Annotated in this window: 55 protein-coding genes and 1 tRNA gene (1 of these 56 running past the window's edge); 25 read left to right on the plus strand and 31 right to left on the minus strand. The window is 70.7% G+C overall.

The annotated features are described in order from the left end of the window. The 5 genes from C4U03_RS24445 to C4U03_RS24465 all read left to right on the plus strand — a co-directional run. Nucleotides 1-337 (plus strand): L,D-transpeptidase (locus tag C4U03_RS24445; RefSeq protein ID WP_146087503.1); only part of this gene is annotated, 337 nt, incomplete at its 5' end. 147 nt (nucleotides 338-484) lie between these two features. After that, the gene (locus tag C4U03_RS24450) at nucleotides 485-1168 is read left to right on the plus strand and encodes a choice-of-anchor P family protein (RefSeq protein ID WP_103940472.1); all 684 of its coding nucleotides are present in this window, start codon (nucleotides 485-487) and stop codon (nucleotides 1166-1168) included. Between the two features lie 274 nt (nucleotides 1169-1442). After that, nucleotides 1443-2459 carry an adenosine deaminase gene (gene add, locus C4U03_RS24455; protein ID WP_407701448.1) on the plus strand — a complete coding sequence of 339 codons (1017 nt, stop codon included), beginning with the start codon at nucleotides 1443-1445 and terminating at the stop codon, nucleotides 2457-2459. 216 nt (nucleotides 2460-2675) lie between these two features. Next, a complete protein-coding gene (locus C4U03_RS24460) occupies nucleotides 2676-2879 on the plus strand; it encodes a cold-shock protein (RefSeq protein ID WP_103940474.1) in 204 nt (67 codons plus the stop codon). A 100-nt stretch (nucleotides 2880-2979) separates the two neighbouring features. After that, nucleotides 2980-4671, plus strand: a complete 1692-nt coding sequence (locus C4U03_RS24465; RefSeq protein WP_103940476.1) for a DEAD/DEAH box helicase — start codon at nucleotides 2980-2982, stop codon at nucleotides 4669-4671. Between the two features lie 119 nt (nucleotides 4672-4790). Here the strand turns inward: C4U03_RS24465 and C4U03_RS24470 are convergent, their stop codons facing one another. After that, entirely contained in the window at nucleotides 4791-5945 is a 1155-nt protein-coding gene (locus C4U03_RS24470; protein ID WP_103940478.1) for an acyl-CoA dehydrogenase family protein, read from the minus strand. Between the two features lie 186 nt (nucleotides 5946-6131). On the opposite strand from C4U03_RS24470, the gene C4U03_RS24475 reads away from it, so the two are divergent. After that, nucleotides 6132-6476 carry a PspC domain-containing protein gene (locus C4U03_RS24475; protein WP_103940480.1) on the plus strand — a complete coding sequence of 115 codons (345 nt, stop codon included), beginning with the start codon at nucleotides 6132-6134 and terminating at the stop codon, nucleotides 6474-6476. A 7-nt stretch (nucleotides 6477-6483) separates the two neighbouring features. Here the strand turns inward: C4U03_RS24475 and C4U03_RS42015 are convergent, their stop codons facing one another. Beyond that, on the minus strand, nucleotides 6484-8361 hold the full coding sequence (locus C4U03_RS42015; protein ID WP_235018094.1) for an MFS transporter: 1878 nt from the start codon (nucleotides 8359-8361) through the stop codon (nucleotides 6484-6486). Between the two features lie 198 nt (nucleotides 8362-8559). Next, the gene (locus C4U03_RS24485; RefSeq protein WP_407701450.1) at nucleotides 8560-8910 is read right to left on the minus strand and encodes a metallopeptidase family protein; all 351 of its coding nucleotides are present in this window, start codon (nucleotides 8908-8910) and stop codon (nucleotides 8560-8562) included. A gap of 449 nt (nucleotides 8911-9359) precedes the next feature. On the opposite strand from C4U03_RS24485, the gene C4U03_RS24490 reads away from it, so the two are divergent. Together C4U03_RS24490 and C4U03_RS24495 are read left to right on the plus strand one after the other, a co-directional pair. After that, a complete protein-coding gene (locus C4U03_RS24490) occupies nucleotides 9360-10880 on the plus strand; it encodes a metallophosphoesterase family protein (protein WP_235018095.1) in 1521 nt (506 codons plus the stop codon). 61 nt (nucleotides 10881-10941) lie between these two features. After that, nucleotides 10942-11014, plus strand: a tRNA-Glu gene (locus tag C4U03_RS24495). Nucleotides 11015-11121: 107 nt separating this feature from the next. Here the strand turns inward: C4U03_RS24495 and C4U03_RS24500 are convergent. Continuing rightward, a complete protein-coding gene (locus C4U03_RS24500) occupies nucleotides 11122-12192 on the minus strand; it encodes an IS110 family RNA-guided transposase (protein WP_103940483.1) in 1071 nt (356 codons plus the stop codon). A gap of 305 nt (nucleotides 12193-12497) precedes the next feature. Continuing rightward, nucleotides 12498-12716 (minus strand): hypothetical protein, encoded by a 219-nt coding sequence (locus tag C4U03_RS24505; RefSeq protein ID WP_103940485.1) that lies wholly within the window; start codon nucleotides 12714-12716, stop codon nucleotides 12498-12500. A 436-nt stretch (nucleotides 12717-13152) separates the two neighbouring features. Between C4U03_RS24505 and C4U03_RS24510 the strand changes: the two genes are divergently transcribed. From C4U03_RS24510 to C4U03_RS41235, 4 genes are all read left to right on the plus strand, one after another. Beyond that, nucleotides 13153-13722, plus strand: a complete 570-nt coding sequence (locus C4U03_RS24510) for an RICIN domain-containing protein (RefSeq protein WP_103940487.1) — start codon at nucleotides 13153-13155, stop codon at nucleotides 13720-13722. A 47-nt stretch (nucleotides 13723-13769) separates the two neighbouring features. Then, nucleotides 13770-14312 (plus strand): RNA polymerase sigma factor, encoded by a 543-nt coding sequence (locus tag C4U03_RS24515; protein ID WP_268817533.1) that lies wholly within the window; start codon nucleotides 13770-13772, stop codon nucleotides 14310-14312. 55 nt (nucleotides 14313-14367) lie between these two features. Then, on the plus strand, nucleotides 14368-16959 hold the full coding sequence (locus C4U03_RS24520) for an ATP-binding protein (RefSeq protein WP_160147083.1): 2592 nt from the start codon (nucleotides 14368-14370) through the stop codon (nucleotides 16957-16959). A gap of 164 nt (nucleotides 16960-17123) precedes the next feature. Beyond that, the gene (locus C4U03_RS41235; protein WP_200827441.1) at nucleotides 17124-17435 is read left to right on the plus strand and encodes a type II toxin-antitoxin system RelE family toxin; all 312 of its coding nucleotides are present in this window, start codon (nucleotides 17124-17126) and stop codon (nucleotides 17433-17435) included. Between the two features lie 594 nt (nucleotides 17436-18029). Here C4U03_RS41235 and C4U03_RS24530 read toward each other — a convergent pair. Then, complete coding sequence (locus C4U03_RS24530) at nucleotides 18030-18344, minus strand: DUF4265 domain-containing protein (RefSeq protein WP_146087505.1); 315 nt, start codon at nucleotides 18342-18344, stop codon at nucleotides 18030-18032. A gap of 38 nt (nucleotides 18345-18382) precedes the next feature. On the opposite strand from C4U03_RS24530, the gene C4U03_RS42870 reads away from it, so the two are divergent. Both C4U03_RS42870 and C4U03_RS24545 read left to right on the plus strand, forming a co-directional pair. Continuing rightward, nucleotides 18383-18688 (plus strand): winged helix-turn-helix transcriptional regulator, encoded by a 306-nt coding sequence (locus C4U03_RS42870; RefSeq protein WP_407701451.1) that lies wholly within the window; start codon nucleotides 18383-18385, stop codon nucleotides 18686-18688. 597 nt (nucleotides 18689-19285) lie between these two features. Then, entirely contained in the window at nucleotides 19286-19474 is a 189-nt protein-coding gene (locus C4U03_RS24545) for a hypothetical protein (RefSeq protein ID WP_103940499.1), read from the plus strand. Nucleotides 19475-19848: 374 nt separating this feature from the next. On the opposite strand, the gene C4U03_RS24550 is transcribed toward C4U03_RS24545, so the two are convergent. After that, complete coding sequence (locus C4U03_RS24550; protein ID WP_200827442.1) at nucleotides 19849-20700, minus strand: YwqG family protein; 852 nt, start codon at nucleotides 20698-20700, stop codon at nucleotides 19849-19851. Nucleotides 20701-20770: 70 nt separating this feature from the next. Then, nucleotides 20771-22447: a leucine-rich repeat domain-containing protein gene (locus tag C4U03_RS24555; RefSeq protein WP_200827443.1), complete on the minus strand. Its 1677-nt coding sequence runs from the start codon at nucleotides 22445-22447 to the stop codon at nucleotides 20771-20773. Here C4U03_RS24555 and C4U03_RS41240 point away from each other — a divergent pair. Both C4U03_RS41240 and C4U03_RS24565 read left to right on the plus strand, forming a co-directional pair. Continuing rightward, complete coding sequence (locus tag C4U03_RS41240; protein WP_235018096.1) at nucleotides 22446-22664, plus strand: tyrosine-type recombinase/integrase; 219 nt, start codon at nucleotides 22446-22448, stop codon at nucleotides 22662-22664. The two genes, C4U03_RS24555 and C4U03_RS41240, sit on opposite strands and share 2 nt — an antisense overlap. A gap of 178 nt (nucleotides 22665-22842) precedes the next feature. Next, on the plus strand, nucleotides 22843-23094 hold the full coding sequence (locus tag C4U03_RS24565; RefSeq protein ID WP_327373647.1) for an AQJ64_40280 family protein: 252 nt from the start codon (nucleotides 22843-22845) through the stop codon (nucleotides 23092-23094). 9 nt (nucleotides 23095-23103) lie between these two features. On the opposite strand, the gene C4U03_RS24570 is transcribed toward C4U03_RS24565, so the two are convergent. The 7 genes from C4U03_RS24570 to C4U03_RS41245 all read right to left on the minus strand — a co-directional run bounded on the left by C4U03_RS24570 (nucleotide 23104) and on the right by C4U03_RS41245 (nucleotide 29401). Continuing rightward, complete coding sequence (locus tag C4U03_RS24570) at nucleotides 23104-24324, minus strand: cytochrome P450 (protein WP_103940505.1); 1221 nt, start codon at nucleotides 24322-24324, stop codon at nucleotides 23104-23106. Nucleotides 24325-24354: 30 nt separating this feature from the next. Next, the gene (locus tag C4U03_RS24575) at nucleotides 24355-25155 is read right to left on the minus strand and encodes an oxidoreductase C-terminal domain-containing protein (RefSeq protein WP_235018097.1); all 801 of its coding nucleotides are present in this window, start codon (nucleotides 25153-25155) and stop codon (nucleotides 24355-24357) included. Between the two features lie 25 nt (nucleotides 25156-25180). After that, nucleotides 25181-26605, minus strand: coding sequence for an MFS transporter (locus tag C4U03_RS24580; RefSeq protein WP_103940507.1), 1425 nt, complete (start codon nucleotides 26603-26605; stop codon nucleotides 25181-25183). 82 nt (nucleotides 26606-26687) lie between these two features. After that, a complete protein-coding gene (locus C4U03_RS42570) occupies nucleotides 26688-26813 on the minus strand; it encodes a hypothetical protein (RefSeq protein ID WP_268817534.1) in 126 nt (41 codons plus the stop codon). A gap of 677 nt (nucleotides 26814-27490) precedes the next feature. After that, nucleotides 27491-28012 (minus strand): EF-hand domain-containing protein, encoded by a 522-nt coding sequence (locus C4U03_RS24585; RefSeq protein ID WP_103940509.1) that lies wholly within the window; start codon nucleotides 28010-28012, stop codon nucleotides 27491-27493. Nucleotides 28013-28101: 89 nt separating this feature from the next. Next, nucleotides 28102-28740, minus strand: a complete 639-nt coding sequence (locus tag C4U03_RS43020; protein WP_200827446.1) for a cyanobactin maturation protease PatG family protein — start codon at nucleotides 28738-28740, stop codon at nucleotides 28102-28104. Beyond that, nucleotides 28733-29401, minus strand: a complete 669-nt coding sequence (locus C4U03_RS41245) for a hypothetical protein (RefSeq protein WP_146087506.1) — start codon at nucleotides 29399-29401, stop codon at nucleotides 28733-28735. The genes C4U03_RS43020 and C4U03_RS41245 overlap by 8 nt, the downstream gene beginning before the upstream one ends. A 545-nt stretch (nucleotides 29402-29946) precedes the next feature. On the opposite strand from C4U03_RS41245, the gene C4U03_RS24600 reads away from it, so the two are divergent. Next, entirely contained in the window at nucleotides 29947-31077 is a 1131-nt protein-coding gene (locus C4U03_RS24600) for a ligand-binding sensor domain-containing protein (protein ID WP_103940515.1), read from the plus strand. A gap of 203 nt (nucleotides 31078-31280) precedes the next feature. Here C4U03_RS24600 and C4U03_RS24605 read toward each other — a convergent pair whose 3' ends face one another. The 5 genes from C4U03_RS24605 to C4U03_RS24625 all read right to left on the minus strand — a co-directional run bounded on the left by C4U03_RS24605 (nucleotide 31281) and on the right by C4U03_RS24625 (nucleotide 36159). After that, nucleotides 31281-32852, minus strand: a complete 1572-nt coding sequence (locus C4U03_RS24605) for an MFS transporter (protein WP_103940517.1) — start codon at nucleotides 32850-32852, stop codon at nucleotides 31281-31283. A gap of 230 nt (nucleotides 32853-33082) precedes the next feature. Beyond that, nucleotides 33083-33427, minus strand: coding sequence for a YciI family protein (locus tag C4U03_RS24610; protein WP_103940519.1), 345 nt, complete (start codon nucleotides 33425-33427; stop codon nucleotides 33083-33085). Between the two features lie 229 nt (nucleotides 33428-33656). Then, nucleotides 33657-34919, minus strand: a complete 1263-nt coding sequence (locus C4U03_RS24615; protein WP_200827447.1) for an RNA polymerase sigma factor — start codon at nucleotides 34917-34919, stop codon at nucleotides 33657-33659. After that, entirely contained in the window at nucleotides 34916-35260 is a 345-nt protein-coding gene (locus tag C4U03_RS24620; protein ID WP_103940521.1) for a YciI family protein, read from the minus strand. The genes C4U03_RS24615 and C4U03_RS24620 overlap by 4 nt, the downstream gene beginning before the upstream one ends. Nucleotides 35261-35388: 128 nt before the next feature. Beyond that, nucleotides 35389-36159, minus strand: coding sequence for a hypothetical protein (locus tag C4U03_RS24625; RefSeq protein ID WP_103940523.1), 771 nt, complete (start codon nucleotides 36157-36159; stop codon nucleotides 35389-35391). Between the two features lie 315 nt (nucleotides 36160-36474). Here C4U03_RS24625 and C4U03_RS24630 point away from each other — a divergent pair, with 315 nt between their 5' ends. Genes C4U03_RS24630 through C4U03_RS24650 form a run of 5 tightly spaced genes read left to right on the plus strand, consistent with a single transcriptional unit; the run spans nucleotide 36475 to nucleotide 39130 of the window. Beyond that, entirely contained in the window at nucleotides 36475-37332 is an 858-nt protein-coding gene (locus C4U03_RS24630) for a hypothetical protein (RefSeq protein WP_103940525.1), read from the plus strand. A gap of 19 nt (nucleotides 37333-37351) precedes the next feature. Then, nucleotides 37352-37678, plus strand: coding sequence for a hypothetical protein (locus C4U03_RS24635; protein ID WP_103940527.1), 327 nt, complete (start codon nucleotides 37352-37354; stop codon nucleotides 37676-37678). 3 nt (nucleotides 37679-37681) lie between these two features. Next, nucleotides 37682-38176 carry a WXG100-like domain-containing protein gene (locus C4U03_RS24640; RefSeq protein WP_103940529.1) on the plus strand — a complete coding sequence of 165 codons (495 nt, stop codon included), beginning with the start codon at nucleotides 37682-37684 and terminating at the stop codon, nucleotides 38174-38176. A gap of 37 nt (nucleotides 38177-38213) precedes the next feature. After that, nucleotides 38214-38672 (plus strand): EndoU domain-containing protein, encoded by a 459-nt coding sequence (locus C4U03_RS24645; protein WP_103940531.1) that lies wholly within the window; start codon nucleotides 38214-38216, stop codon nucleotides 38670-38672. Nucleotides 38673-38683: 11 nt separating this feature from the next. Beyond that, a complete protein-coding gene (locus tag C4U03_RS24650) occupies nucleotides 38684-39130 on the plus strand; it encodes a hypothetical protein (RefSeq protein ID WP_103940533.1) in 447 nt (148 codons plus the stop codon). A 126-nt stretch (nucleotides 39131-39256) separates the two neighbouring features. On the opposite strand, the gene C4U03_RS24655 is transcribed toward C4U03_RS24650, so the two are convergent. Further along, nucleotides 39257-39829 carry a PadR family transcriptional regulator gene (locus C4U03_RS24655; protein WP_103940535.1) on the minus strand — a complete coding sequence of 191 codons (573 nt, stop codon included), beginning with the start codon at nucleotides 39827-39829 and terminating at the stop codon, nucleotides 39257-39259. 53 nt (nucleotides 39830-39882) lie between these two features. On the opposite strand from C4U03_RS24655, the gene C4U03_RS24660 reads away from it, so the two are divergent. Both C4U03_RS24660 and C4U03_RS24665 read left to right on the plus strand, forming a co-directional pair. Further along, the gene (locus C4U03_RS24660; RefSeq protein WP_160147084.1) at nucleotides 39883-40578 is read left to right on the plus strand and encodes a DUF998 domain-containing protein; all 696 of its coding nucleotides are present in this window, start codon (nucleotides 39883-39885) and stop codon (nucleotides 40576-40578) included. 300 nt (nucleotides 40579-40878) lie between these two features. Then, nucleotides 40879-41772 carry an NAD(P)-dependent oxidoreductase gene (locus tag C4U03_RS24665; protein WP_235018098.1) on the plus strand — a complete coding sequence of 298 codons (894 nt, stop codon included), beginning with the start codon at nucleotides 40879-40881 and terminating at the stop codon, nucleotides 41770-41772. On the opposite strand, the gene C4U03_RS24670 is transcribed toward C4U03_RS24665, so the two are convergent. From C4U03_RS24670 to C4U03_RS24715, 10 genes are all read right to left on the minus strand, one after another. Continuing rightward, entirely contained in the window at nucleotides 41769-42692 is a 924-nt protein-coding gene (locus C4U03_RS24670) for an AraC family transcriptional regulator (protein ID WP_103940541.1), read from the minus strand. The genes C4U03_RS24665 and C4U03_RS24670 overlap by 4 nt on opposite strands. 199 nt (nucleotides 42693-42891) lie before the next feature. Beyond that, complete coding sequence (locus tag C4U03_RS24675) at nucleotides 42892-44514, minus strand: GMC oxidoreductase (RefSeq protein WP_103940543.1); 1623 nt, start codon at nucleotides 44512-44514, stop codon at nucleotides 42892-42894. Nucleotides 44515-44906: 392 nt separating this feature from the next. Beyond that, entirely contained in the window at nucleotides 44907-46079 is a 1173-nt protein-coding gene (locus tag C4U03_RS24680; RefSeq protein ID WP_103940545.1) for a zinc-dependent alcohol dehydrogenase, read from the minus strand. A 46-nt stretch (nucleotides 46080-46125) separates the two neighbouring features. Then, a complete protein-coding gene (locus tag C4U03_RS24685; protein WP_103940547.1) occupies nucleotides 46126-47046 on the minus strand; it encodes an SRPBCC family protein in 921 nt (306 codons plus the stop codon). A 301-nt stretch (nucleotides 47047-47347) separates the two neighbouring features. Continuing rightward, nucleotides 47348-49978: an ATP-dependent chaperone ClpB gene (gene clpB / locus C4U03_RS24690; protein WP_103940549.1), complete on the minus strand. Its 2631-nt coding sequence runs from the start codon at nucleotides 49976-49978 to the stop codon at nucleotides 47348-47350. Further along, nucleotides 49960-50319, minus strand: a complete 360-nt coding sequence (locus tag C4U03_RS24695; protein ID WP_103940551.1) for a chaperone modulator CbpM — start codon at nucleotides 50317-50319, stop codon at nucleotides 49960-49962. The genes clpB and C4U03_RS24695 overlap by 19 nt, the downstream gene beginning before the upstream one ends. Further along, nucleotides 50319-51296 carry a DnaJ C-terminal domain-containing protein gene (locus C4U03_RS24700; RefSeq protein ID WP_103940553.1) on the minus strand — a complete coding sequence of 326 codons (978 nt, stop codon included), beginning with the start codon at nucleotides 51294-51296 and terminating at the stop codon, nucleotides 50319-50321. The genes C4U03_RS24695 and C4U03_RS24700 overlap by 1 nt, the downstream gene beginning before the upstream one ends. A 7-nt stretch (nucleotides 51297-51303) precedes the next feature. Then, on the minus strand, nucleotides 51304-51849 hold the full coding sequence (locus C4U03_RS24705; RefSeq protein WP_103940555.1) for a nucleotide exchange factor GrpE: 546 nt from the start codon (nucleotides 51847-51849) through the stop codon (nucleotides 51304-51306). After that, a complete protein-coding gene (gene dnaK / locus C4U03_RS24710) occupies nucleotides 51815-53728 on the minus strand; it encodes a molecular chaperone DnaK (RefSeq protein WP_103940558.1) in 1914 nt (637 codons plus the stop codon). The genes C4U03_RS24705 and dnaK overlap by 35 nt, the downstream gene beginning before the upstream one ends. Nucleotides 53729-53842: 114 nt before the next feature. Next, entirely contained in the window at nucleotides 53843-54304 is a 462-nt protein-coding gene (locus tag C4U03_RS24715) for an Hsp20/alpha crystallin family protein (protein ID WP_103940560.1), read from the minus strand. 302 nt (nucleotides 54305-54606) lie between these two features. Here C4U03_RS24715 and C4U03_RS24720 point away from each other — a divergent pair, with 302 nt between their 5' ends. Further along, nucleotides 54607-55766 carry the 5' end (the start) of a helix-turn-helix transcriptional regulator gene (locus C4U03_RS24720; protein ID WP_103940562.1) on the plus strand. Its footprint extends 1690 nt past the window's final position, so 1160 of the gene's 2850 nt are visible here — the first part of the coding sequence; its start codon is at nucleotides 54607-54609; its stop codon lies beyond the right edge, outside the window.

Consider the following 55766-nt stretch of genomic DNA (forward strand, 5'->3'; position numbering starts at 1 on the left):
GCGCCGGCTCACCCTCGTGCGGTCCGGCCGCAAGATCGGCGCCTGGACGGTGGCGGTGGGCGCCGCCAAGACGCCCACCCCGGCCGGACGCACGTTCCTGCTCGGCCTGCTCAAGCCGTCCGACCCCAAGCCCAGCCCGCTGATCATGCCGGTCGGAGCGCACTCGGAGACGCTCGACACCTTCGGCGGCGGGCCCGGCACGGTCGCCTTCCACGGCTGGGCCGACGAGTCCGTCTTCGGCAGGGCCGTCACCCACGGCTGCGTCCGGGTGCCCGACGACGCGCTGACCCGGCTGTCGAAGGTGCCGCTCGGCACCCAGGTCCTCATCACGCGATGACGACCGGCGGCACAGGCCGTCCCGCCCCGATCACGTATCCCGCCCCGATCACGCATACCGACCGTGATCCCACGTCCCGACCCCGATCCCACATTCCGACCCTGATCCACGTCCCAACCCTGATCCACAAGGAGAACATCCGTGCGTATGTCATCCCTGACCAGGTCCATCCCCCTCGCCGGAGCGCTCGTCGTGCCGCTGGTCGTCATGGCGGCACCGGCCTCCCACGCCACCGAGGGCGCCCGTGGCTCGGCCTACGGCGTGGTCGCCGACGGCCTGGTGACCCTGCCCGCCACCCCGTCGGTCCAGTCCACCAGCACGCGGCCGATCCGCGAGAGCGTCGTCGACCTGCCCAAGAACCCGCTGGTGAACGCCTCGGCGCTGGTGACCTCGGCGCGGGCCGGGTACGGGCGGGCCAGCGTCGCCGACCTCAAGCTCACCAAGGCGCTGCTCAACGCCGAACTCGTCACGGCCAGGTGCCAGGCCCGCAAGGGCAGCGCCCACCTGGGCAAGGCGTTCCTGCAGGGCAGGCGGCTCGCGGTGACCCCCAAGCCCAACAGCGCCCTCCAGGTGCCCATCGAGGGGGTCGGCACGGCCTCGGTCGTGCTCAACAGCCAGCGGCGCACCCCCGCCGGCGACCTGACCGTCACGGCCGTCGAGGTCAACCTGCCGCCCGTGGCGGGCAAGCCGCAGCGGGTCGGCATCGCCTCGGTCACCTGCGGCGCCAAGGCCACGCCCGCGAAGCCGAAGACGCCGCCCCAGCAGCAGAAGCCGCAGATCCCCGCGCCGGCGCCGAAGCCGGTGCCCCGTGACCTCCCGGTGACGGGCTGACGCGGACCCGCGCCCTCCCGCCCGCCTCCGAGCCGCAGGCCACCAGGGTCGTCAGACCCGGCCTGCCGCGACATGCCCCACGCGGACCGAAGCCGTGCGAGGCGACGGCCAGGCGGGCGGGAGGGCGCGGGCCGTCCGGTTCCACTCCCCGCGTCCGTGCGCCGGACGGGACGCCTCGGTCGCCCGTCGCCGGCGGTGATCAGGGTACGGCCGGTCCCAGAGGGGCAGGGATCGAGGAACGTACCCAGCACATGACCTCCGGGGGAGGAGGATCATGATGGAACAGTTCATCGCCGGGCTGCCCAAATGCGAGCTGCACGTGCACATCGAGGGGACGCTCGAACCCGAGCTAAAGCTCACGCTGGCCGAGCGCAACGAGGTCCCGCTCCCGTACACCAGCATTGAGGAGGTACGGGCGGCCTACGACTTCGACAGCCTGCCGAGCTTCCTGACCCGCTACTACGAGGGCGTGCGGGTCCTGCTGAAGGAGGCCGACTTCCACGAGTTGGCGATGGGGTACCTGCGCAGGGCCGCCGCGCAGAACGTCCGCTACGCCGAGATCTTCTTCGATCCGCAGGCGCACACCTCGCGCGGGGTGCCGTTCGACATCGTCGTCCGCGGCCTGCGCCGGGCCCTCCTGGACGCCGAGCGCACCCTGGGCGTCCGGGCCCAGCTCATCATGTGCTTCCTGCGCGACCTGCCCGCCGAGTACGCGATGGCCACGCTGCTGGAGTCGCTGCCCTACCGCGAGTGGATCATCGGCGTGGGCCTGGACTCCGACGAGCGCGGCAACCCGCCGGTGAAGTTCGCCGAGGTGTTCGCCCGCGCCCGGCAGGAGGGCTACCTGCTCACCGCGCACTGCGACGTCGACCAGGAGAACTCCGTCGAGCACATCCGCCAGTGCCTGGACGTCATCGGCGTCGACCGCATCGACCACGGCGTCAACGCTCTGGAGGACCCGGGCCTGGTCGAGGAGATCCGCCGGCGCGGCCTCGGCCTCACCGTCTGCCCGGTCTCCAACGGCTTCGTCACCGGCGACCGCAAGACCGACGCGATCCGCCGGATGCTCGACGAGCGCCTGCGCGTCACCGTCAACTCCGACGACCCCGCCTATTTCTTCGCCTACATGACCGAGAACCTGGAGGTCGTCCACGCCGCGCTCGACCTCACGGCCGACGAACTGGTACGACTGGAGCGCAACGCCTTCGAGGTCGCCTGGCTGCCCCGCCTCCTCAAGGACGCCCGCCTGGACGAGCTGGACACCTATGAGCGGAGCACCCCTCTCGCGTAGGGCACGGGATCATGGATTCGCGCCCAGGAATAACCCTCACGCCCCCGACGCTGTACGGTGTGGTTGTAGTCGAAGTTTGCGAACGTGTAAGCGCCGCAGGGTTTGACAGCGGGCGCTTCGCCGTTCAAGGACCTGATCCTTTGATGGTGTGCGGCCGTGGGCCGGGACCGTGCGACCGCACGGATCCGAGATCGTCCTTCAAAGGAGAACACCCGAATGGCTCAGGGAACCGTGAAGTGGTTCAACCCGGACAAGGGTTTCGGCTTCATCTCCCCCGATGACGGCTCCGCCGACATCTTCGTGCACCACTCGGCCATCGAGATGCGTGGCTTCCGCACCCTCGCAGAGGAGCAGCGCGTCGAGTACACCGCCGTACAGGGTCCCAAGGGCCTGCAGGCCGACCAGGTCCGCGCGCTCTGAGTGACTTGCCGGTACGAGGCAGGCCCGCCGCGCGGGCCTGCCTCGTACCTTTTCCAGACCGCCGGGCACCGGCGAATGCGAGGTTGAGGCGAGGAGTTCGATGACGATCAGCACATCCGGTGACATGACGGGGTTCGCCGACCTGGAGCTGCGGCCAGAGCTGCTGAAGGCGCTGTCCGGGCTGGGGTACGAGGAGCCCACCCCCATCCAGCGCGAGGCGATCCCGCCCCTGCTGGAGGGGTACGACCTGCTCGGCCAGGCGGCCACCGGCACCGGCAAGACGGCGGCCTTCGCGCTGCCCGTCCTGCACCGCGCGCCCGAGCCCGCCGAGGAGGCCGGACCCATTGCGCTGGTTCTCGTCCCCACCCGCGAGCTGGCCATCCAGGTGTCGGAGGCGTTCCACCGCTACGGCCGGGAGATGGGCGCCCGCGTCCTGCCGGTGTACGGCGGCGCGCCGATCGGGCGGCAGCTCCAGGCGCTCAGGCGCGGCGTGGACGTCGTCGTCGCCACCCCCGGGCGCGCCCTGGACCTCATCAACCGCGGCGCCCTCGACCTGGACGGGCTGCGCACCGTCGTGCTGGACGAGGCCGACGAGATGCTCGACATGGGCTTCGCCGAGGACATCGAGGCCATCCTCGCCGAGACCCCCGAGGAGCGGCAGACCGTCCTGTTCTCGGCCACCGTGCCGCCCCGCATCGACGGCATCGCCCGCCGCCACCTGCGCCACCCCGTCCGCATCGAGATCGGGCGCCCCGAACGCGAGGTCGGCGAGCCCCCGCTGGTCCGCCAGCGTGCCTACGTGGTGGATCGGGCGCACAAGCCCGCCGCCCTCGGCCGCCTGCTGGACGTGGAGTCGCCCGCCGCCGCCATCGTCTTCTGCCGCACCCGTGACCAGGTCGACGAGCTGACCGAGATGCTCAACGGGCGCGGTTACCGCGCCGAGGCCCTGCACGGCGGGATGAGCCAGGACCAGCGCGACCGCGTCATGGGCCGGCTGCGCGCCGGGACGGCCGAGCTGCTCATCGCCACCGACGTGGCCGCCCGCGGCATCGACGTCGAGCACCTGACCCACGTCGTCAACTACCACGTGCCGTCCGACCCCGACTCCTACGTCCACCGCATCGGCCGGGTGGGCCGGGCGGGCCGCGAGGGTGTCGCCTTCACCCTGGCCGAGCCCCGCGAGCACCGGATGCTCAAGTCGATCGAGCGGGCCACCCGGCAGAAGATCGCCGTCGAGAAGATCCCCACCGTCGCCGACCTGCGCGCCCGCCGGCTGGAACTGACCCGCGCCGCGCTGCGCGAGAGCCTGCTCGCCGACGACCTGGACTCCTACCGGGTCGTGGTGGAGACCCTCGCCGACGAGTTCGACATCATGGAGGTCGCCCTCGCCGCGGTCAAGCTGGCCCAGGAGGCCACCGGCGCGGCCACCGACGAGGAGGAGATCCCCGAGGTCACCCGGCGTCCGCAGCGGGAGGGCCGGGAGGGGCCCGGCCGCCGTGAGCGCCGGACCGCCGCGTCTCCCGAGGAGGGCATGACCCGGCTGTTCCTGGGCCTGGGCCGCCGCGCCGGAGTCCGGCCGCAGGACCTGGTCGGCGCGATCGCCGGCGAGTCCAGCCTGCGCGGCCGCGACATCGGCGCCATCGAGATCGCCGACCGCTTCTCCCTGGTCGAGGTCCCGCAGGCCGCCGCCGACGAGGTCATCGACGCACTACGGCGCACCACCATCAAGGGCCGCAAGGCCATCGTCCGCCGCGAACGCCAGACGCCGCCGCCCACCCGCCACCCCCGCTGACCTTGCCGTCGCCGCGGCCCGGATCGTGTCCGGGCCGCGGCGACGTCAGGAGCGGGGGAGCCCGGTGGCGGGGATGCCGGCCCGGCGTGGCCGTGGGGGAGACGCAGGAGGTTGCGGCGTCAGCCCCGGTAGGCGGAGATGCCGGTGATGGCCTGACCCAGGACCAGGGTGTGGATCTCCTGGGTGCCCTCGTAGGTCAGCACCGACTCCAGGTTGTTCATGTGCCGGATCACTGGATACTCCAGCGTGATCCCGTTGGCCCCGAGGATCGTGCGCGCCTGCCGGGCCACGTCCAGGGCGGCCCGCACGTTCGCCAGCTTGCCGAACGAGACCTGCTGCGGGGTGACCTCGCCGGCGTCCTTCAGCCGCCCGACGTGCAGCGCGGTCAGCCCGGCCTGGCCCAGGGCGATCTCCATCCAGGCCAGCTTCTCCTGGGTGAGCTGGAACGACCCGATCGGGCGGCCGAACTGCTCGCGGGTCTTGGCGTACTCGACGGCGGCCTCGTAGCAGGCCCGGCCCGCGCCGACCGCGCCCCACAGGATCCCGTACCGGGCCTCCGACAGGCAGCCCAGCGGCCCCTTCAGCCCGGTGACCCCCGGCAGCACCGCGTCTCCGGGCAGCCGCACGTCGTCCAGGACGAGCTCGGAGGTGACCGACGCCCGCAGCGACAGCTTCCGGTGGATGTCGGAGGCGGTGAAGCCCGGCGTCCCGGCGGGCACCAGGAACCCCCGGATGCCCTCGTCCGTCCGCGCCCAGACCACCGCCACGTCGGCGACCGAGCCGTTCGTGATCCACATTTTGGCGCCGTTCAGCACCCAGTCCGAGCCGTCCCGCCGGGCGTGGGTGCGCATGTCACCGGGGTCGGAGCCGCGGTCGGGCTCGGTCAGCCCGAAGCACCCGAGGGCCTCCCCGGCCGCCATCCGCGGCAGCCACTCCCGCTTGTGCTCCTCCGAGCCGTACTTGTGGATCGCCGTCATGGCCAGCGACCCCTGCACCGACACGAAGCTGCGCAGCCCCGAGTCGCCCGCCTCCAGCTCCCGGCAGGCCACCCCGTACGCCACCGCACTCATCCCGGCGCAGCCGTACCCCTGCAGATGCATCCCCAGCAGCCCCAGCTTGCCCAGCTCGGGCCCCAGCTCCCGGGCGGGGAACGTGCCGGCCTCGAACCAGCCGGCCACGTTCGGCAGGATCTTCTCGGCGACCACGGCCCGTACCGTGTCACGGACCATCCGCTCGTCATCGGTGAGCCGGTCGTCGACGCGCAGCACGTCCATGCCAAGTCCTTTTCGTCCGGGTCGCGGATGTGCCCGTCAGGGTACTCTCCGAAGCCGGCCGCTCCGGGAGCACCCCTCGACGGCTCCGTGCCAGGGTCGAAAGGCCCCCAGACCCGGGGTCGAATCAGGGATGAATCGGGTCGATCCCGGAGGTGGAGCCCGGCCCGTACGGGGCACCATCGAGACATGGAAAACGACCTTCGTACCGAGAAGGCGGTCCCCCAGGCTCCGCCCCCCGCCCGCAGGCTCCGCCGCACCACCCAGGGCCGCATGATCGCCGGAGTGTGCTCCGGCGCGGCCGAGTACCTCGGCGTGGACGCCAACATTCTGCGCCTGGTACTGGGCGTCTTCACCCTCTTCGGAGGCTCCGGCGTCGCCGCCTACGTCCTCGGCTGGCTGCTGATCCCCGAGGAGGGCCGGGAGACCTCGATCGCCCAGGACCTCATCGACAAGAACCGCGACAACCCCGTCGTCCAGGACGCCGTGGCCAAGACCAAGGAGGCCCTGAACAAGACCAAGGCCGCCCGCTGACCGGGCCTTACCGGCGCCGGTTCTCCGCCTGGCGGCCTTCCTCCCGTACCGCCCCGCCGTCCTGCGGACCCCACCGCCCAAGGGGCCGCTCGGCGGCGGGCATGGCCCGCTGAGCCACCCCGGCGCCGTTCATCACCGCGGACGGGCCGCCTCGGCCGACACCCTCGACCACGCCGTCCGGGCCGGCACCGCCCATCCGGCACGCCGGCCTGAGAGGCTGGGCGATCTCGATCGTGTCGACCGGGGACGCGCCGTCGCCGGTGCCGGCAGGGCCCGTTTTCCGTGGCGGCTCGGACGCCCCCTCGGCATCGGCCGGGTCCGCCAAAGCGGTACCGTCGACCGCGCCGCCCTGGCCGATGACGCCCGCCGCCTGGGCCGTACCGGGCGGGACGATGGGCTTCACCACAGTGGGCAGGCCAATCGGGTCGGTGGCATCGGCAGCGCCGATCTGGGTTGTGGCATCGGCGGCGCCGACCGGGGCTGTGGCGTCGGAGCCGTCGGCCGCCGGACCGGCGGCGCGGGCCGTAGTGGGCAGGCCACGGGGCCCGGCCTCTGCGGACACTTCGCGACCGCCGGGCGGATCGGCGGCCCCCGTCATCTCCTTCGGGCCGGTGACCTGGGAGGAGTCCGCGGGGTCCGGGAAGGCCGCAGGGCTCGGCCGGCCGAACATGGAGGCGATCACCTCGCCCCGTACCGGCGTCCACATGATGGCGAGCATGGTCGCCACCGACAGCCCCGCGACACCGGCGAGCGCCACCACCGTCTGCGGCCCCAGCATCTCGGCGGCGAAGCCGCCGACCAGGATGCCCAGCCCCTGGCCGGCCAGGATGCCCGACTGGGCGAGGCCGAACGCCTGGCCCCGGCCGGACGGGGGCACCGCCGCGACGAAGGCGGCGTTGGCGGCGAGCTGGTACGCACTGCCCACGCCCGACAGCGCCCACAGCGCCACCACCGCCCACAGTGGCGGATGCAGGCCCGAGCCGATCAGCGGGGCGCAGGCGAGCATCGACATCCAGCCCATCGCCCGGATGCGGTTGGAGGGCCGTACGAAGCGGCTGAACACGAACGCCCCGACGACCATGCCGGTGGGCATCGCCGACATCAGCAGCCCCACCGTCACGGCCGTGCTGCCCGGATACGTCGCCGCGTACGGCGCCGCCAGCCCCTCCGGGATCACGTAGAACGTGCACAGCCAGGCGAACGACACCAGGAACCGCAACGTCGGATCGCCGAACACCAGCCTGGCCCCGGCCCGTGTGTTCCGCCACAGCGATATCGGCTCCGGCTCGCTCTCCCTGGGCGCCGGGCGCGGACGCAGCCACAGCAGCAGGACCAGCCCCGACAGCGCGAACGTCACCGCGTCGATGGCGAGCGCCTCGTAGATCCCCACGGCCGCCACCAGCGCGCCCCCGCCCAGGAAGCCCAGCATCTGGGTCGCCTGATGGGTGATGTTGTTGATCGCCGACCCGGCCACGTACCGGTCGCCGTGCAGCACGTCCGGCAGCAGCGCCGCCCGGGCGGCCGTGAACGGAGCGCCTAGCAGCACCGTCAGGAAGACCAGCGCGCACAACATCGCGAACGGCATCGCCTGCAACGCCATCAGCGCCACCAGCCCCGCCCGCAGCACGTCACAGACCACCATCACGGTGCGGCGGGGGAACAGGTCCGCCAGCCCGGACAGCACCGGCCCGCCCACGATGGGCGGCAGGTAGGTCAGCGCGTACGCGACGGCGGTCAGCAGCGGGGACCCGGTGCGGTGGTAGACCAGCACCGCCAGCGCCACCTGGGCCAACTGGTCCCCGACGTACGAGAGCGTCTGGGCGAGCCACAGCGCGCGGAACTCGCCTATGGCGAAGACCTCGCGATAGGTCGCCTGTCGTTCCAACGGGCGCCGGTGCCTGCCCGCCTGCCTTTCCCCCAAGACATCTCCAGTTCGCCCCCCGCCCCGGCACTGGGCGGCTCCCCCTATTAACTCACGCTGCGTTGCGTGAATGTGACCTACCGTGCGCAATTGAGGAAGGTGTCTGCCGCGCCGGGGCCTTGCTCGTCCCGGTTTCAGGGCAGTTGACCGGGGGTCGGCGGCCTAGTAACCGTGGCGGTGCAGCCACTCGTCACTGATCCCGAAGTGGTGGGCGATCTCGTGGACCACGGTGATCCGCACCTCGTCCACCACATCCTCGATCGAGTCACAGATCGCCAAGATCTCCCGGCGGTAGATCGAGATGTGATCGGGCAGGACGCCGGCGTACCAGTCACCGCGCTCGGTGAGCGGTACGCCGTGGTAGAGACCGAGCAGGCCGGGCTCGGGCGCCTCGTCCTCGACGACGATGACGACGTTGCGCATGTGCCGGGTCAGTTCGGGCGGGATGGCGTCGAGGGCTTCGGAGACCAGCTCCTCGAACTCCTCACGCGACAGCTCCATCACGACAATCATTGTCATCGACGAAAGGAGGCCCCGTGGTCTTCGGTCGGTTCCGCCGACACCTGCCTTCCCGATCCATCCCCTCAGACCCCCCGCCGACCAACCCCTCCGCGCCGCCTCCCTCCACCACCGAGCAGTCCCGGCGCCGCTCAGACGACGGCTCGGAGCCGTCCTCCGCCGTCACTGAGCCGGGGTCGCCCGGCACGGGGGAAGGAGCGGATTCGTCCTCTGCCCTCATCGAGCCGGAGCCGCCTACCGCAGGCAGCGGAGCGGATTCGTCTTCCGCCGTCGCTGAGCCGGGGCCGCCCACCGCAGGTGGCGGAACGAGTCCGTCTTCCGCTACCGAACCCGGCGCGTCCTCCGCCGGCGGCGGGTCGCGTCCGGCGAAGACGTCGCCGCGGTCGTCGCTGTGGTCGCGGCTCTGCGGGCTGGCGCGGCGGCGGGCCGCCCGCGTTCTGGTCGTGGTGCTCGTCGGGCTGGCGGGCGGGATGATCGGCATGCTGCTCGGCGGACGGGCAGAGACACCCGTCGGGCCGGCCGACGTCGCGCTGTCGATCCGGCCCTCCTGGAACGGCGGCACCACCGTACAGATCCCGCCCCTCGGCTCGCTCCAGCTCGACAGCCACTGGGGCCCGGTGCGGCTGGAGGCCCGGGTCGCCGAACTGCACGCCGAACCCGCCCGCCGCCTGATCGAGGACGGCGCGGCGCTGGACCGGCTCACCGAGCAGGTCGGCGACCAGGTTCGGCACGGCGTCATCGTGCTGGCCGTCCGCGCCGCCGTCTTCACGATGGTCTTCGGGTTCCTGGCCGGGCTGCTGGTCTTCCACTCCTGGCGGCGCGCCGTGCTGTCCATGGGCGCGGCGTTCAGCGGGCTGCTGGCCATCTGCCTGGTCGCCGTCGCGACCTTCAGCCCCCAGTCCATCAACGAGCCCCGCTACACCGGCCTGCTGGCCAACGCGCCCCAGGTGGTCGGCGACGTGCAGAGCATCGTCGAGCGGTTCTCCCAGTACCGCGCCCAGCTCGCCCGGCTGGTCGGCAATGTCTCCCGCCTGTACGCGGCGACCTCCACCCTGCCCACCTACGAGCCGGACCCCTCGACGCTGCGCATCGTCCACGTCTCCGACATCCACCTCAACCCGGCCGCCTGGGACGTCGTCCGCTCGGTCAGCACCCAGTTCCAGGCCGACCTCATCATCGACACCGGCGACCTCACCGACCACGGCAGCGGCCCCGAGGCCCGCTTCGTCGACGGCATCGAGGACCTGCGCATCCCCTACGTCTTCATCCGCGGCAACCACGACTCCAAGGAGACCCAGGAGGCCGTCGCCGACCAGCGGAACGCGATCGTCCTCGACGGCCAGACCCGGCAGGTCGAGGGCCTGCGCATCCACGGCGTCGGCGACCCCCGCTTCACCCCCGACAAGACCACCCGCGACGACGACGTCACCGCCGACCAGCTCCGCGCCCTCGGCGCCCAGCAGGCCCAGTCCCTGCGCGCCGCCGGCACCGTCCCCGACCTGGTGGTCGTCCACGACCCCAATCAGGGCGAGAGCTTCTCCGGCGCCACCCCGCTGGTCCTGTCCGGCCACTCTCACAAGCGCGGCACCAAACTGCTCCCCACCGGCACCCGCGTCTTCGTCCAGGGCTCCACCGGTGGCGCCGGCCTGCGCGGCCTGGAGAACGAGGAACCCACCCCCATCGAACTGTCCGTCCTCTACTTCAACCGCGCCACCAAGCGCCTCCAGGGCTGGGACGACCTCCGCCTGGGCGGCCTGGGCCTGACCTCCGCCCAGATCGAACGCCACCTCGAACCCGAGCCCGACCGGCCGATCACCCCGCCCACCCTCGCCCCCACCCAGGCCCCCACCCCCTCCCAGTGGCCCTCCCTGGACCCCTCGAAGTGGCCTACCGCCCCACCTCCCACGGCCACTCCACTCACCACACCCCCACCCACCTCCTCGACACCGACCCCACGCCGCTAGTATTCGCTTAGGCGTGCAGACAAGTTCTCCCCTATGCTGACGGAGTCGGCAGAGCCGTCAGGCCCCCATCGTCTAGTGGCCTAGGACGCCGCCCTTTCAAGGCGGTAGCACGGGTTCGAATCCCGTTGGGGGCACACAACGGATGGCTGCAAGATCGCAGCCGTCGGTTCCGTGGTCCCCGTGATCGTTCCGGTGGACGTGGCGTCGATCGGGTCTGTCCAGCTAAAGGCACCTCTCTGTGTCAAGCCGCGGTGAGCAGAGAGGTATCCGTGTCGCGGATCATGGTCCGGTAGACCACGTCGCGCAGCCGTCGTTTCGGGCTGCGCAGGGCTTCCTTGTGGCTCTTACCCTTGGCGCGTTTGCGCTGGTAGTAGGCCTGGCCTGCGGTGGGGCGGCGAATCTGGGTGATGGCCATGATGTGCAGGGCGCAGTTGAGCTGACGGTCGCCGGCCCGTGACAACCGGTGTCGCCGGACATCTCCGGAGGAGGCTTCCAGGGGCGCCACGCCGCAGTAGGAGGCGAAGGCGGCGGCGGAGCGGAACCGGTCGATGCCTGCGGTGCGGGCTCCGATCTTGGCGGCGAGCAGGTCACCGATGCCGTGCAGTTCGGTGAGGGTGGTGCCGGAGGCAGCGACTGCGGCGGAGATCTGTTCGGCGATCGCGGTGATGCGGCGGTCCAACCGCCGGATCTCGGCGACCAGGTCCGCTGCCAGGGCCCGCAGCGTGTGGCCCAGGGTGTCTTCCGGGCGCACCCTGCGCAGGGCTTTGGCGGCGATGTCGGCGGTCAGCTTGCGTGGCAGCCCGGCGTCGAGGAGCTTGGTGAGCAGGGCATGCAGGCGGTTGACGGTCTGGGTGCGGGTGCGCACCAGGTCCTCGCGATGCTCGATCAGTGCCCGCAGCGCCGCGACGGCCTCATCGGTGCGGGCGGCGTGCAGCCTGGTGGCGGTCTGGGCGGCGATGCCGACCGACAGCGCATCGGCCTCATCACTCTTGCGGCCATGGCCGGCCGACAGCAGCCGGACTCGGCGGGCGAGCTCGGCGGGAACGTCGAGCACTGCGATGCCATCGGCGGCCAGCCACGAGGTGAGCGGTGCACCCAGACCACGGGCTCCCTCAATGGCCCACCGGGCCTGGGGCCAGGCCCGAGCGAACCGTCGAAGCTGCCGGTATCCGGCCTTGCCGGCCGGGACCCGCATCGTGGCGAGCGGTTGCAGCCGCCTGTCCACGGCCACGGCCGTCCACGATGCCTTGTGCGGATCGACCGCGATGACGACCTGGTCACCTACGGTGTCGGTGAGCTGGAGGGACGGCACGGTGCTCCTCGAAGATCCGGAATGGGATGACCGACGAGGAGGGCAAACCAACTTCCGGCGGCGCAGACCTCTCTTGAGCCACTCTCGTCGGCGGCTGTAGCCGGCACGCACGCCGTGAGAAGAGCCGGCCCAAGGGCGGCAGGTGTAATTCGAGCGACCCTGGCCACAGCCTTATTGATCTTGGCTGCAGACCACGATCAACGCCACCAATCCAACAAGTTGGATACCTCTCTGCTCACCGCGGCTTGACACAGAGAGGTGCCAGCCTTTAGACATCCTCCTTCCAGCTGGTGCTTCGTGGTGCTCTAACCGGCTTTCTGGTCGACGGCGACCCGTGCCGTTCCGGGGAGGTCGGCCCGTAGGGAACGCGTCCGCGGGTCGTAGATGAGCTCGATGCGGCGGGCGTGGAGCCACCCGATGACGTTCTCAGCACCGGGCGTCTGCGTCTCCGGCAGGTCTGCCGGGTCTGTGGTCAGGATCAGGTACAGGGTCGGCAGACGGGCCAGGAGATGGTCTTCACGCACGTAGAGGTTCTTCCGACGCCGCGGATCCGGGTGCGAGCAGGCCGAGCACCAGGTCCCCGGGCAGGTCGTGCCGGCGCCACACCGGCGCCGGCATCAGCGCCCAGGCGTGCTCGCCAGTCCGGGCCCGAGGAACATCACGAGTACGAGCCACCACGGATACGTCTTGCGCGGCTGCACGATCGTCGTGTTCATGTGCAGGGGCGCTGAGGAAACCGACCGCGCCGGGTCGTCATCAGCAGGAGCGACCGGCGGCTCACTCACACGAAGTATCGACCCCCTGGCTCGGCATCTCCTGCCGGGAGACTTCGGCGGCGGGCGGAATGACCATGCGCGGGTGAACAGCACGCGTTCCCGCCGGGGAATTCCGGCGGGCGCGATCCGAAATCGACCGGGAGACGTACTGCTGGGTGAAGCAACCGCACATCAAGGAGAAGAGATGCGGATCACCCGGAATATCCGGAAGATTGGTCTGACCATGGCGGCGGCCGCCGCCGTGGTGTCCGTCGGCACGGTCGCCACCCCGGCGCACGCCGAGACGTTCTACAACATCAAGGTCCAGCACAGCGGGAAGGTGCTGACGGCCGAGCGCGTGTCCGGAACCGTGCTGGCCGGGGCGCGGGTCATCCAGACGACGCCCAACCCGTTCAACCGCGACGCCCAGTGGTTCATCCGGCCCCAGCCGGGAGAGCACATCGAGACCTACGAGCTGCGGGACGACATCCTGACCCCGGACGGCCATCGGGTCCGCGGCTGCATCAGCCTCACCCACATCGTCCTGAACAACACGCCCCTCATCGTCCTGCCGTGCAACGGCTCGAACCGCCTGAAGTGGAAGTACACGCACGTCGGCGACGACTACTACGAGATCAACACCGTTCGCGGAAACGGCGAGTGGTACTGGCACATCCAGAACGCCTCGACGGTGGAGAACGCGCCGCTGGTCGAGTTCTCCGGTCCCGGCGGCTCCAACGCGCGATTCTACTGGGACCCCGTCGGGGACGGATGAAAGCCGCGTGAAAGAGGGGTGAACCCGGGTCGGCCCAGGCTGGCCCGGTGACCACTCAAACGCTGGAATACCGATTCCACCAAGGCGAAGAAACCGCTTTCTCCGAAATACATCGCCGTTATGCGGCACCCATGTTCACCACCGCGCTGGCACTGCTGGGAGACCGGGAACTGGCGGCCGAAGCGGTACAGCAGGCTTTCGTGCAGGCATGGCGGGGCGCCGGAGCGTTCGATCCCGGCCGGGAGCTGAAGCCCTGGCTCTACGCGATCGTGCGGCGCGCCGCCATCGACGTCCACCGCCGCGAACACCGTGCCGCCTCGCACGTCCCGCTGGACGAGGCGTGGGAGGAGGACACCCGGGCCTGCGGGGCCGACCCGCTGGAAGACGTCTGGTACGCCTGGCAGGTCAGGAAGGCGCTCGCGGCGCTCCACCCCGACGAGCGCCTGGTGGTCGAGCTCGCCTACTTCCAGGGGTACTCGCAGAGCGAGATCAGCGCGGCGCTCCGGATCGCGCTGGGCACGGTCAAGAGCCGCACCGCCCGAGCGCAGCGGCGGCTGGCCGGGCTTCTCTCGCACCTTCGCACCCAGTGAGCCCGTCCCGATAAATACCGCGACTTTCCCGGCCTTCTGACCGACCATGATGTCCATGGCTGAATTCAGGGTGCTCGGCTCGTTCGAGGTCCGGTCCGCGGCCGGGGAGGCCATCGCGATGCCGAGCAGGCGCCAACGGGCGCTGCTGGCGCGCCTGCTGCTCAGTCCGTCGCACACCGTCTCCGCCGACTCCCTGATCGAAAGCGCCTGGACGGACGGCGCCCCGCCGCGCCATCCCGTCCCGGCCCTCCAGACGCTGGTCTCCCGGCTGCGTGTCCTGCTCGAGGACACCGGGGCGGAGCTGGAGACCGCGCCACCCGGTTACCGCCTCCGCGTCCCTCCCGAAATGGTGGACTCCTGGAGGTTCGAGGACCTCGTCGGCGAGGCCAGGGTGCTGGCGGCGGTCGGCGACCCCGCCGCCGCGGTGGCCCGGTACGACGAGGCGGCGGCTCTATGGCGGGGCGCCGCCTACGCGGAGTTCGCGGACGCCTTCGCCGGGCCGGAGGCGGTGCGGCTGGAGCAGATCCGTCTCGCGGCCGCCGAGGAGCGGCTCGCCGCCCTGCTGGAAGCGGGCGACACCGCCACCGCCGTCGCGGACGCCGAGACGCTCACCCGTGCCGAACCGCTGCGGGAGCGGGCGCAGGCACTGCTCATGAGGGCCTTGGCGCGGTCCGGCCGGGCGACGGACGCGCTCGCGGTCTACCAGCGCGTCCGTGAACGGCTCGCCGACGAGCTGGGCACCGAGCCGTCCGACGAGCTGAAGGAGACCGAGCTGCTGGTGCTGCGCAACCAGGTCGGGCCTTCCCCGTGCCACGCCCCGGGCGGCTCGGCCGACCGGCGGAGGCATGCCGCGGTCCCGCACATGGCGAGCGGTTTCGTCGGCCGTGCGCACGAGCTCGCGGAGGTGGCTGCGGCGCTGTCCCGTGACCGGCTGGTTACCGTGACCGGGCCGGGCGGGGTCGGCAAGACCCGCCTGGCGATCGAGTGCGCCGCCCGCTGGGACGGCGCCTCCCCCGCCTGGGTGGAACTCGCCTTGGCCGACGACGCCGAGTCCGTGGTCTCGGCGTTCCTCGATGCCCTGGGCGTGCCCGACCCGTGGAGCGGGACGTGGCCGGAGGCGCTGACAGCGGCGCTGCGCGACCACGAGGCCGTCATCCTCGTCGACAACTGCGAGAACGTCATCGATCACGCCGCGGCAGTGATCAGCCGGATCCTGCGCGCCTGCCCGCGCGTCCGGGTGCTGGCGACGAGCCGCGAACGGCTGGCCGTCGAAGGCGAGGCCGTGTTCGACCTGGCGCCGCTGCCCGCCGACGGCACGGCGACCGACCTCTTTCTCGCCCGGCTGAGCGCGGCCGACCGCACCATCGACATCACGGACGCCGAGGTGCGCCGACTGGCCGGCGCCGTCAGCCGGCGGCTGGACGGGCTCCCGCTGGCGCTGGAGCTGGCCGCACCGAGGGCCGCAGCACTCGGGCTCGCGGAGATGCTCGAATCCGCCGACCTCTTCGGCCTCGTCGCCGGACGGCGCGGCGACCCGCCCCGCCACACCGACCTGAGCTCCCTGCTGGCTTGGTCGTATGAGCTGCTCACCGAAGACGAACAGCGGCTGCTGCGCAGGCTGTCCGTCTTCCCCGGCGCCTTCGGAGCGGACTGGGCCGAACGCGTGTGCTCGGACGGGGCGCTGCCGGCGCCCCGGGTCGCCGGCCTGCTGGCCGCCTTGACCGACAAGTCGCTCGTGACACGGCTGCGATGCCCTCGGACCGGTCGACGGGGCCAGACCCTCTTGGAGACCGTGCGGCACTTCGCACGGCGAGAGCTGGAGACCGCCGACGAACCGCTCGCGCTGCGCGCCGCGCACGCCTCGTTCCTGGTGTCATGGACGGCCGAGCGGACCGGCCTCATCGGCAGCGCCTACGACGGCGCGTCGATGTACTTCCTGCACGCCGCGGCGAACGACTTCCGCGCCGCCTTCGCCTGGACGCACCGGCACGATCCCGACCTGGGGATCAGGCTGTCGGCGGCGCTGCACAGGTATGCCTTCAACCTGCGCGGCGACCACGAGCTCCTCCAGTGGTCGGAGCGCGCGCTGGGTCTTCCCGGATTCCACGTCCATCCCCAGCGCTCCGCGGTCCTGGCGTCCGCGGCGGCGTTCGCCGGTATGCGCGGCGACCACGAGACGGCGCTGCGCCGCGCGCGGGAGGCCGTGTTCTCACTGGGCCCCGGCGACCGGCAGGCCCCCGCCGTCCACGACCTGTCCGCCTGGACGCACTGGCTGGCCGGGGATCCGGCGCACGCCATGGCCGCGCACCGGCGGCAGTGGCGGGAGGCCCGCGCCTTGGACGACCTGTTCCACGAGGGCCTTGCCGCCTCCCGGCTGGCCGTCGGCTCCATGCTCCTCGGCGACCGCGCGGAGGCCGAACGCTGGCTCGTCCGCTGCCGGTCCGCGGCGGGCTCCGCGCGGAGCCCGGTCCTGGACGCCTACGCGGAGAACGCCGCGAGCCACTGCCGGGCGGAGGAGTCACCGGAAGCCGCGGTGGAGCATCTGGCCCGCTGCCATGAGCTGGCCTCGGCCCTGGGCTTCGACGTCACCACCGGGCACCCCCTCGTCGACCGGATCCGGCCGGAGGCGCAGGCGTCGGGCACGTAGCCGCTCGGACACCGGCCGCACCAAGGTCACGAAGACATTCCTCTTCAAACCCTTAGCAGTTCGTATATGCCATCGCTTGGTGGATCTGTGGGAGCGAGCAGAGCCCCTGGAGCGGCTGCTCGCGGACGGTCACGACACGCTTCACCCCCCAGGCCCAGCGGGACATGCTCGAAATCCCGCGCCAGGACGCCATGCGGATCCTGCACCGCCTCACCGAACTCCAGAAGGCGATGGACACGGGAGACATCTCGGCGTTCGGCATCAAGGCCCTCCAGGGCCGCAACGCTCGTTGGCGGCTCAGGTTCGGTGACCACCGCGTCGTGGGCACCGTCGAAGACGGCCGGGTGCCGACCCAACGCGGATCAGGGCACGCGAATGCGGCAGATATGGCCGATGGAACGGCCAAGAACATGTGCCAATGGTCGCACTCTCGCCCCACCGTCATGCACCCCTATGGACGTCGAAGCGGGTGGTGATCACCAGCTCGCGGCGGGTGGTGGTCGTGGGGGATGCAGCAGCCATCTGATGGGGATCCTGTTGGGGGAACACAAGAAACCCCAGGTCAGAGGAATGATTCTGACCTGGGGTTCATGCTTCCAAGATCGTTTGTCCGTGGTTCGTCCGTGGGACCAGACGTGATCTTGGCGGACCGTCCGTCCTCCGGGCGGCCTCCGGAAGATCGCCGTTGGCCGGGGACACCGGTGGGTGATCATGGTTGTCCTCGCTTTGGGGGCGTTGTTGGGCCCGTTCGAAGGAAGAACTTTTGCCTGCCTGGGGTCACTGGTGGTGGCCGGGCGGTCGATATGGCCCGTCTGCGATCGGGGAACGGCCCGTGACGCCGGGCATGTGCGTCAGGTCCGCTCTGGTGGTTGCCGGGAGGCAGTTCTTCTGGCCGCAGCCGCACGTGCAGCGACCATCCGCGTGGTGATCTGGACAGGCTGAGCGAGCTGTGGGCTGGGGTCGTTCCGGTGATCCGGGGGCCGGCCGGTGTCTATTCCAGGGCGTATCGGCCAGCGGCCGAGGCCGTCGGGGAGGTGCCGTGGATGTCGATGCGGTCGGCCAGTGCCTTTTCAGCCGGCGAAGGGTTCGGCGTCGGCCCATTCCCAGGAGGCTCGTCCGGCGTCGACCTCCTGGGCCATCAACGCAAGGAGCGGTTGAGGTTGGACCGCGGGCGGCAGGTCGATGGCGACGTGGCGGCCTCTCCACTCGCTGAGCAGGCCCGCCGTGGCGATCTCTGTTTTGACCCGGGCGATGCGGTGTGCGAGCTGGGTATGGTCCGCAGTCGGTGTCCAGAGCATGCGGAGCACGTGGTGCCCGGACGGCTCGACCAGCCCGGTGACCCATCTGCCGTCGTCGGAGAGCCGGACGCGGTCGTGCAGGGCCAGTCCATGGAGGGCGGACGATCCGCGCCGTCCTGGATCGCATCTGCAACAAGTGGACGTTGCTGGTGGTGGCGACCCTCGATCAGGGAAGCCTGCGCTTCACCGACCTGCACCGGCAGATCCCGGGGATCTCCCAGCGCATGCTGACCCTGACGCTGCGTAACCTCGAACGCGATGGCCTGGTCTCCCGGACGGTGTACGCCGAGGTCCCGCCCCGGGTCGAATACGCGCTCACTCCCACCGGCAAGAGCCTCATCCCACCCGCGCTGGCCCTCGCCGGCTGGGCCATCGAGCACGTTCCGCACATCGAGGCCAGCCGGCAGGCCTATCAGGCCCGCAACCCATGACCCGACGCCGCTTCGCGGCCCGCCGCAGCCATCGGAGTCCTGGGCCGTATGGGCGGGGTACGACCTGATCATGGCCATTCCACGGTGCCCGTGGCGGGAACGCCGGCGGTACCACTGCCGACCCGCCGCGGGCAGCAGTACCGCTGGAACGCCTGCCGGGCACCGCCCCGACACAACCCGGACAGTCCAAAGCCGACCAGGATCCAGACGCCCTCACCGCCGAGGAACGGGGCTTCCCCCTTGGTTGTGGACGTCTTGAGATCTGGATCATGAGTGGTTCGGGGAGAGGGGTCCTGGTGGGGGGCGTTCGGGTATCCGGTGGAGTTTCGGGCTGAGGCGGTGGTGTTGGTCGGTTCGTTGGGCGGGCTGATCGCTCAGGTTGCCGAGGAGTTGGGGTCGACCGCGAGATGTTGTGGAGCTGGGTGCGCGCCGCCGAGGTCGTCCAGCGGTCCGGGAGGTCGTCCAGTGGTCTGGGGCGGCTGGGGAGTCGGCCAAGGACGCGGAGATTCGGCGGTTGTGTAGGCAGGTCGCCGAGTTGGAGACCGAGCGGGAGATTCTGTGCAAGGCGGCGGGCTATTTCGTTCGGGAGACGTTGGGGTGAGCCGTTTCCGCTTCGTCGCCGACCACGCAGGCGTCTTCGACGTCAGGCGGCTGTGCTGGGTTCTGGGCGTCTTCCGCTCGGGGTTGTATCGGTGGCTGCGGGCCGCCCCGGTCCGGGCGGCCCGCCGGGCCGATGATGCGCGCCTGGTCGCGTGCATCGGCGTGGTCCATGCCGTGTCCGGGTAGAGGTGTGGGTTGCCGTGGGTGCCTGTCGAACTGTGGGCGGCGGGTATGGCGGTGAACCGCGAGCGGGTGGAACGCCTCATGCGCCGACATCGCATCATCGGCCGGCATCTGCGTCGGCGGTGTTGGAGCACTGTCTCGGATGCCTTGTCCTCGCCGGTGCCCGATTTGCTGGGGTGCGACTTCGCGTCTGGCCCGGCTGATGCGCGCTGGTGCGGGGAGGTGACCTATCTGCCGGTTGCGGGCCGGTGGATGTTCCTGGCGACCGTGCTCGGTGGGGACGGCCCCAGCCCAAACCCCGCGCCTACCGCCGACGGTTCGTGTACTCCCTTTGAGGAACGCAGCACTAGTCCCGGCTTTGGCTGCCCCGGCGGGTGTCATGGGTTCCAGGTCATAGTGGCGTACACCCGGTCGAAGCGCCGTGCGGCCAGATCCTGCCGAGCGATCGACCAGGAGTAGAGAGCCATCTCCAGGCCTGTGATCCCATGCAGCCACTGGGCGAGACACACCCAGTCCCTGGGGTCCACGTCCGCCTCGGAGATGGGCAGCTCGCCTCGTGCCTCCGCACGCGCGGCCTCCCGTCCGGCCGCCATGGACGGGTCTCCCTCGCGGTATTCGTCCTCGGCGTATCCGCCGAGCTGGAGCCCGAGGTAGCCACTGCCGTGTTGGATCTCCATCCATACGTCGAGCAGTTCGTAGGCATGGGGATGGGCCGCGGGGGACTTGCTGCCGGCAGGGAGCCCCAGGTCGCGGACATTGGAGTGGTAGGGCAGGGAGACATCGGCTTCCAGGTACAGCAGCCCCTCCAGGAACTCCCTTTCGTGCGGTTCGCTGATCCATTCCGGGTCGAGGTCCACTTGGCGCTCCTGGACGGGTGTACCGGGGGGGATGAAGAGCGCGCTGCCCAAATTTCCTTCGTCGATCATCTCGGGGTCGGGGTTGGCGAACAGAAGCAGCTGGCCGTCCGAGGGCAGGGGAAGGTCCGTCACCGCTTCGGGCAACGCTGCGAGGTCGATGGTGGCGGCGAGTTTGCACCACGGGTCGGGGGCGTCCGCGGGGAGCATGAGGGGCCCACCGAGCCGGCCTACGACCGGCCCATCACCCTTGTGTTTCAGGATCGCGCAGGGCCGGGCCATTTCCACCCACCGCTCGATGTCGTCCGGGGGGATGCCCTCCGCCAGGGCCGTCTCTCGGAACCGGCGCAGCTTGTCCAGCATGTCGGGGGTCATAGGGTCTCCTGGTGCCGGGTCAGGTCGGACGGTGAAGGCCGTCCGGGTGAGTGCGGCGAATTGTGAGCGGTCAGTGCTTGAGGGTGACGGTCACGCCACGTGCCCTGAGCTCAGCCACCACGGGGTCGGGGGCACCTGACGTCCCGGAGAACCAGGTCCTTTCGGCCAGTTGGACGTGAGTCAGCGACGGCATGGTGAGCAGGGGCCGGATGTCCTTCAGCGACCGGCAGCGGCTCAGGTCGAGTTCGGCGAGGTGGGGCAGAACGGTCAGAGGGGCGATGTCCTCCAGTGCGGTCGTCCCGAACTTGAGCGTGCGAAGACCGCGCAGGCCGGTCAGGCGGGACGCGTCCGCCCAGCGCTCGCTGGGCAGGGAGAGCGAGCTGAGGAAGTCCACGATCATGTCTTCCGCGAGTGGACAGTCGCGCAGGTCCAGTTCACGGAGGCCAGGGCAGTACAGAAGGGAACTGAGCGATTCCAGATCCTTCATGTAGAGGAGGGTCAGCGTGCTCAGCGGAGATCCGGTCAGGCCACCGAGGTCCCTGACGGCGGTGCCGTTGATCATCAGTGTGCGCAACGCGGGCAGCCGGCCGAGGCCGTCAAGATCGGACAGCGTGGGGCAACCGGTCAGTCGCACCTCCTGAAGTGCCGGTAGCTCGCCAAGGCCTTCGAGGGTGCGCAGATCAGGGCACCCGTGGATACCCAGCTTCTTCAGCCGAGGGTGATCCCCCAGGCCTTCCAGCGTCGTCACCTTCTTGCAGCCGTGTAGGTCGATGGATTCGAGGCGGGGAAAAGCGGCGAACGGCGAGAGGTCACGGATCTGGTCGAGGTCGCTCAGTTTGAGGTGGATGAGGCTTTGGATTCCGGCAAGCTCGTCCATGTCCGTGAGAAACCGGCAGAAGCGGAGATCCAAGGACTCAAGGTCGGGGAAAGCCTGTCCGAAACCGTCGATGGAGCGCACCTTGGTCCAGGTCAGGGTCAATTCACGGAGCCTGCTGAGGCGCAGCAACGGCCCGATGTCCTCGACGGCACCGCACTGGCTCAAATCGAGGCGGGTGAGCCGGGTGAGCCGGCCAATCGGAGTGAGGTCCTCGACACCTTCACAGGCCTGAAGAGTAAGGTCTGTAAGACCAGTGAGTTCGCCGACTTCGGTAAGGTCCGTCACCTCGCTGCACTGGTAGAGGCGGAGCTTTTCGAGCATGGTGAGATGCCGCAGACCACGCAGGGAAGAGGCGTACTGCAGCAGCAACTCGGTCCTCTCCTCCTGGCGGAATGCCGGAGCGAGCAGGTGCTCGGCGAACCCATCCGGGTCGCGGGCCGTTCTCCACAGACCGAGGAGGAACTTGGACGCGTACCTGTCTTCGGGGATGAATCGGGCGGCCAGCTTCAGGGCCTGTCCACCGTCACCCGGCGCGGACAGGTTCACAAGATTCCGGACGGCCTTACGCGCGCAGTACGCCGGGGCCGACAGGTCCTGGCAGAATCCGTACGGATCGCCGTAGGCCCTCGCCCACAACTGGAGCAGTTCCCGAGTCGAGCAGTCGGCTCTGCCGCTGAACCGCACGGCCAGGTTCAGGGCCTCTCTGCGGTCACCCAGCGTGGCCAGCAACATGAGTTCTGAGACGGCATCACGTGCCTCGGCAGGACTCGCGGTTTCCAGGAGCGTTCTCAACAGGTCAAGCCGGGCTGAGGCATTGTCGTTTCCGCTTGTGTCGTCGGGGGGTGAACCGGAAGAAGTCGGCTGCGCCATGAGAGGGACTGTATATGCGGTGTGTGACAGCGGATCAGCACAGCAGCTGCGCCACTCCCGGCTCACCCACCTGGCCGAAGACGGCTGGTCCGCCCCCACGCTCATGGCGCTGTCCGGACACGAGAACATCCGCAGCCTCGCGATCTACACCGACGTCAGCGCCGAAGCCGTCGGCACCGCCCTCGCTGAACAAGGCCCCGCCCGCCGACACCGCTGACCACACTCGCCACATCAGTGCAGGTCAGGGATATCCGTTGGATTTTCGGCGCGTACTACCGGGACCCCTGCACGTTCCGCTCGCCGGCGCTGGGCGGACGGGCCAGGGGCAGGAGCAGGGCTGCGAGAACGGCCGTACCTGACAGAAGATCGGAACCGGGAGGAACGTGCGCGCGGAGGTGGAGTGGGTGGACGCACGGGAGAGGCTGCCGAGGGACGGGATGCCCGTGGCCGCCGCGACCTCGGGCCGTTACCCGTCCAATGATGCGGACGAGCGCGATCCGGACGCCGGGCAGGACTTCTGGCTGGTGATGCCGATGTACTTCACCACCCATCACATCGCTGAGGACGGGCGTGAGTACCGCGACTGCTTCGTCGACTCTGATCGTATCGTCCGCCTGCCGTACGGCCGGAGCCGAGCACCCTTCTAGGCAGTGTTTTCAGGCAGGTTGTTGCCTCTGGATGAGGAGGTGGCGGGGTCCGCGCAGCATGGCGTTGTGCCGGTAGGGGGGCGGGTCCTGGACGAGGGTGACGGTGCCGAGGTGGGGGATCAGCGCGCCGAGTGCGATGTGGGCTTCGATTCGGGCGAGCGGCGCGCCGTAGCACAGGTGGATGCCGTCGCCAAAGCCGAGATGCCGGTTGTCCGGGCGGGTGGGGTCGAACCGGTCGGGCTCGTGGAACCGTTCGGAATCGCGGTTGCCCGAGGCGAGCACGAGTACGACGGACGTGCCTTGGGGGATGGTGGTGTCGGCGACGTCGATGTCGGCGAGGGGGATGCGCTCGCGCATGTGCACCGGAGGCTCGTAGCGCAGCAGTTCCTCCACCGCGCCGGGCAGCAGGCCAGGGTCACGGCACAGTCGGTCGAGCTGGTCGGGGTGGCGCAGTAGGGTGAGCACCCCGTTGGTGATCAGGTTGACCGTGGTCTCGTGTCCGGCGATGAGCAGCAGCACGGCGGTCTCCGCCAGTTCCTCGCGGGTGAGCCGCATGGCCGGGTCCGGTTCGTTGACAAAAGCGGAGAGCATGTCGTCACTGGGATGGCCGCGGCGCTGCTCGGCCAGGTCCACCAGGTAGCGGCCCATCTCGGTCCGGGCCTGGTCGCCCGGCCGGTCCCGTTCGGTGGTGTCCTGCTCGGGTCTGACGTCGGCGGCGGCGATGATGGCGTCGGACCATTGCCGGAACAGTGGCTCGTCGGTGCGCGGGACGCCGAGCAGCCGGCAGATGACTGTCACGGGCAGCGGGTAGGCGAAGTCGTCGACGATGTCGATCCGGGGACGGTCCCGGAGGCCTTCGATCAGTTCATCGGTGAGTTCGGTGATCTGGCCGCGCATGGCGTCGATCCGGCCGGGGCTGTGCGGCGGGCCGAACGGCCGCATCGCCAGGGTGCGCAGCCGGTGGTGCTCGGGGTCGTCGAGCCGCAGGAAGGGTGGCTGCGGCGCCTCCTCCTCGAACGGACCGGGGGCCGGGGCGCGGCGGCTGCGGGGGTCGGCACTGATCCGTGGGTCGTGGAGCAGAGCGGTGATCTCGTGGTAGGCGCCGACCAGGTAGCTGCCGTCCGCCTGCCCTACCACGGGACCGGCTTCGCGGAGTTCGGCGTACAGGGGGTAGGGGTCGGGACGGTTGGCGTAGTCGGTGATCCGTTCCAGCAGGGTCTCGGCGGTCATGGTTGCGGCTCCTCGTGGACGGGCGAAGGGTCAGCCAGGCCGCACCACGGTCAGCCGGCGGTCCGGCAGGTGACCGGTGAGCGCGACGGTGGGGCCGTGGGAAAGCCCTCTGGGGTCCGGCACGTCGGAGGGAATCAGGATCTCGGCCTCGATCGGACGGTCCGCCGCGCCGGGGGCGGGCGGGAACGGGGCGGCGGTCTCGATCAGATGCTGGTAGTAGTCGAGCGACTTGGCCATGTTGACGGTGACCGCGGCGGTGACCCGGCCCCGGTAGCCGTACACCATCGCCAGACGGCGCTCCTTCAGCGAGCCCTGCGCGATGACCACATGGTCGGAGAAGGTGGGGACGCCCACCGACTTGATGTTGAGCCCGAACTGGCTGGACCAGAACGTTGGAACTGTGAGGTGGGGACGCCGCAACGGCCCCGGATTGACCATGTTGTGGGCCGCCACCTCGGCCTGTGCGACCGCGTTGGCCCAGTGCTCCAGGGAGAGCAGCTGGTACTCGAACAGCGGGTGGGGGAAGCGGGAGACGTCACCGGCGACGAAGACGTCATCGGTGACGATCCCGTACATGTTGAACGCTCGGCATCCGGCGTCGCAGGCGATCCCGCGCGGGCCCGCTGCCAGCCCGGAGTCCGCCAGCCACTCGACGTTGCGGACCGCCCCCAACGCCACGACGCACACCTCCGCGTCGACGTGGCCGGCTCGCCTTACTGGGGCGGGCCCCATGCAGCCGGTCCCGGGGTGGACGAGGGTGAGGTACGCCTGGACGGACTTGACGCTGAGACGCGGCGTCTCGGCGATCTGCCGGTCGGCGCGGAGGCTCACCGCGGTCGGTCCGACGCGGCGGTGCTCAGTCGAGCGTTCCGGTCGCCTGGGCGGCGTCGTGTTCGAAGGCGTTGCGGATCCACAGTAGGGCGAGTACCGCGAGGAACATCGCGGGCACCAGGACCAGCATGGCCAGCGCCAGGGGCTCGCCGTCGTAGCCGGTGGAGCCGACGATGTCGGAGGTCAGGCCGATGAGGAACGGGCCGAGGGCGCCGCCGAGGGTCACGAGGAAGGTGAGCAGGGCGAAGCCCAGGCCGCGGCGGTCCGCGGGCACGACGTCCGCGGAGGCCGCGGTCAGGTTCGGGATGGCGGCGGCGAACCCCGCGCAGGCCACGGCCACCAGCGTGATGCGCAGCCACAGACCGGGCAGGAGCACGGCGCCGCTGAGGGCGATCGCGCCCAGGAACAGGAAACCGGTGGCGACCTTGATGCGCCAGCCGTGACGGATGCCGTGGAAGCGGTCGCCCATCCGGCTGCCGATCACGATGCCGATCACGATGCCGGTGCCGCCGACCCCGCCGGCGAGCCCGGAGGCGGAGTCGTAGCCCAGGTCCTCGGTGCGCTCCAGGAAGGTGGGGAGCCAGTAGAACAGGCCCGCGACGGCGAGGGAGAGCAGCGCCTGGCCGATGATGATGCCCTTGAGAGTGCGCACCCGCAGCAGACCCCGCGCCTCGGCGAGGAGCGGGGCTCCGCCGGCGTTGCGGGGTGTGTGGGCGCCGGCGGGCTCGGCCGTACCGCTGCGGAGACTGCCGAGGCGGTCGCCTAGGCCGCGCAGCGGTTCCTTGACGGTGAGCACCAGGGCGGCGATCAGCAGGCCGGGCACCGCGGCGACGAAGAAGACCGCGCGCCAGCCGAGAGCCTCGGCGACCGCGCCGCCGAGGATGACCCCGGCGGGCAGGCCCATGTAGTAGCCGGCGCGCTCGAAGCCGTAGGCCTTGCCGCGACTGCGGGCGGGAAAGTAGTCGGCCAGCAGGCTGGAGGCCGGCGGGTTGTAGAGCTGCCCGGCGGCGCCGATGAGGACACGGACGGCGAAGAACATCACGAAGGTCGTGGCCAGACCGCTGAGCACTGAGCAGATCGACCAGACCAGCACCACGATTGCGATCGTGGCCACCCGGGGGACGCGGTCCGCGAGCCGTCCGGCCGGGAGCAGGAGCAGTGCGGCCGCGATGCTGGCGGCGGTCGGGATCGCACCGCCCGCGGTGTCGCTGAAGCCGAAGTGGTCCTGGATCGCCGGCAGGGCGCCGGAGATCAGGTTGATCTCGACCCGGTCGACGAAGGCGACGAGGGCGACGACGACCGCGGGCCACCAGCCCAGCGGAGCCGACTTGTCGAGGTCGACCGTACGTGCGGGACGCTTGGGGAACACGGCCATCTCGACGGTACCGCCGCCGGGCGGAGCGACCTGCGCCCCTGAGGATTCCGATGCCGCGTCGTACGTGTCGGTCATGAGATTCACTCCTGTCGAGGCTGATGTACCGGGCCGAGCCCGGGATCCGGCCGAGCGGCACCGGGCGTCCGGTCGTGGTGTGTCAGCCGTGTGCCGCCGGTGCCGGGACGGGCTGCTCGTGGGGACGGAGCAGGGCGAGTCGCCTGCCGGAGGCGACGAGCAGGAAGCGCCGGGCCGGCGCGATGGTCGGGAAAGGTACAGAGGACATCGGACCTCCGGGGGGCGGACGTCGACAGGTCCAGCATGACAAGTCGTATCCGCTACAGAAACTCTGTTTCTTTAAGAGAAACACCCTTATCCTGGCAGGTCCCCTACCGGTGCACCGAATGGAAGACCGCTCGCCGGGTCGGATCCCGGAAGAACGTCGATGATTTCGTCGAGGGGGCGTCGGCCCGGCCGTGCATGAGGCTGCGCCCAGGCTGCGATCGCCGTGCCCGTACCGGTCGTCCGTCCTCTTCGGCTTCGTGTGCGGGTGTCCCGCCCGGCAGGCGTCGAAGCGGCGGGAGTCCTCGATGCGACCGAGGTGCTCGCCGGCCCGGCCGCACATTCCGTCGACCGGCCCTCGCCGGGCCTGGTCCGGCTCGGCGAAGGCGCGCCCGACCTGCGGCGGCACGGTGAGGTACACGTGACCACGACGAAAGCCGTGGGTCAGCAACGGCGAAGGCCAGGTGATCTTGACCGGCACCGATCACACGGCGCATGTCCGGGTGATGTCGATCATGTAGCCGTACGGGTGGGATTCCTGTCGGGGGCACCACATAGACCCGTGCAGGGGCGTCCGGTCGGCGGTCCTGGTGAGTGCGGCCCTCGGTCATCCGGGGCTCGAAGGCATCCTTGACGTACTGGGCCGGGTGGGTGGTCCTCGGTCGGGGAGCCGATCCGTGGTCAGCCGGGGACGCGCCCGAAGACCCGGCTGCCCGGGGCGGCGGGGTCGTCCCCGGCCCAGAACTCGTACCAGTGGGCGGTGAACTCCTCCCGGGAGATCGTGCCGTCGCCGTCCAGGTCCAGCAGGGCGAAGGTCTCGCCGGTGTCGGCGGGGCCTGCGTTCCACGCCTCGATCATCCGCTGGTACTCGGCGGGTGAGATGAGGCCGTCCCGGTTCTCGTCAACGGCCTCGAACATCGCGTCGGCGGTCGCGGTGACCGCCTCAGGCATGGTCTCGAGCAGGTCGACGACGGCCAGGACGTCGTCGATCGCGACCGCGTCGGCCGTCCGGGAATGCGCGGCCAGGGTGACCCACCAGCCGCGCATGATCGCCAGGAGTCGTTCCTCGTCGCCCGCGACCCGAACCGCCGCCCACCGGCGGGCGAGGGCGTCGAAGTCCGTCTCACGAAGGGTGCCGTCCCCGTCGCTGTCCATGGCATCGAAGACCAACCGGACCTTGTCTCGCTGAAAAGGGCTCGCCATGCCCCGGTCGTCCCCGTATTCCCGGAGAGGCACACTGCCCTCACAGCACCCTCGGCATCACGAGAAAGTGACGCTATGGTCGCTTGGAGTCAGATCGGTGGGTCCAGAGTGAGCCTCCCTCTGTCGGCACGGACGGCCATCGTGAGTTGGTCATGCATCACGGCCGGGAGAGAGTCGGTCCCTGCCCAGACCGCACCCGATCGAGTTCTGTCGGCGTGCCATCGCGCTGCCCTGGCCACCGCCATGAACACCCGCGCCATGACGCGGTGGACGGGAACGCGGTCGGCACCGTGATTGTGCAGCCGTGTGGACCGCTTCCCGTTGGGGATACACGGGAAATCCCAGGTCAGAGGCGTGATCCCGACCTGGGGTCCGTGCCTCCAAGGTCGTTTGTCCGTGGTCCGGTCGGTGAAGGCGAAGATGACGTTGACCACGGTACGGACTCCGGACAGCCGGGACCGCTGTACCTCCACAGCGGTCAGTGAGGCGTTCTCGGCGAACTTCTTCATGGCAAGGGAGTAGATCGCCGGGTAGCGGACCGCGAGATAGTTCAGTGCGCGATGCTCGTGGGTGACCCCCGCGTTGTCTGCGAGTTGCTGGATAAGGGAGAACAGTTCGTCGGAAGCCGCAGCAACCAGCCGATATCGGGCATTGCGACTCGTCGGTCCACGGCGTCCACCGTCCGGAGCGCGATCCTTCAGGGGAACATGCGGCGAGCCCTCAAACAATCTTGAAGCTGGCGAGGATCTGCTCGGTGTCCTTGGCGGGAGCCCCCTGCTTGGTAGTGATCTGCGTTTCGCACACCTTGTCGCCGGTGCCCGGGACCTGGATCTCCACCTCGTCCTCAGTGACGCCGGTGGACTTGGTGCTGGTGTAGGAGGCCCGCAGCCCAGGCTTGCCGCTCACGGTGACGTCGGTGAGTCGGTAGCCCTGGTGCTTACCGTTCAGAGCCCGGGACTTGCGCTTAAGGGTGTCCAGGTCGTTGCCGATCGCGCCGCCGGGGGCGCACACCGCCGTGAGGTGGTTGGCGTAGCCGGTGGACAGGCTCGCGGTCTCGACGGCAAAGACCGCGTTGTGCTTCTTGAGCTCGTCGAGGGTGGCCTCGACCAGTTCGGGCAGTTCGCCGCCCTTGATACCGAAGGCGGTCCGGACGGCGTCCAGGGAGGACGTGGTCGGGTCGACGATCTGCCAGCCCTCAGGCAGGCCGATGGTGAACCCGCCGGCGGGTCCGCCGTGCTGCTTCAACGTGGCGGTGGACGGGCTCGGGGTAGGAGCGAGGTCGCCGACCGGGCCCTTGATCTCCGGCTCGTCCGAGCCGCCCAGACAGGCGGTGAGGACGAGGAGAAGACCGGCGGTCAGGGTCATCGTGGGGAGTGCTCGGTTTCGCATTCCACCGGAGCCTACACAGAAAGCGGGAGTTGGACATTGGAGAAATCCCATGCCGCCCGGCTCCGGAGTAGAACGTGCCGGCTTCGACATGCGGTGCAGAGAGCAGAACAGTTATGTTTCGCGCACGAAAAGCCACCGGCTTCTATGGCCGGGGATGGTCCTGGCACTCACGTTCTTGCCCGCCCTGGTCGGCGCCGCCGGTCTGGCCACGGCTGTGCCTTTGCCGCGTTCCGGGCGCACGGTGCAGGTGCCCTCACTGCGCGCTGCCATGCCCGGCCTCGTCTGTGGGCGTTTGCTCCACGGTCCCGTCGAATCGGTCCGATCGTGGCCGGTGGCCCCGCTGTGATGTTTCCCCTCACCCCGCTCATCACCATGTTTCCGGCGGTCATTGTCATGCCGGACGCCGCTGACGGCCCCTGCCGCTCCACACCTCAACTCCCATTGCCCGACGTTCGTGACGAGCTTTCGGTTGACAGGCGCCACTGGCCTGGACCGGACTGGCGCCGGGCCGATGCACGGCCGGCCGATTCGTATGATCATGGCCCATGACGCGACGCTCCTTGGCGTCCGGTATCGTCCTCCTGCTCGCTGGTACCGGACTGACCATCATCCCGCCCGCCACCCACGCCGCGCCCGTTCCCGGCTGGCGGCCGGTGCACCAGACGCCCGCCGGCAGCGGGAACCTCGAGGGCTACGACGATGTCTCGGCGCTGGGCCCCAAGAACGCCTGGGCGGTCGGGTCGTACCGTTCCCTGGGCAGCGGTATGCGGATCGCACGTTGGAACGGCACCGCCTGGCAGCCGATGCAGGTGCCCTCGAATCTCGGCTCCGACGGCGGACTCGGCTCGGCGGGCCTGCACACCGTCGCCGCTTCATCGGCCACCAACGTGTGGGCGTTCGGGGAAGCTCGCCGGCAGGGCGCCGACGTGGGGTTCGGGATCCACTGGAACGGCACGAAGTGGACCCGCAAGGTCTTCGCCGACGGCACCCGGATCAGTGACGCGGCCACGTTCGGGAAGCAGACCCTGGTCCTGGGCTCCAAGTGCGCCGGCACATGCCGGACCTTCGTCCAGCGGTTCGACGGGAACACCTGGCGGTCGATCCCGCTGCCCAAGGCGAGCGGCAACCGGCGGCTCGGGTTCAACCGGCTGGGCGGGCGTTCGAGCACCGACGTCTGGGTGACCGGCGGTCTCTACCACCCTTCCGCACCGGTCTGGACGTCGGTGGCGGCGCATTGGAACGGCAAGCGCTGGAAGGTCGTCAAGGGACCTGAGGTGGCGCTGCAGAAGGGACTCAACTACCGGTTCACCGATGTCGTGGCGCAGGGCCCGGCGAACGTGTGGATGAGCGGGATCATCCTCGCCCCTGGCGAGGGCAGCACTTACGGAGGGCTGCTGGCGCACTGGAACGGCAAGCGCTGGCGATACTTCCGCATTAACGACAAGCAGGGCATCAACCGGCTCGCCGGCGATGGCCAGGGAGGGTTCTGGCTCCTCAGCGACTCCTCCAGGGCGCTGCTGCACTTCGCCAAGGGCAAGGTCGACCGCCGCTACACGCCGAAGGTGGCCAATCAGAGCGCCCGGATGTTCGGCTTGACGCGGATTCCCGGCACGCAGTCGTTGTGGGCCACCGGCATATCCGGCCGTCGGGGCACCATCTGGAAGTACGGCCCCTGACCGCGGGGCGCCCAGAGACGATCCCTCACCGGGGTGAGGCTGGTGGTGACGCGCCCGCCGCGGTGAGGGTCGGTGGGCGTCACCACGGTGCGGCCGGCCGCGGTCGCCGTCTCCTACTCCGCACCCTTTGACGAACGGAACGGGGCCTTCGGCGTCGCCCTGACGCCGAAGGCCCCGTCGCGTGAACACGGCGTCGCCCGGTGCTATGCGGGCGCCTCCGCGGTGTCGGGCTCGGGCTCAGGCTCGGAATCCCGCGTGGGCGGCACGTGGCGGAACCAGTGCGCCGTGAGCATCGCCAACGCGGTGAACATGACGGCGCCCACGATGCCCACCACGTTGAGTCCCGTGGTGAACGCCTCGCGAGCGGAGGCGATCAGGCCGTCGGCCATGGGCCCGGTGACCTGCCGGGCCGCCTCCATGGCGGTGGCGATGTTCTCCCGGGCGGCGGCCGCCACGTCGGCGGGCAGGCCGGCGGGCAGCGAGAGCCCGCTGTGATAAACGGCGGTGGCGATGCTGCCCATGATGGCGATGCCGGCCGCCAGCCCGAACTCGCCGTTAGCCTCCGACAGTGCTGACGCCGAACCGGCCTTCTCCGGTGGTACGGCGCCGAGGACCATGTTGTAGCCCAGCGCCACCATCGGGGCGAGGCCGACGTTGATCAGGACCAACGCCGTCACGATCACGGCCAGGCCATCGGTGCCCGGGACCAGGGACAGCACCACGCAGCCCGCGGCCGTCACCAGGAGCCCGGCCGCCATGACGTGGGCGGGCCGGAAGGTGCTGCCCAGCTTCGGGGTGACCGAGATGGCGGCGAGCGTGGCGATCACGCCGGGCACCAGCCAGAACCCCGCGGCCCTCGTCGAGAGCCCCTCGACCATCTGCAGGTGGAGGTTGACCAGCAACAGGGTGCCGCTCATCATGATCCCGACCAGAAAGCCCAGCAGTACGACGCTCCGATAGACGCCGATCTTGAACAGCCCCAGATCCAGCAGCGGATCGTCCAGCCGGAGCTGCCTGCGGACGAACAGCACGCCGAAGACCACGCCGACGAGCACGGTCACACCGGCCGCCGCCGACAGGCCGTCGCGGGCGTAGGCCTTGATGCCATAGATGAACGGGATGATGGCCAGCAGCGACAGCGCGACGCTGGGCAGGTCCAGCCGGCCGGCGTCGGGGGCGCGGTACTCCGGCAGCAACGACGGCCCGACGATCAGCAGCAGCGCCATCACCGGGATCGCCAGCAGGAACACCGAACCCCACCAGAACCACGACAGCATCAACCCGCCGACGATCGGGCCGAGGATGCCGCCGAACATGAAGCAGCTCGACCAGACCGCCACGGCGGTGCCGCGCTCCTTCTCGTTCTTGAACATGTTGGACAGCAGCGCCATCGTCGACGGTGCCAGGGTCGCTCCGGAGATGCCCAGCAGCGCCCGCGCGACGATGAGCATTTCCGCGCTGGTGGAAAAGGCCGCCAGCAGCGAGGCGGCACCGAAGCAGGCCCCTCCGATCAGCAGCAGCTTCCGGCGGCCGATCCGGTCGCCGAGGGTCCCCATCGTGACCAGGAACCCCGCGATCATGAATGGGTAGACATCGGCGATCCACAGTTGCTGAGTGCTGCTCGCCTGCAGATCCTGGGTCAGGTGCGGGACCGCCAGGAACAGCACGCTCATGTCCACCGACACCAACAACGTCGGCAGGGCGAGAACCGCCAGTCCGAGCCATTCCCGGCGTCCCGCACGGGCGGGTGCCTCGTCCGGAATTCTGGTATCCATCGCAGATCCTCCTTGTCTTCGGGGTGGCCTCGTCTGCCGCGCCGACGAACGACCGGGAGCGCCATCGGCGGCCTCGGGCGCGCTGAGTCCGCCGACCGCCGCGGACACCGGATGCGGGACGTGCGCCCAGGAACGATCCCTCACGGGGCCGAGGCAGGTGGTGACGCGCCCGCCACGGTGCGGGGCGGTGCGCGTCACCACGGTGCGGCCGGCCCGCGGCCGCCGGTCTCCTACTCCTCCGGCGGCGTGAACAGCGGCCGGATCTCGACACCGCCGCCGTGCCGGGTGGCCGGGTTGAGCTTGGCGACCTTCACCGCGACGTCCAGATCGGGCGCCTCGATGACGAAGAATCCGGCCAGGACCTCCTTGGCCGGGTGGAACGTGCCGTCGCTGATCTCGTCGCCGCGGACCGAGGTGGCCGTGGTGCTGGGCTGGAACGCGAATCCGGTGACCGGCTCGGCGCCCGTCTCGGCCACCTGGGCGGGGTAGGTCTCCAGCGCCTTCTCGTACTCGGCCGGCAGGTTCATCGGGTCGGCCGGAGCGGGCTGGTAGACGAAGATTCCGTACTGAGCCATGCGGTCCTCTCCTTGGAAGGTGTTTCCCTACACCCACCCGACGAGCGAGGACCGTCCGATTCGACGGCCGGGACTCAAATCCGTGCGAACGCCGGTCACCGGGGACGTGTCACCGTCCGGTTCTGCGTCCCCTCGCATCAGCCGTGCGCTCATGGGCGACGGACACGAGCAGTCGCCGGCTGCTCTTCCTCCGGCTCGCGCGGGCTTGGGCGGAGGGTCTCCGATGACGTCAGGAGGCGGGATCGAGGACCTCGGCGAGGCGGGCGGCGAGGAACTCTCGCTCGGCCTCGTTGTCGGCGAGGCTCAGCGCGGCGCGGTAGGCGACGGCCGCCTCCTCTGGGCGGTCGAGGCGGCGCAGCAGATCGGCATGGACGGCCGGCAGGTAGTGATAGCCGTTGAGCCGGCCGTCCTGCCGCAGGGCTTCGATCTCGTCGAGGGCGGCCTGCGGACCGTGGACCATCGATACCGCCACGGCCCGGTTGAGCGCGACGACGGGGGAGGGCCAGACCTTCAGCAGGTCGTCGTAGAGGCGCAGAATCCGGCGCCAGTCGGTCGCGGCGTAGCTGTCGGCGGTCGCATGCAGTGCGGCGATGGCGGCCTGAAGCGCGTACCGGCCGACGCGGCCGGTACGGAACGCGTCGGCGACCAGGTCGCGTCCCTCCTCGATGGCGGCCCGGTCCCAGGCGGAGCGATCCTGGTCCTCCAGCCGCAGGAGCCGTCCCCTGGCATCGGTGCGGGTGGCCCGGCGGGCATCGGTGAGCAGCAACAGCGCCAGCAGCCCACGAACCTCCGGCTCGTCGGGCATCAGGGCCATGAGCATACGGGTCAGGTTCAGCGCGTGGCCGACCACGTCGGCGCGGACCAGGTCGGCGCCCGATGCGGCGGTGTGCCCGGTGGTGTAGAGCAAGTGGATGACGGTGAGCACCGCATCCAGCCGCTCGGGGAGCTCGCCGGCGTCCGGCACCCGGTACGGAATCCGGGCCGCGGAGATCTTCTTCTTGGCCCGGGTGACCCGCGCGGCCATGGTCGGCTCGGAGACCAGGAACGCCTTGGCGATGTCGCCGGTACCGACCCCGCACACCAGGCGCAGGGTCAGCGCCACCTGAGCCTGCCGGGCCAGCGCGGGATGACAGCAGGTGAAGATCAGCCGGAGGCGGTCATCAGGTATCGCGTCGTCGTCGGGCTCGTCCATGGCGACCTCGTCCGGTTCCACGAGCAGCGGCATCTTCGCCCGGAACACCTGTTCCCGGCGCAGGACGTCCAGTGCCTTGCGTTTGGCGGTGGTGGTGAGCCAGGCGCCGGGCTTGCGGGGGATGCCGTCGCGGGCCCAGGCGTCAAGTGCGGCGAGGTAGGCGTCCTGGACGCACTCCTCGGCGAGGTCGAGGTCGCCGGCGACGCGCGCCGTCGCGGCGAGCACGAAGGCCCACTCGCGACGGTGCGCGTCCGTCACGGCGCGTTCGACCGCGGTCGCGGCGTTGTCGCCGACGCTCACTCGGCCGGCGGAGTGAACAGCGGCCGGACCTCGACCCCGCCGCCGTCGAGGTGGACGGGGTTGAGCTTGGCGATCTTCAAGGCGACGTCCAGGTCGGGCGCCTCGATGACGAAGAACCCGGCGACGACCTCCTTGGCCTCGATGAACGGGCCGTCGGTGACGAGGTCGCCGCGGACCGACGTGGCCGTGGTGCTCGGCTGCAGCGCGTACCCCGCGACACCGCGACCGCCCAGCTCCTCGACCTGCGCCGGGTACCGCTCCAGCGCCGCCTCGTACTCGGGCGAGATCTGCATGGGGTCACCCGGCGCCGCCTGGTAGACCAGGACCGCGTATTGGGGCATCAGGCACTCCTCCTGCTATCGGTGAGTCCTCCACCGTTCCGACGAACGAGGCCGGCCGGTTTCGACACCGGCCCCCGGAGATCTTCCCGCACGCGGTACCGGGTCAGGGCGGCGACGGGAAAGGCGGCTCAGGGAGCGGGGGCAGGGGCGGCGGCCGTGGACAGGCCGATCGTCGGGCAGAAGGCGCGGGCGCGGACGGCCTCCCGCCGGGTCGCGGCGCGGGAGTTCGCAAGGGCCTGGGAGGAGGCGGCCTCCATCATCGGGGAGCCGAAGCCGAGGCCCGAGCCGCCGAACGGCGAGGAGCCGATGTTGTTGATCACCGCCATCGAGGTGAGATGGGAGCGGCGCAGGGTGTCGGAGGTCAGCACGGCGTGCAGCTGGCTGCGCTGACGCAGTCGCAGCAGCGCCCGGGCGGCGGGCACGCCCAGGCCGTTGGGGGTACGGGTCGGCAGGAGCGTCTGCGGCACCTCGGTCGGGGAGCTGTCCTTGCGGCCGATGTTCTCAGAGATCATCATGCTGGTGTCATGGTCGATGTTCGTGCGTTCGGCGTGGATCCACCGCAGCTCCTCTAGATCGGCCGGGGACACCGTGATCCGCCCATAGATCTGCCGATATTCCGGCGCCGCCGCCAGCGCCGCCAGGCCCGGTTCCGCCGCGGCCGCGACACAGTCGTTCCACCCGATCTCGACCGCCGTCCGGAAGTGCTCGATCCCGCCGGTGACGTCCCCGAGCCGTCCGCTGACGTCGGCGAGCAGGGCGTGCAGCAGTCCCTCCATCCAGCGGGGGCCGCGTTCCCGCACGGCGGGCAGCAGCCCGCCGAGGTCCCGGCTGGCCTGCTCGTGGTCGCCGCTGATCATCGTGCCGCACGCCTCGTGCAGTTCTTCGAAACCGATCTCCATGTCGTCCCACGGTAGGGACACGATGTCCGTCCGGGAGGTGAGCAGTGTCCCGTCGGGGGCGGGAAAATCGGCGTTCAGGGTGTGCAGCCCCCTTCCTCGTCGTACCGGCCGCCCTTGGTCTCGTGCACGACTCCGACCTGTCCCAGCGGCTGGGCGAACACCCCCCGGCCACCTCCGAAGCCATGCCGGTCACTGCATTTTCGCTGGTGAAATGACAGAGAAGGAGCGGTGTTCAACGGACGTATACACTCATGTCACCTAGAGCGATCACGAGTGGCGGGGGCTTACGTGTGGGCGGACGACTCGCGTCCGGACATGAGCATGGCCGAGATGCGGCAGCGGCTGGTCGAACTGCGGGAACAACTGGCGAATGGGGCCTCGGGGCCGGGGGCGGGAGCGCGGGAGCGTTCCGGGGGCGATCCGCAGGGGCACGCTGAGACGGCCGATGGGCTGATCCGTGTGGAGGCGGCCGGGGGGCGGCTCGGGGCGATCCGGCTCGACAGCCGGGTGATGCGGATGCCGTCCGATCAACTGGGCGGGCTGTTGACCGAGACCTGCAACGCCGCACTGGAGCGGGCGGCGGCCTCGGCCGTGACCGCGGACGGGGAGACGGCCGTCGACTTCGACGCGCTGGCGCGGCAGTTCCAGCAGGTGCACAACGAGGGACTGCGCCAGATGGAACGGATGACGCAGGGGCTGCACGACGCGATTCAGGTGATCAGGCAGCGTGCGATCGTCCGCGGTGAGGTGGAGGGCGGCGGCCTGGAACGGCTGCTGGAGGATACGGCGCGCAGCGTCGAGGCGATGCGCCGGCCGGCGCCGGAGCCCGAGGCGGAGGCCAGAGGACCGGCGGAGACCGAGCGGCTGACCGCCTACGGGCTGAACGACCTGATCCGGGTGCGGGCGGAGTCGTCGGGCACGCGGCTCGGTGAGATCGGCGTCGACGAACGGGCGATGCGGCACCCGTCTCGGGACATCGCGGACGAGACCGTGCGCGCGGCGAATCAGGCTCTCCGGCTGGCACGCGAGGCGGCCATGGCGCCGATGCGGCAGGCGGGCCAGGACCTCGCAGCGACGGTGGCCCGGCTGCAGGACGCGAGCATCGAGCAGCTCGGCACGCTGACCGAGTCGCTCGGGAGGCTGATGGGCGGAATCGACCGTCCGTCGAGGTGAGGACCAGAGGACAGCCGGCATGGGAAAACAGTTCGAGGTCGATTCCGGTCAGATCCGGCGTGGTGGCTCGAGAATGCAGTCCTCGGCCGCCGGGATGCGCGGCCGATTGCAGGACTTCCAGGCCCGGATGGCCGGATACGGCGAGCCGTGGGGTGGTGATGACATCGGTTTCGCGATAGGGACGATCTACGCGGCCGCCTCGGAACTGGCGTTCGAGTGTTATACCAGCCAGATCGACGGCATTGATGAATTCTCCGAGGGGGCTATCGTGATGGCGAACAACTACCAGAAATCCGAGGACCTGAGCGGGATCGAGGTCAATCGGGTCCGCGACATCCTGGGGTGACCGGTGGGCCTGCAACTACCGGGTGAACTGGCGTCCCTGCTCGGCATGCTCGGCTACACCTGGCCGGAGGCCGACGAGGAGAAACTCTTCCAGATGGGCCGGGACTGGCTCGACTTCGCCGCCGATTTCGGCGGTGCCGCCCAGGACGCCGACGGCCATGCCGGACAGGTCTGGGCGATGAACGAGGGCGAGGCCATCAAGGCCTTCCAGCAGGCGTGGAACGAACCGGACTCACCCGTGCCGGCCCTGCAGGACGGGCAGGTCGCGGCCAACATCATGGGCGCCGGGCTGATGGTGTGCGGGATGATCGTGCTCACCCTGAAGATCGCGGTGATCATCCAGCTGATCCAGCTCGCCATCCAGATCGCGATGGCGATCGCGCAGGCCGTGCCCACCTTCGGGGCGTCGCTGGTGCAGATCCCCATCTTCAAGATGATCACCGGGCTGCTGATCGACATGGCGATCAGCATGGCGCTGGAGGCGATCCTCGGTGGGTAGACGGCCCCGGGGGGCCGCGCGCGGTGCGGTGCGGCAGATGGGCCTGCTCAAACCGATGGAAAAGTGGTTGCTCAAACGCGTCGAAAGGCCCAACTTCCAGCACGTCTTCCTGGGCAACGTCAATCACCATGCGCAGCGGGGCACCGGCTTCCACCATCGTTACCGGGGGAAGAATCCCCCCACCGCGCGGGTGCGGCGCGACCCGAACGGCCACGAGATCAAGGCGCAGCACACCCCTTGGGGGGCCTACAAGGCCCGAGTGGACGTGCGGGACGAGAACGGCAACTGGTATCAGAAGCAGGCGTGGTCCAGTTTCTTTCCCGATGACTGGACGCCCCAGCAGGTGAATGAGGCGATCGGCGAGGCGTTTAAAAACTCGAGCCCCGACCCCGCGAATCCGAATAAGTGGCGAGGGGTGTATGATGGAAAGCCGATCGAAGGGTTTTATGCGGGCGGTCAGCGCAAGGGCTGGCACAGCGCATGGCCGGTTGTCTAGAGGAGGACGCGGTGTCCGGCATCGACGGATTCTACTGGTGGGGTGAGTCGCCGGGTGCGCGTTTCCCGACGGCGCGGCTCAAGGACGACCGGTACCGCAATCTCGCCGGCCTGCTGACCAGTGACATCCAGACCCATGGGGCCGGTGTGCTGGACGCTTTGCTGCTGGTCGAGCAGGCTCGGGGCGGCAGGACGGACATCGAGGAATGGGTGGGAAACTCCACGTCCGCCTATTTCCGGCCGGACGGCGTGTCCATCACCGACCTGGGGCCCGAACCTCAAACCCAGCGCTACTCCCTGGGCGAGGTGCACGAAGCCCTCATCAAGTACTGGGAGTTCCTCTGCCCGAGCGGTGGGGAACGCCGCAGCGCACTGGAGGAGTGGGCACGGTCGTACCGGCAGGAGCACCCGCAGACCACAGACCCCCAGCACCCCTGCCTGGCACACCTTCCCCTGTAACGGACGGCCGCGTTCGGGGGTGTCGGGCCGGTCGCACAAACCTTCAAGACGAGGCCGGGTCCGGTTCGCTACAACCGAGCGTCCGGTGGCGGCGCCGCCGGGCGGGCGGCCGTCCGCGGCGTTCCGTCAGTCTCCGGACGGCCAGGTGATCTCTCCGGTGCGGAGGTCCTCCACGATGCCCCGGACATAGGCGAGTTCCGCCGCTATCACCTGCTGCTGGTACTCGGACTCGATCGCGAACAGCCTGGGTAGGAAGCTGCGGACCTGGGCGATCTCCGCGTCGAGCGCCGCGGCCCGGGCCTCGAGTCGGGTGATCCGAGCGGTCAGCGCCGCGGCCGCGTCTCGCGGGGCGAGGTTGGGCAGGAACGCCAGTGCGGCCGGGAACTCGGTGTACTCCCGTGCCGGAGTGGAGAGCATGGTGCGCAGCCACTCGTCCAGTGTCGCCCGGCCGGTCGCGGTGATCCGGTAGCTGGTGCGTTCCGGCCGGTTGTCGGCCCGTTCGGTCGCCGCGACCTCGGCGAGGCCGTCCCGTACGAGCCGCTGAACGGTCTGGTAGACGCTGTTGCGCTGACTGACGTTCACCACGTCGTCCTTGTGGCGCTCCTTGATCAGTTGCTGCATCCGGTACGCGTGCATGGGCTCCTCGGCGAGCATCGACAGCACGGCGACGGCGAGCACGGAGCGGCGTGGCTCAGGCATCCGCCCAGCTTATCCGTTGACAGCTATTTAGTCATAATATGTATAGTCAAACTATGACTATCACCTCGGCGCGTGCCGAAGTCCCCGGCGGGGCCGTCCCCGTCCATCGCAGACTCGCCGTCGGGGCCGTGGCCGGCCCCGTGCTGTTCACCGCCGCGTGGCTGGTGCTCGGCTTCGTGAGCAGCGGCTACACCCTCTTCGACCACACGTTCACCGACTACTCGCCGGTCAGCCAGCCGATCAGCGGGCTCGGCATGGGCGCCACCGCCGGGTACATGAACACTGCGTTCGTTGTCACCGGGCTCATCCTGATCGCCGGGGTGGTCGGCGTGTTCCGCGCCACGGGCGATCCGGAACGGTCCGTCCTGCGCCGTGCGGCCCTGGTGCTGCTCGCCGCCACCGGCGCCGGTCAGATCGTGTGCGGTGTCTTCGACCTCGAAGCGGTCATGCCGCACATGCTGGGCTTCCTCCTGGCCCTCGGCACCCCGGTCGTCGGCTTCCCGGTCGCCGGCCGCTACTTCCGCACCATCCCGGGCTGGCGACGATTCGGCACCTGGCTGATGCTCGGCGGTCCGCTCACCCTGGCCCTGCTCATCGCGTTCTTCGCGACGTTCCAACCCACCGCCGACGGCGCCGAACACGGCGTCGCCGGACTCGTCCAGCGCATCGGAGTGCTGGAGGTCCACGCCTGGTACGTCGCCATGGGGCTGCTGGCCCTGCGGCGACACCATGGCCGCCCCCATGAGTGACGATCACCGGGCCTCCGGCACCGGTCTTCGGTCCCAGGTCCCGCCGGGATGGCTGCGACCCGCGGGCCAGGGCCACCGGGTGCGGTGACTTCGCAGACAACCTGGTCCGCTATACCGGCACCGGTAAGTCCGACATCATCACCTTCTCTTGTGACGGACGGCCGCGTTCGGGGGCGTCGGCCCGGTCGCACAAACCTTCAAGACGAGGCCGGGTCCGGTTCGCTACAACCGAGCGGCCGGCGTTCTCAAGAGCGCCGTCGGCGGCCGGTGGGCCGGGGCTCGGTGGAGGTGGGCGGCGTCGTGGAGACGGTGGGGTTCGTCGGGTTGGGCGTGATGGGGCAGCCGATGGCGCTGAATCTGGCCAGGGCCGGTGTCCCGCTGATCGTGTTCAACCGCACGGCGTCGCGATGCGCCCCGGTGACGGCCGCGGGCGCCCGGCGTGCCGCGGACCCTGGGGAGGTGTTCGAGCACGCCGGTGTGGTGCTGCTGATGCTGGCCGATGAGGGGGCGGTCGACGCCGTGCTGGGCCGTGGGACCCCCGCGTTCGCGGCCCGGGTGCGCGGTAGCACGATGGTGCAGATGGGCACGGTCGCGGCGGCGTACTCACAGAAGCTGGCCGAAGACGTCACGGCGGCCGGCGGCGCCTATGTCGAGGCGCCGGTGTCGGGGTCGCGCGGCCCCGCCGAGGCCGGGGAACTGGTCGCGATGCTGGCCGGGGACGAGGACGCGGTCGAGCGGGTCCGGCCCCTGCTGGGGCCGGTGTGCGCCGAGACGTTCGTGTGCGGGCCGGTGCCCTCGGCGCTGGTCATGAAGTTCGCGGTCAACCTGTTCCTGATCACCATGGTGACCGGGCTCGCCGAGTCCTTCCACTTCGCCGAGGAGCACGAGGTGGACGCCGCGCTGCTGGAGCGGGTGCTCGACGCGGGGCCGATGGCGTCGGCGGTCTCCCGGACCAAGGCCCGCAAGCTGGTTCGCGGCGACTTCGAGGTGCAGGCCGCGATCGCCGACGTACTGAAGAACAACCGTCTGGTCGCGGAGGCGGCCCGCAGCCGGGGCGCCGCCTCCCCGCTGCTGGACGTCTGTCACGCGCTGTACGGCGAGACGCTCGACCTGGGGCACGGCGGCGCGGACATGGCCGCGGTGATCCACGCGCTGCGGGCACGGACGAGCCGGGGCGAACGGGGATCGTCCTAGCCGATCCCGAGCCTGAGCCCGATCCCGACGTCGATGCCGAGGGCCGCCGACCAGGCCGCGGGGGTCAGCCCGTAGGCCCGTTTGAACATCCGGGTCAGATGCGCCTGGTCGGCGAACCCGGCCGCGGTGGCGACCTCGGCCGGCCGATGGCCCGTGCGGAGCAGCCCACGCGCCATGTCGAGCTGCCGCAGCGTACGGAACCGGGTGGGGCTGGTGCCGAAGGCCGCACGGAACTGGCGGGCGACCGACCAGCGGTCCATGCCCGCGACGGTTTCGAGCCGCTCGGCGCGATGGCGTGTGGTGGGGTCGTCCATCAGCAGGGCGCGCACGCGTTTCATGGCCTCGACGTCCACCGCGACCCGGGGGAGGGGAGAGGCCGCCGCGTGGGCGCACAGCATGTCCGCCACGGCCGTGGTCATCTCGGCCGCCGCAAGGTCGTCGAGCGGCTCGTCGATGTGCGCGAGGTAGCCGGTCGGAAGCGGCGGCATCCCGGTCGGGCGGATTACCGGATCGGCCACGAAGGGCAGTGCCCGGCCGCCGAGGGCGTTCTGCACCAGGGCGGGGTCGAGGTAGATGATCCGATAGCCGAAGCCGTCCTCGGTGCCCGCGGCACCGTCGTGGAGTTCGTCGGGGTGCAGGATGTGCCACTGGCCGGGCAGGCAGTGGTGCCGCTCGCCGCGGTACCGGAACGTCTGCACTCCCGCCAGCGTGACGCCCACCGCGTAGGTGTCGTGCCGGTGCGGCGAGAACGCCTCACCCACCAGCGCGGCCTCCATGCGTTCGATGCCGTCGGCACCGCCGCCGAACCGGAGACCGACCCCCGCCCTCCTCGGCCCGGACCGGGACGGTGGAGCCGAGGACAGATGCCGGCGCAGCCATTCGAGATCGCCGGGGCCGTGCCCACCTGGGTTGGCCTGCATCTTCGTCAGGTTACCGGGCCGGGATACGGGCCGGCCGTGCCCACGACGCTCACGGCCGTGTCGGCTCCGCCCGGCTGAAGCGGCGGCTCAGGAGCCGCGGTACCCGGGCGATCCCGTGGGGAACGTAGGAGACCGCAGGCCAGGAGAGGGGGTCTGACCTGCGGTCTCCGAGGATCGTTCGCCGGTCGGGCGCGGGGTCTTAGAAGATCCGGCCGAGGTCCTGGCGGACGATGGTGGCCATGCTGTGCTCGGCCAGGGCGGCGATGGTCATGGAGGGGTTGCAGGCGCCGGTGGAGCCGGGGATGCGGGCGCCGTCCAGGACGTAGAGGCCGCGGTGCCCGAGGACGCGGCCGTAGCGGTCGACGGCGGAGCCCATGGGGACGCCGCCAAGAGCGTGCCAGGTCGAGGTGGCCTGGGCGTCCCTGTCGATCATCATTCCGCCGCCCGCCCGGACGAACTCGTTCATGCGGTTGCGGATCAGCGTCTGCAGGTCGGCGTCGCCGGCGGGGTTCCAGGTCAGCTTGGCGTCGTCGGTGGCGGAGTCGTAGGCCCAGGTGCCGGTGGCCTTGACGATCCCGAAGCCGACCACGGTCATCATCTTGGTGCCGTCGGGCGGCAGCATGGGCGAGCCGGCGTGGATGATGGTGTACGGGATGGGGCTGTTGGGGTCGCGTCCGCCGACGCAGGCCGGGCCGCCCTGGGGGCGTCCGGGGTCGTCGTTCATGTTCACCCAGGCGAAGATGCGGTCGCCGTTGTTGCCCCACTGGGTGCCGATGGCGTCGGGCAGGCCGGGGACGAGGTTCTTGGCCTTGGCCTTGACCAGCAGGCGGGTGGTGCCGGGGGAGCCGGCGGCCAGGAACACCGCGTCGGCGATGATGCGCTTGCGCTCCTGGACCTCGCCGTCGGTGTTGATGCGCTCGACGTGCAGCACCCAGCGCTTGAGCAGGTCCAGGGAGATGTCGCGGACGACGTGCAGGGGCTCGGTGCGGACCCGGCCGGTGGCCTCGGCGGCGGCCAGGTAGGTGACGTCGATGGAGTGCTTGCCGCCGTTGTTGACCCCGAAGGTCAGGTCACTGGTGATGTAGGTGGGCTCGTACCTGCCCTCCAGTTCGCCGCGCACGAAGCGCCAGTCGACCGGCAACGGCACCCGGAACGTCCGCAGACCCGCCCTGGGCGCCACGTCCAGGAACAGCCGGGAGGAGCGGTACGGCTCCGCGGCCAGCACGTCGTCGGGAACGGTCGAGATCTTCAGCATCCTGGCCACGGTGGGATAGGCCCACCGGTCCAGGAGGTCGTAGTCGTCGGCCATCATCGGCATGGAGGCCGCGAAGTACTCCTCGGTCGGCTGCAACGTCATGCCGTGGTACGTCAGCGACCCGCCGCCGACGGCGGAGCCGCAGTTGATCGTCATGCCGTTGCCCTGCACGGTCTCCAGCACGCCCGTGTAGGGCTTCCAGGTCCCCGGGACGCCGGGGATCGGGCTGTGGTCGGTCAGCCAGGCCGATCGGCGGTCGACGTTGGCCATGCGGCAGAAGGTCGTGGCGTTCGGCCCGGTCGGCCACCGCAGACCGCGCTCCAGGACCAGCGTCCGTACCCCGGCCTGGGCCAGCCGCAGGGCGGTCACGCCTCCGCCGAAGCCGGTGCCGACGACGACGGCCCGTTCCCGCTGTTCGGTCACGGGGATCCGGGTGGGGACGGTCGTGGCCTGCGCCTTGCCGGGGCCGAGCGCGAGGCCGAGTCCGCCGAGGGCGGCCGCGCCGAGCACCTGCCGGCGGTCGACGCCCGAAGCGGGTCTTGGGTCGGTGGGAGCGTTGTCGGGCATGGGGGGCTCCAAGTCTTCGTCGCGGTGCCAGGCCGGCGGCCTCGGACCCGGGGGCCGGGGTGCCGAGGCCGTGGTGGTCTCACTCGCGGGGGTGGATGAGGACGAGCCGGCGGTTGGAAACTACATTCTCCTTCTCTGTCAATCAACCACTCGCCCGAGGAAAGTGGCAGTTTCATTATTAACATGGAGAAGATTGTGGCCATTCACAGTCGAGGGCGCCGTCCGCACCGCACACCCTTGTGATCATTTGCGCGAATTGGAGAATCCCACAATCAGGAAAGGGCAAGCGCCCCGACCGGGCGGAGGGCGACCGTCGTCCGGGGACGGAGACGGGGGCGAGGGCGGGGGTGGGTGCGCCGCGGCGGGCGTCCGGCCGCGGCGCACCCCGGGTGTCACGGGGTGAGGACGACCTTGTTGCACTCGTCCCGCTTGCTCTTGAACAGCTCGAAGCCCTGCGGAGCCTCCTCCAGCGGCATCCGGTGGGAGATGACGAAGGTGGGGTCGAGGTCGCCCCTGCGGATGCGCTCCAGCAGCGGCCGCATGTAACGCTGGACATGGCACTGGGCGCTGCGCATGGTCAGCGACCGGTTCATGAACGAGCCCATGGGGAACTTGTCCACGAACCCGCCGTAGCCGCCGACCGAGGAGACGATGCCACCGTTGCGGCAGGCCATGATGGCCTCGCGCAGGGCGTGGGGGCGGTCGGTCTCCATCCGGGTGGCCTGCTTGGCGCGGTCGTAGGCGTGGATCGGGCCGGTGGGGTGGTGCGCCTCCATGCCGACGGCGTCGATGCACGCGTCCGGGCCGCGACCGGCGGTCATCTCCTTCAGCGCCTCCATGACGTCGACCTCCTCGTAGTCGACGATCTCGGCGCCGGTGTGCTCGTGGATCCGGCGCAGCCGGTAGGAGAAGCGGTCGATGCAGATGACCTGCTCGGCGCCCAGCAGGTAGGCGCTGACGACGGCGAACTGGCCCACCGGGCCGGCGCCCCACACCGCGACGACGTCGCCGGGGCTGATGTCGCACATCTCCGCGGCCATGTAGCCGGTGGGCAGGATGTCGGACAGGAAGAGGACCTGCTCATCGGACAGGTCTCCGTCGACCTTGAGCGGGCCGAAGTCGGCGAACGGCACCCGCGCGTACTCGGCCTGGCCTCCGGCGTACCCGCCGAGCATGTGCGAGTAGCCGAAGATGCCGGCGGGACTGTGGCCCATGAACTTCTCCGCCAGGCCCGCGTTGGGGTTGGAGTTCTCGCAGACCGAGTACAGCTCGTGCTCGCAGGCCCAGCAGCGGCCGCAGGCGATGGGGAAGGGGACGACGACCCGGTCGCCGGGCCTGAGGTCGGTCACCTCCGGGCCCACCTCGACGACCTCGCCCATGAACTCGTGGCCGAGGATGTCGCCCTTCTTCATGGTGGGGATGTAGCCGTCGTACATGTGCAGGTCGGAGCCGCAGATGGCGGCCGAGGTGATGCGGACGATCGCGTCCCGGGAGTTGAGGATCTTCGGATCCGGCACCTCGGTGACCTCGACCGAGTTACGGCCCATCCAGCAGTTGGCCTTCATCGCGTTCTCCTTGCTCGCAAGCCTTGACGTCGGTCGCGGTCGTGGTTCAGCCGACCGGGAGGGGCTGGGCGGGGCGCTGCCTGACCTGGCGAATCGCGTAGGCGCCCTCGGGGCTGCCCTCGGAGCGGACCACCTCGCCCGCCTCCATGACCTGCTTGAGGCGACGCAGGTCGTCGCGGACCTGCTGCTCGGGATGCTCGCCGAGCAGCTTGGCGAAGGCGGCGCCGACCTTGCCGGCGGGCGGGTCGTAGGCCAGGTTCACCCGCAGCTCGGTGCCGCGCTCGCCGGGGGCGTCGGCGAAGTGCACCGCGCCCGCGTTGGGTACATCGGCCCGGCTCATCGACTGCCAGGCGATGAGCTCGTCGGGCAGGTCCTCGACGATCTCGGCGTCCCACTCGATGCTCCACCGCACCGGTCCCCGGACCTTCCAGTGCGAGCGCGTCTTGCCCTTGACCTCCACCGACTCCAGGTGGGCCATGAAGCGCGGCAGGTTGGTGAAGTCATGCCAGTAGCGGTAGACCTCCCGGCGCGGGCGGTTGATCGTGATGGCCGCGTGCAGTTCCATGGCGTGCTCGCCGCCCTCCCGCCTGCGCAGCGTCCGCGTCGCGGCGTACAGGTCGACGGCCGTGATGGCGACCAGCACGGCCGTGGCGGCGGTGGCCCGCTGCCTGCGTCCACTGTCGCGGGAGACGAGGGCGCGGCCCATCACGGTCAGGTCCATGGCGTCGCCCGCGACGCGGCTCCACACTCCCGGGATGGGATTGCGGACGCCCAGCAGGAGCGCGGCGTGCAGCAGCTCGCGCAACCCCACGATGGGCACGATCGTCTGGGCCAAGGCCGAGTCGTCGAGGCCCGCCAGCCGGCAGACGGCGCGCGGTGCGGCGAGCTGGGTCGCGCCCAGCCCGAGACTGGCCCAGCCGAGCAGGTCGGCCAGGCGTTTGGTAATGGGATCATGGTGTCGGTTCATGACGTCCTCATCGGGTCCGAGCCTCCTGCGACTGCGCCGGTTCAGCGTGTCGGTGGCTTCGACGGATGGTGTTGACGGGGAACCGGCCGCTCTCGGGCCACGGCACCGGGTTCCGGTGGAGACAGGTGGCCGGGTCCTGCGGATGCGACATGGGCGGCCGACTGTCGACCTGACTCCAGGTCGGGTACCCCGGGCCTCACCATGAACCGGTATAAAAGGCAAAAATCACCCATAACCCGACGTTTTGGGGAAAGGTGTACGCCGTGGGCGCACCCCGCCACCCGCGCCGCCGGCTATGCGGTCATGACGCTTCGCGCTCCGCCGGATTCTCGTAGCCCACCTTCAGCTCGCCCCCCTCGGCGAAGATGTGGATCACGGCGCCGTCCCGGACGTCCCCGGCCAGCAGGGCCCGGCCGATCCGGGTCTCGACCTCGCGGGAGATGAACCGGCGCAGCGGGCGGGCGCCGTAGACCGGGTCGAAGCCCTCCTCGGCGATCAGCAGGCGGGCGCTCTCGTCCACGTCCAGCCGCATCCGCCGGTCGGCCAGCCGCCCGCGCAGCTCCTCGAACATCAGGTCCACGATCCGCTCGATCTGCGGCAGGGTCAGCGGCTTGAACAGCACCACGTCGTCGACCCGGTTGAGGAACTCCGGCCGGAAGTGCCGGCGCAGCTCGGCCATCACCTGCTCGCGGGCATCGGGCTTGATCTCGCCCTCGGAGGTGACGCCGTCCAGCAGGAACTCCGACCCGATGTTGGAGGTCATGATGATGACCGTGTTGCGGAAGTCGACGGTGCGGCCCTGCGCGTCGGTCAGCCGCCCGTCGTCGAGCACCTGCAGCAGGGTGTTGAACACGTCCGCGTGCGCCTTCTCGACCTCGTCGAACAGCACCACCGAGTAGGGCTTGCGCCGCACCGCCTCGGTGAGCTGGCCGCCCTCCTCGAACCCCACGTAACCGGGCGGGGCGCCGACCAGGCGGCTGACGGTGTGCCGCTCCTGGTACTCGCTCATGTCGACGCGGACCATGTTCTCGTCGGTGTCGAACAGCGCCGCGGCGAGGGTGCGGGCCAGCTCGGTCTTGCCGACGCCGGTGGGGCCGAGGAAGAGGAACGACCCGATGGGCCGGCGCGGATCTTTGATGCCCGAGCGGGCCCGGATGATGGCGTCGGCCACCAGCCGCACCGCCTCCTCCTGCCCGACGACCCGCTCGTGCAGGACCTCGTCGAGCCGCAGCAGCTTGTCCCGCTCGCCCTCCTGCAGCCGGCTCACCGGGATCCCGGTCCAGCGTGCGACGATCGCGGCGATCTCCTCCTCGGTCACCACCTCGCGCAGCAGCCGGCCCCGACCCTGCTTGTCGGCCAGCCGCTCCTCCTCGGCGCGCAGCCGCCGCTCCAGCTCCGGCAGCAGGCCGTGCCGCAGCTCCGCCGCCCGGTTGAGGTCATAGTCGCGTTCGGCCTGCTCGGCCTCCTGCCGGACCTGCTCCATCCGCCTGCGCAGGTCCTGCACCTGGCGCAGCGCCCGCCGCTCGGCCTCCCACTGGGCCTTCATGGCGTCGGCTTCGGCCCGCAGGTCGGTCAGCTCCTTGCGCAGGTCCGCCAGGCGCGCCCGGGAGGCCGGATCGTCCTCCTTGGACAGCGCCGCCTCCTCGATCTCCAGCCGCATCACCCGGCGGGTGAGCTCGTCCAGCTCGGCCGGCATCGAGTCGATCTCGGTACGGAGCATCGCGCACGCCTCGTCGACCAGGTCGATCGCCTTGTCCGGCAGGAACCGGTCGGAGATGTAGCGGTGGCTCAGCACGGCGGCGGCGACCAGCGAGCCGTCCTGGATCTTCACCCCGTGGAAGACCTCCAGGCGCTCGCGCAGCCCGCGCAGGATCGAGATGGTGTCCTCCACCGAGGGCTCGTCGACCAGGACGGGCTGGAACCGCCGCTCCAGGGCGGCGTCCTTCTCGATGTGCTTGCGGTACTCCTCGATCGTGGTCGCGCCGATCATGTGCAGCTCGCCGCGGGCCAGCATCGGCTTGAGCATGTTGCCGGCGTCCATCGCCCCCTCGGCGGCGCCCGCGCCGACCACGTTGTGCAACTCGTCGACGAACAGCAGGATCCGGCCCTCGGCCGCCTTGACCTCGGTGAGCACGGCCCTGAGACGTTCCTCGAACTCCCCGCGGTACTTGGCGCCGGCCACCAGCGAGCCCATGTCCAGGCTGAAGACCGTCTTGTCGCGCAGCCCCTCCGGGACGTCGCCGCGGTGAATCCGCTGGGCCAGCCCCTCGACGATGGCGGTCTTGCCGACGCCGGGGTCGCCGACCAGGACCGGGTTGTTCTTGGACTTGCGGGACAGGATCTGCACGACCCGGCGGATCTCGGAGTCCCGGCCGATGACCGGGTCGAGCCGGCCCGAGGCCGCCTCCGCCACCAGGTCCCGGCCGTACTTGGCCAGCGCCTCGTAGGCGGCCTCCGGCATCGCCGAGGTCACCCGCTGGTGGCCGCGGATCCTGGTGAGCACCTGCAGGAAGCCGTCCCTGGTGAGGCCGTTGCGGTGCAGCAGGCGCCCGGCCGCCGTCTGCGAGCCCTCCTCCAGCAGCGCGATGAACAGGTGCTCGACCGAGACGTACTCGTCCTTGAGCCGGTCGGCCTCCTGTTGGGCGGCGTCGAGCAGGCGGGACAGCCGCTGGGTGACGCGCACCTGGCCGGGCTCGACTCCGGGTCCGCTGACCCGGGGCCGGCGGCTCAGCTCGGCCTCCAGCTCCCGGCGCAGCCGTTCCGGATCGGCGGGGGTCTCCGTCAGCAGCCGGGGCACCAGGCCCTCCGGCTGGTCGAGCAGGGCGAGCAGCAGGTGTTCGCCGTCGACCTCGGTGTGCCCGAAGCGCAGCGCCCTGGTCTGGGCGTCGTGCAGCGCCTCCTGGGACTTCTGGGTCAGGCTGTTGGGGTCCACGGTCGGCCTCCCATGTCAGGCGGGGACTGTCGGGAACTGCGGCGCAGCGCCTCCTCCAGGGCCGCGATGCGGTCGAGCAGGTCGATCACCAGGCCCAGGGCGGCGTAGTTGAGTGCGCATCCGGCGCGCAGCCGCTGGATGCGCGCCAGTGCGGTGAGCTGCGCGGGCGGGAACCACGGCTCGCCCGACGGGCCGGGCTCGGGGTCGAGCAGCCCGAGGCGCACCAGCCGGCGCACCAGCTCCGGATGGGCGCCGCCGGCGCGGGCGAACGTCTCCAGGTCCATGCGCGCGGGCCCGGTCCGGACGAGGGCGTAGACGGCCCCCGGCAGGGGCTGGCTCATCACCGGCTCCTCGGGTTCCTCGGGTCGAACGACGACGCCGCGGCCAGCTCCTCCAGCAGCCGCCGTTCCCGGTCCGACAGGTGCCGCGGGACCATGATCCGGGCCTCGGCGAACAGGTCGCCCGGAGTACCGTGCGGGTGGGGCAGCCCCCGGCCGCGCAGCCGCAGCCGCCGCCCGCTCGACGTGCCGGAAGGCACCTTCACCTTGGCCTCACCGCCGGGGGTGTCCACCGCGACCGTGGCGCCGAGGGCGGCCTCCCAGGGCGCCAGCGGCAGGTCGGTGTACAGGTCGCGGCCCTCGACGCGGTAGCGGGGGTGCGGGGCGATCCGCACGATGAGGTACAGGTCGCCGGCGGCGGCGCCGCCCCCGCCCCGGCCGCCCTGACCGGCCAGCCGGACGCGCTGCCCGTCGACGACCCCGGCGGGGATGGTGACGTCGATGGTCTGCGGCCCGCCCGGCCGGTCGATGGTGAGCGTGCGGTACGCGCCCCGGTACGCCTCCTCCACGCTCACCTCGACCTCGGCCTCCTGGTCGGCCCCGCGCGTCGGGCCCCACCGGCCGCGGCGGCGCCCGCCGCCGAACAGCCCGCCGAACAGGTCCTCCAAGTCGATCTCCTCGCCGACATCGCCGACGTCCCCGCCGAAGCCGCCGAAGCCGCCGGTGAACGGGCCGCCCGCCCCGGCTCCGGCCCCCGCCCCGGCTCCGGCCCGGGCGCGCGACCGCGCCCACGTCTGCGGATCCACGCCCTCGGGGACCGACCGGAATTCGGGGCCGAAGGCGTCGTAACGGCGGCGCTGGTCGGGGTCGGACAGGATGGAGTACGCCTCGGAGACGTCCTTGAACTTCTCCTCCGCCCCCGGGTCCTTGTTGATGTCGGGGTGGTAGGCCCGGGCCAGCTTCCGGTAGGCCCGCTGGATCTCGTCCTGGTCGGCGTGGTGCGCCACGCCCAGGGTCTCGTACGGGTCGCGTACCGCCATCAGGCCATCAGTCCTCGGCCTTCGCGGCCACCGACACCATCGCGGGCCGCAACTGGTGCTCGGCGTCGCCGTAGCCGGGCTGGTGCACCTCCACGATCGTGCCCGCGGGCGCGTCCGTGTCGGTCCGCACGCCGACCGCCTCGTGCCGCGCCGGATCGAACGGCACGCCGAGATCGTCGCGGCGCGGGTAGCCGAGGTCGGCCAGCATGGCCACGGCCCGGTCGCGCACGGTGCGCACGCCCTCGATGATGTCCTGCGGGTTCGCCGCGGCGTGCTCCAGAGCGCGTTCGAGGTCGTCCAGGATCGGCAGCCACCGTGCGGCGATCCGGGCCCGTTCCCGCTCGCGCTCGGCGCCCAGGTCGCGGGCCACGCGCTTGCGCAGGTTGTCCAGGTCGGCCAGGGCGCGCCGGCGCAGCTCCTCCAGCTCGGCCACCCGGGCCTGGAGCCGTTCGATCTCCTCCTGCGGGGAGGGCCGCCCGCCCCGCGCCTCGGCCGGCTGTGCTTCGGTCGGCTGCGGATCAGTCGGGTGTGGTGAACTCGGCGTCGATGACATCGTCGTCCGAACCCCCCGTCGTGGACGCGCCCGGACCGCTCGGTCCACCCGGTCCGGCTCCCGGTCCGGCGCCCGCACCGGCTCCGGCGGTGACGGCGCTCAGGCTGTGGTACATCTGCTGCAGCTCGGCGACCAGCGAGCGCATCCGCTCCAGCGGCGCCTCCTCCTTGATCGCCTGGCGGGCGTCGTTGACGAGCATCTCCGCCCGCGCCCGCTCGTGCGTGGGCACCGCCTCGCCCAGCTCGCCCAGCCGGCGTTCCACCTGGTAGGCGGCCGAGTCCAGCTCGTTGCGGGCGTCGATCAGCGTGCGCAGCCGGGCGTCCTCCTGGCGGTGCCGCTCGGCGTCGGCGACCATTCGCTGCACCTCGCTCTCGTCGAGGTTGGAGCTCTCGCTGATGGTGATGCGCTGCTCGGTGCCGGTGTCCTTGTCGCGGGCGGAGACGTTGAGGATGCCGTTGGAGTCGATGTCGAAGGTCACCTCGACCTGCGGCAGGCCGCGCGGCGCGGGCCGGATGTTCTCCAGCCGGAAGCGTCCCAGCACCCGGTTGTCGGCGGCCCGCTCCCGCTCGCCCTGCAGCACCACCACGTCGACCGCGGTCTGGTTGTCCTCGGCGGTGCTGAAGGTCTCGCTGCGGCGGGCCGGGATGGTGGTGTTGCGCTCGATGACCTTGGTCATCACCCCGCCCAGCGTCTCCAGGCCGAGCGACAGCGGCGTGACGTCCAGCAGCAGGACGTCCTTGACCTCGCCCTTGAGCACCCCGGCCTGGATCGCCGCGCCCATCGCGACGACCTCGTCGGGGTTGACGGTCATGTTCGGGTCCTTGCCGCCGGTCAGCCGGCGGACCAGGGCCTGCACCGCGGGGATCCGGGTGGAGCCGCCGACCAGGATCACCTCGTCGATGTCGTTGGCGGTGACCTTGGCGTCGGCCATCGCCTGCCGCACCGGTCCGGTACAGCGCTCCACCAGGTCGGCGGTGATCTGCTCGAAGGTCGAGCGCATCAGCGTGGTGTTGAGGTGCTTGGGGCCGGTGGCGTCGGCGGTGACGAACGGCAGGCTGATCTGCGTCTGGGTGACCGAGGACAGCTCCACCTTGGCCTTCTCGGCGGCCTCGAACAGCCGTTGCAGGGCCTGCGGGTCGGCGCGCAGGTCGATCCCGGTGTCGCGCTGGAACTCCCCGGCCAGATGGTCGACGATGCGCCGGTCGAAGTCGTCGCCGCCCAGGTGACCGTCCCCGGAGGTGGCGCGGACCTCCACCACGTCGTCGCCGATGTTGAGCAGGCTGACGTCGAACGTGCCGCCGCCCAGGTCGAACACCAGGACGGTCTCGTTCGCCCGCTTGTCCAGGCCGTAGGCCAGTGCGGCGGCGGTCGGCTCGTTGATGATGCGCAGCACGGTGAGCCCGGCGATGCGCCCGGCGTCGTTGGTGGCGTGCCGCTGGGCGTCGTTGAAGTAGGCGGGCACGGTGATGACCGCCTCGGTGACCTTCTCCCCGAGGAACTTGCCCGCGTCGTCCACCAGCTTGCGCAGCACCAGGGCGGAGATCTCCTCCGGGGCGTACAGCTTGCCGCGGACGTTGAAGCGCGCCATCCCGTCCGGCCCCTCGACCACGTCGAAGGAGACCGCGTTCATCTCGCTGGTGACCTCGTTGTAGCGCCGCCCGATGAACCGCTTGGCCGAGGTGATGGTGCCCTTCGGGTTCAGGATCGCCTGGCGCCGCGCCAGTTGCCCGACGAGTCTTTCGCCCTGCTCGGTGAAGGCCACCACGGACGGCGTGGTCCGCGACCCCTCGGCGTTGGGGATCACGGTGGCCTGCCCGCCCTCGGTCGCCGCGATCACCGAGTTGGTGGTGCCGAGGTCGATGCCGACTGCCTTGGCCATCAGACTTCCTCTCACCCGTCCTCCGCGGACCGGCGGGCCGCCTCGGGAGGTCCCGTGGAGTGGGCCGGGACCTCCCGGGGGCCGCCGGAGCCGCCCGGAGCCGCCCGGGCCCGATCAGGACGAGATCTCGATGTGACGGGGCTTGGCCGCCTCCGCCTTGTGGATCATGATCTGCAGTACGCCGTGCTCCATGTGGGCCTCGACCTGGTTGGGATCGACGTCGCTGGGCAGCTGGGCGCGGAACTCGAACCTGCCCGTCCGGCGCGTCCTGCGGCGGAACCGCTTGCCCTCCTCCTCCTTGGTCTCACCGGTGACGGTGAGCACCTGGTCGTTCAGCTGGATGTCGAGGTCCTCCTTGCGCACTCCCGGCAGGTCCAGCTCGACGACGTAGGAGTCCTCGGTCTCGGATATGTCGGCCAGCGGAACCCACGGTGCCTGTACATGGGGCCCGGCGGGTCCGCTGACGGGGAAGCCGAGCAACTGCCCCAGCCGGTCGTAGAGATCCTCGAACTCCCGCTCCGGGTCGAAGAACAGGCCGGTCCGGCCGGGCCGGTGGGTGGGTTGCTGCAGCGCCATGGCGGCACCTCCTCCGTCAACACGGTCTGGCTACGTACCGACGTTGCGCCACATAAGGGGAGGGGCACATCCTCCGATCGTGTAGGTCCGTGCGTGGATTCACGACGCGCGCCCGGCCCGTCATCGGCGTGTGCGCGGCGGGGATCCACGCCCCTGCCCGCTCGTGCGCGCCCGCGTCGCCCGTCCGGGCCGTCCCGCCGGGCTACCCGATCTGAGGATGTACGAGCGGGGATGGGCCACCGGCATCATCCCGGCATATCGGGGCAGGCCGCCGGTGACGGCCTGCACGGGGGGTGGGGCCGATGGCCGATCGCGCCCAGGACGGGAGGGGCATCCTCGGCCTGCTGCGGCGCGCCGGGCCGGGCGGGCCGAAGGTCGTGCTCGTCGAGGGCGAGCCGGGCAGCGGCAAGACCCACCTGCTGTCCGAGGTCGCGCGGGCCGCCGCCGGCGAGGGCTTCGCGGTCGTCTCCGGACGATCCCACGAGCTGGGGCAGCCGGTGGAGACGGGGCCGCTGCTGGCGGCCCTGGGCGCCGCGGCCGCCGGCCCGGCGTCCCCCGACGGGCCCAGCCAGGGGGTACGGCTGGCCGATGGGCTGCGGACGGCGCTGGAGGCCCGCGCCCGCACCGGCCCCCTGCTGGTCCTCCTGGACGACCTGCAGTGGGCCGACCCGGCGACGATCGCGGTCCTGCGCACGCTGCCGGCCCGGCTGGCCGCGCACCCGGTGCGCTGGGTCCTGGCCCGCTGCACCGTGCGCGGCGGCAACGCCGTCGGCAGGCTGTTCGCCCTGCTGGAGGAGGACGGGGCGGTCCTGGTCCGGCTTCGCCCGCTGAGCCCCGAGGACGTCGCCGGACTGGTCGTCGACACGCTCGGGGCGCGCCCCGACCCGGACCTGCTCACGCTGGCCGAGCGGGCGGGCGGCAACCCGCTGCTGCTGGTGGAGCTGCTGAAGGGGCTGCGCGACGAAGGCGGGGTGACGGTCGCCTGGGGCCGTGCCCGGCTGGTATCGCCGCGGCTGCCGCAGCGGATCCACACCCTCGTACGGCACCGCCTCCAAGCGCTGGACCCGGCCGCGCGGCAACTGCTGGAGGTGGTGGCGGTGCTGGGGCCCGCGTTCACCCCCGCCGACGCGGCCGACCTGCTCGGCATCACCCCCGCCGAACAGTTGCCCCTGCTGGAGACGGCACTGACGGCCGGTTTCCTGACCGTGCGGGAGGAGGATCTGGCGTTCCGGCAGGAACTGGTCCGCCAGGCCGTCGTGGCGGCGATCCCCGCCCCCGTCCGTCAGGCGCTGCACGTCCAGATCGGCAGGACGCTGCTGGGCCGTGGCGACCGGGTGACGGACGCGGCCGCGCACCTGATGGACGGGGCGGGGCCGGGCGACCCGCCCGCCCTGGCGGACCTGGACCGGGCCGCCGCGAAGGTGCTCGCCTCCGCCCCGCCGGTCGCCGCCGACCTGGCGCG

This window comes from Thermomonospora echinospora, assembly GCF_900108175.1.
Lineage (GTDB): Bacteria > Actinomycetota > Actinomycetes > Streptosporangiales > Streptosporangiaceae > Thermomonospora > Thermomonospora echinospora.

What these genes read in the sequence shown, in the direction of transcription:
- C4U03_RS24450 (WP_103940472.1), top strand. Translation starts at nt 485, where the DNA reads ATGTCATCCCTGACCAGGTCCATCCCCCTCGCCGGAGCGCTCGTCGTG.
- add (WP_407701448.1), top strand. Translation starts at nt 1,443, where the DNA reads ATGATGGAACAGTTCATCGCCGGGCTGCCCAAATGCGAGCTGCACGTG.
- C4U03_RS24460 (WP_103940474.1), top strand. Translation starts at nt 2,676, where the DNA reads ATGGCTCAGGGAACCGTGAAGTGGTTCAACCCGGACAAGGGTTTCGGC.
- C4U03_RS24465 (WP_103940476.1), top strand. Translation starts at nt 2,980, where the DNA reads ATGACGATCAGCACATCCGGTGACATGACGGGGTTCGCCGACCTGGAG.
- C4U03_RS24470 (WP_103940478.1), bottom strand. Translation starts at nt 5,945, where the DNA reads ATGGACGTGCTGCGCGTCGACGACCGGCTCACCGATGACGAGCGGATG.
- C4U03_RS24475 (WP_103940480.1), top strand. Translation starts at nt 6,132, where the DNA reads ATGGAAAACGACCTTCGTACCGAGAAGGCGGTCCCCCAGGCTCCGCCC.
- C4U03_RS24485 (WP_407701450.1), bottom strand. Translation starts at nt 8,910, where the DNA reads ATGATTGTCGTGATGGAGCTGTCGCGTGAGGAGTTCGAGGAGCTGGTC.
- C4U03_RS24510 (WP_103940487.1), top strand. Translation starts at nt 13,153, where the DNA reads ATGCGGATCACCCGGAATATCCGGAAGATTGGTCTGACCATGGCGGCG.
- C4U03_RS24520 (WP_160147083.1), top strand. Translation starts at nt 14,368, where the DNA reads ATGGCTGAATTCAGGGTGCTCGGCTCGTTCGAGGTCCGGTCCGCGGCC.
- C4U03_RS41235 (WP_200827441.1), top strand. Translation starts at nt 17,124, where the DNA reads ATGCTCGAAATCCCGCGCCAGGACGCCATGCGGATCCTGCACCGCCTC.
- C4U03_RS24550 (WP_200827442.1), bottom strand. Translation starts at nt 20,700, where the DNA reads ATGACCCCCGACATGCTGGACAAGCTGCGCCGGTTCCGAGAGACGGCC.
- C4U03_RS41240 (WP_235018096.1), top strand. Translation starts at nt 22,446, where the DNA reads ATGAGAGGGACTGTATATGCGGTGTGTGACAGCGGATCAGCACAGCAG.
- C4U03_RS24555 (WP_200827443.1), bottom strand. Translation starts at nt 22,447, where the DNA reads ATGGCGCAGCCGACTTCTTCCGGTTCACCCCCCGACGACACAAGCGGA.
- C4U03_RS24570 (WP_103940505.1), bottom strand. Translation starts at nt 24,324, where the DNA reads ATGACCGCCGAGACCCTGCTGGAACGGATCACCGACTACGCCAACCGT.
- C4U03_RS24580 (WP_103940507.1), bottom strand. Translation starts at nt 26,605, where the DNA reads ATGACCGACACGTACGACGCGGCATCGGAATCCTCAGGGGCGCAGGTC.
- C4U03_RS42570 (WP_268817534.1), bottom strand. Translation starts at nt 26,813, where the DNA reads ATGTCCTCTGTACCTTTCCCGACCATCGCGCCGGCCCGGCGCTTCCTG.
- C4U03_RS24585 (WP_103940509.1), bottom strand. Translation starts at nt 28,012, where the DNA reads ATGGCGAGCCCTTTTCAGCGAGACAAGGTCCGGTTGGTCTTCGATGCC.
- C4U03_RS41245 (WP_146087506.1), bottom strand. Translation starts at nt 29,401, where the DNA reads ATGCGAAACCGAGCACTCCCCACGATGACCCTGACCGCCGGTCTTCTC.
- C4U03_RS24600 (WP_103940515.1), top strand. Translation starts at nt 29,947, where the DNA reads ATGACGCGACGCTCCTTGGCGTCCGGTATCGTCCTCCTGCTCGCTGGT.
- C4U03_RS24605 (WP_103940517.1), bottom strand. Translation starts at nt 32,852, where the DNA reads ATGGATACCAGAATTCCGGACGAGGCACCCGCCCGTGCGGGACGCCGG.
- C4U03_RS24610 (WP_103940519.1), bottom strand. Translation starts at nt 33,427, where the DNA reads ATGGCTCAGTACGGAATCTTCGTCTACCAGCCCGCTCCGGCCGACCCG.
- C4U03_RS24620 (WP_103940521.1), bottom strand. Translation starts at nt 35,260, where the DNA reads ATGCCCCAATACGCGGTCCTGGTCTACCAGGCGGCGCCGGGTGACCCC.
- C4U03_RS24625 (WP_103940523.1), bottom strand. Translation starts at nt 36,159, where the DNA reads ATGGAGATCGGTTTCGAAGAACTGCACGAGGCGTGCGGCACGATGATC.
- C4U03_RS24630 (WP_103940525.1), top strand. Translation starts at nt 36,475, where the DNA reads ATGAGCATGGCCGAGATGCGGCAGCGGCTGGTCGAACTGCGGGAACAA.
- C4U03_RS24635 (WP_103940527.1), top strand. Translation starts at nt 37,352, where the DNA reads ATGGGAAAACAGTTCGAGGTCGATTCCGGTCAGATCCGGCGTGGTGGC.
- C4U03_RS24645 (WP_103940531.1), top strand. Translation starts at nt 38,214, where the DNA reads ATGGGCCTGCTCAAACCGATGGAAAAGTGGTTGCTCAAACGCGTCGAA.
- C4U03_RS24655 (WP_103940535.1), bottom strand. Translation starts at nt 39,829, where the DNA reads ATGCCTGAGCCACGCCGCTCCGTGCTCGCCGTCGCCGTGCTGTCGATG.
- C4U03_RS24660 (WP_160147084.1), top strand. Translation starts at nt 39,883, where the DNA reads ATGACTATCACCTCGGCGCGTGCCGAAGTCCCCGGCGGGGCCGTCCCC.
- C4U03_RS24670 (WP_103940541.1), bottom strand. Translation starts at nt 42,692, where the DNA reads ATGCAGGCCAACCCAGGTGGGCACGGCCCCGGCGATCTCGAATGGCTG.
- C4U03_RS24675 (WP_103940543.1), bottom strand. Translation starts at nt 44,514, where the DNA reads ATGCCCGACAACGCTCCCACCGACCCAAGACCCGCTTCGGGCGTCGAC.
- C4U03_RS24680 (WP_103940545.1), bottom strand. Translation starts at nt 46,079, where the DNA reads ATGAAGGCCAACTGCTGGATGGGCCGTAACTCGGTCGAGGTCACCGAG.
- C4U03_RS24685 (WP_103940547.1), bottom strand. Translation starts at nt 47,046, where the DNA reads ATGAACCGACACCATGATCCCATTACCAAACGCCTGGCCGACCTGCTC.
- C4U03_RS24695 (WP_103940551.1), bottom strand. Translation starts at nt 50,319, where the DNA reads ATGAGCCAGCCCCTGCCGGGGGCCGTCTACGCCCTCGTCCGGACCGGG.
- C4U03_RS24700 (WP_103940553.1), bottom strand. Translation starts at nt 51,296, where the DNA reads ATGGCGGTACGCGACCCGTACGAGACCCTGGGCGTGGCGCACCACGCC.
- C4U03_RS24705 (WP_103940555.1), bottom strand. Translation starts at nt 51,849, where the DNA reads ATGTCATCGACGCCGAGTTCACCACACCCGACTGATCCGCAGCCGACC.
- dnaK (WP_103940558.1), bottom strand. Translation starts at nt 53,728, where the DNA reads ATGGCCAAGGCAGTCGGCATCGACCTCGGCACCACCAACTCGGTGATC.
- C4U03_RS24715 (WP_103940560.1), bottom strand. Translation starts at nt 54,304, where the DNA reads ATGGCGCTGCAGCAACCCACCCACCGGCCCGGCCGGACCGGCCTGTTC.